Consider the following 56,585-nt stretch of genomic DNA (forward strand, 5'->3'; position numbering starts at 1 on the left):
TGATTTGATCAACAACGCCAAAGGGATAGTCATTTTCAGATTTTGTTAACACACTGATTAAAAGGTAACGGTTATGCTCTTAGAGGATTTTCAGGTCATTTTAAAAGTCGCAGAGTTTCGCAGCATCACTGCTGCTGCGACAAATCTGGATATGCGCACGGCAACGGCAAGTGCGGCGGTGAAACGTGTTGAGGCATCATTAGGGGCTGAATTATTTGTACGAACGACTCGTCATTTACGCTTATCTTCTGCCGGCGAGCGTTATTTGCCTCAGTGTGAAGAGGCGTTGCAGATGCTTGAAAAAGCCAAAATGAACATGCGTGAAGAGCTAGGGATTATTGATGGAGAGATCCGCATCGCCCTTTCGTCTGATTTGGGCCGAAATGTGGTCACACCTTGGCTTGATGAATTTTTGTTGGACTACCCAGACGTTTCACTTCGCTCCAGTATCAGTGACAGCAACATCGATTTTTATCGAGATTCTGTTGATATGGCGCTGCGCTATGGCTCACCAACCGATGCGAGTATGTACGGTTTTAAAATTTGTGATGTGCCAAGGCTGTTGTGCGCCAGCCCGGAGTATTTAGCAAAATACGGTACTCCATCCGAGCCAGATGATCTGCTTGAACATAATGCCCTGTTTTACCAGTTACATGATATTTTGCAAAATGAGTGGTTGTTTAATGATGGAAAAGAGGACATTAAGGTAAAACTGAAAGGTAACAGAGCATCTAATGATGGCGATCTTGTTCGGCGCTGGTGTGTGGCGGGGAAAGGGGTAGCAATCAAGTCTTGCCTCGATATGGCCGATGACTTGCTAACAGGGAAAGTGGTCAATGTAATGGCAGACTATAAACCGACTTCCACTGAGCTTTGGTTAATATGCCCAAGCCGACAATCTATTACCCCAACCGTCCGCCTAATAAGGGATATGCTTAGAGAAAAGACCGAACAGATTCTAATCCAAATGAAGGACAAAGGGATTCTATTGGGTTAACTGTTGAGGTTAGGGCGTGGAAATTGCCAGCCCTCAGTAAAGCGGTGATGGTCTTAACTACTGATGGTTGTCCAACCACTCACGAGTCACATCATCAACCGCTAATCCCGCACGGCAAACCTTGTAATCCAATTCTGCGATGATTTCATTTGAAAAGCGCAATTGATCTAGCTGTGCCAACTGTGCTGGGGTAAATACGATTGATCTTTCTTGTCGAAGTAATAATATGGCGCGATCAACGCTACCCAATAATCCTTTGGGCTCTTTTAATTCACGGATAGTAAATAGGTGGTGCAAGAACTGTGGTTTCCACAATGGCACAATAACCCACTCATTATTTTCAACCGCACGTTCGTAGGCACCAAAGCAATCCTCTTCTGAACCAGAGTGAAAATGATAACCCACATCGCTTAATCCATATTGGTCCATCATTTCAATAGAGAATCGGGTAATGCCAGCACCTGGGTTAATACCTTGAATGTGTTTGTTGGTGCGCTTAACGACTTCTGGTTTTAATAGGTCACTGATTTGTGAAACAACCTCCTCAGGTACATAATCGGGCACCCCCCATAGAGCGTACGGTTTATAGTGCAAACCTAACTCTAACAAAGGCTCTACCGTTTCAACATCGGATTTATAGATACCGTGGCTTGAAGGTAACCAGGCAGAAGAGAGCATGTCGATACGGCCCACTTTTAGATTTTGGAAATTTTCTTGATGTGGTGCGTAGACACGTTCCACCTGAAAACCCATATCAGTTAAGACATGGCTAACTATGGATGCAGTAACGCGATGAAAAGATAAATCGGTAACCCCGAGATTGATAATGTTAGACATAACGTGTCCTTATGATAAAAGAAAAAGAGGTTTTAAAATCGCATTTAAAGTGCCGTGAGGCCGGAATAGAGCATCTTGGTTCCCGTAAGAAACAGAACGCTATAACTTATCTTGTAAATCAACTCTTGAGAGATGATATTCACCATCCACACACCGGCTCTAACCCCTAAAAACGCAATCGGCACCAAAACTAACGAGGTCATCAAGTTTTGCATATCGAGCAGCCCCATATAGCTGTATGGGATCAACTTAATAAAGTTAAGCACCGTGAAAAATACTACGCTGGTGCCGATTAATTGTTCTTTCGGCAGATTTTTTGGCAGTAGATGCATGCTTGCAGGCGGACCACCGGCATGGGCAATTGTACTGGAAAACCCAGACAACATACTTAAGGCATAGCCCTTTATCGGGTGGCTAAATTGAACCTGCTTTAGCAGAAACTTTTGTGTTAAAAAGACCAAAGCCAGCCCCCCAATGATAAGTTCAACGACAGATGTTGACAGACTACCCATAAAATAAGCTGCACTCATCACCCCCATAATAGCGAAGGGCATCATACTTTTTAGCTCGACGTAATTGCAGTTCTTGTGGTGGTAAAACAGCGCCATTAAATCCATACCACACAATAATGGTAATAAAATCGCAGCGGCTTGAACTGGCGATACGCTCATCGCCATCAAAGGTACCGATAGCATCCCCAAAATACCGCCGACCCCTCCCTTGCCCATGCCATAGAAAAAAACGGCAGGCATCGCTGCAACATAAAACCAAAGGTCTGTGATCATGATATGTAAACCAAGAAAATACGTAGATGAAAACAAGTGTATTTGAGCAAAAAGCTTTTAAAGCCATTCACTCAAATAAGGGGGAATACAAAGTTGGCTTAAGCGATTTGGGTCATTTCGTTGACAGTGAAACTTGCGACAGAGCCTTCGGTTGCTGTCATGTAGTCAGCAAGGTGCTGGTTGCCCATATGAGCTTGCCAAAGTTCACGTGATACCCAGTTTTCATAAAAAGTAAAATGCGCTGGGTTGTCGTTGTCTTGGTGGAGGTCATAGTTGATGCAACCGTCTTCAGCGCGAGTGACGTCGATTAATTTCAACAGCTCTGCTTTTACCAGTTCGATTTTGTCTTCATTGGCCACGATGTTTGCAACGATAGTTAGCTTAGTCATAGTGTGTTCCTTTGTATGGAGTTGAAGCAGCTGATGGTGTGCTGCGTTGTTGGTTTGGGTGTATATTACGGTGATTATTGCAAAGTAAAAACAGTCTAGAAATTGATTTATTATCAAATTTAGTTTGAGAATTGATTTTTAAGTCTGACCATAAAGAGGGAATTAGATCGCGTTGTGTGGTGATGTGCACGGTGTTTATCTATTTGTTTTTGATAATAATTCAAATAATACCGCGTTTTTACCGTGTAAAATTTGCCGTAGGATGGCCAAATCAATTTCAATTCATTGGATAAATAGCCATGTCACAGATACATTTTCAACAGGGCCCAATACGCCCACCATCAGAAGCAGACAGTTTGCTTATCAGAACCACACAAGGGTGCCCGTGGAATAAATGTAAGTTCTGCACCCTTTTTGAAGGCATGGAGTTCTCTATTCGTCCGGTTGAAGATATTAAGCGTGATATCTGGGCGGCGAGGGCGTTTTATAAAAACAGAACCTTTGATAGCTGTTTTTTGCAAGATGGCGACTCATTCGCCATGGAAACCCAAGACTTACTTGACGTGCTCAATACACTGAAAGAGGCTTTTCCGGAGCTTAAACAGATCAGCTCTTATGGCCGGGCGCAGACCATGACTAAAAAATCGCCAGCGGAGATGAAAGCAATCTGCGATGCTGGGCTAAACATGCTTTACTGCGGTATGGAGTCGGGATCTATCGAGGTTCTAAAACTGATGAAAAAGGGGATCACCCCGAAATCAATCTTGAAGTCAGCCGAATATGCCAAGCAAGCGGGTATGAAAATGATGACCTTCATTATCCTTGGCTTAGGTGGAAAAGAACTGTCAGAGCAACATATCGCAGCAACGGCCGAGCTACTGAATCAAATCAACCCAGACGAAATTCGCATACTCTCGCTGGCGGTTAAATCGGGAACTGAATTGGATGAGTTAGTACAAAACGGCCAATTTACACCACTAACAGAGCGAGAGATGCTTGAAGAACAATATCAGCTTATCAGCAAGCTAGACGGCATAACGGGTAATTATGGCAACTTCCATGGCATCAATGTATTGACGGAACTTAATGGACAATTACCACAAGATAAAGAGACATTTTTGCGCACCATTGAGCACTTTATGATGATGAGTGAAAACGACCAGAATAACTTTGTTTTAGGTCGCCGCATGCACTATTACGCCACACTGAGTGATATGCGAAATCAGCTTATGTATGACAGCGTACAAAAAGAACTAGACCGAATTAAGCTGCAAAATCTTGGCAATCTTGACGATATTTTCTATCAACTCCGCCAACGTATGATCTAATAGTAAGGAACAGCGCAATGATAGACAATCTAGATAATTGGACGATTCAAAATGAAAACCCAGAGCACTGGTCGTTTAAAAATGAAGTGCTTACAATGCAAGTTCAAGAGGGCAATATCTTTGGTGCTGGCGCTAATGATGTAAAAAACATCTTTATTTATCCGGTAGACAAGCCAGAATACAGCGCGGAGGTGACGATTAATCTAGATCCGAACCTCAGTTTCGAGCAGGCTGGACTAGGGATTTACTGGGACAATGATAACTATATAAAAATCAGTAAAGAGATGTTTATGGGTGCGCGATCGCTGGTGTTTGTTGTAGAACAAAATGGTCAGCCTGATATTAAACATCGCTTATTATTCGGTGAGTCGACAGTATCGGTAAAGCTTGAAAGAAGCGACACTAAAGTTCGCGCTTATTATCGAACGCAAGATAACGACACATGGCAGTCAATTATAAGCACTGCCGCACTATCAGGGCACGAGCAAGGCGTTATGCTTTACACCTTTAGCGGCAGAATCACTGTGCCCAACTTTGCTGAATTTAGTGAGTTTGAGCTAACTGATTTGAACTAATGTGCATCCCGCATAAGATGAACTGGCCTGCTCCATTAATAAAGATTGAGTGGGTTAGTTAAGTGACGTTGCCATACTTTTAATGATCCATGTGTTGCTGAATTAGCAATTTCGCTAAAACGGAATTGTCCAGAACCTTGCTGGCGGGACGATGTAACTCAGAAATGCCCCATTGCTTGCCAGTAACGTTCAACTTCACAAATCACAGTGTGGTGGTTTGACCTACTTTTTCTTGTCTGTGTAATGTCTGTTAATCTGGGTGCCTTACCATTTAAGTACTAACGGTACAATAACTTAACCACGGTAGTTGGCGCTGCCCAGCACTTCACGCGCCGTTTGCTGGTAATAATAAGGATTTAAGAGGCTATATGAAAAGAAGCATTCCCGCACCAGTAATAGCGGTTTTATCAAACAATTTAGCTGCGCTTGAAACCCATGCAAGTCTAGATAATCTTTTTCTGTATGCTGATGCACCAGGAGAACCACCTGAAGGTTCAAAACCTGTCAAAGTGCAAGCGTGGCTAAGGCTCATTAATAAAGAGTCAGATGACCCGCTAAAGGTTCTTGGTAAGCTAATTGAGACGTTCATGGAGTTGCCAGAGCAAGAAGAGGAAGATGTTTTATTGTGGGGAACTAACGTTACCAATCACAAAAAGAATTCAAAGGAAAGCTCGAATCAATTCTTTCACAGTGCAATCTGACTTACATCGCTGGCGGTCTTGTATCTGATGGTAGTTCTGCTCCGAGTCGCTCGTTATCAGATTTAATTAAAGGTAGAGACATTCCCTCGATTGAAGCCGAATTTACAAGGGCACTAGCAAACGTAAACTCTGAACCTAGAGAATCAGTATCAGCAGCATGTAACATTTTGGAATCAATATTTAAGGTATACATTGCGGACGAACAATTAGACAAACCCCAGAAGCAAGACTTACAAAATGTTTGGAAGGTTGTGCGTGGCGACTTAGGTTTTGACCCTAAGTTAGTTCAGGACGACGATCTCAAAAAGGTACTATCGGGAATAGTATCGATTGTTGATGGTATTGGTGCTTTCCGTACACATGCTAGCTCCGCGCACGGTGAGGGACGTATTATGTATAAATTAAAGCCTCGTCATGCTCGATTAGCAGTTCATTCAGCCCATACAATAGCAATGTTCGTGCTTGAGACTTGGGACGAAAAACGTGAGTCAGCGAGACAACAAACGACTATGACAGATACTTGCTGGGAATGATCATGGCAAACACACTCTTGCCCCAATGTGTGTTTCGACCCCGCTAAGCGCTATCGGTTAACATGACTTTTTCAAGAATAAAACTATTACCAAAAGCCAATTGTTATACACCAGGTTGACTCAGCTCATTAGTTGAAATTCACTAAATTTAGCAAAATTCGGTGTGTTTGAACTTCCACTGAAGGTATAAAGCATCACTCCTTTTGCTAGTCCATTTAATGTCTTCGCAGATCCAATGACATGCCAAGACTGCTTTTGATTGCCTCCCAAGTAGGCTGTGATAGTACCCTCATTGTTTTCTAATCTAACTGAGGCTGTCGCGCCTTCAAATGAGCAGCGCTGTTTGATCTCAGGCCGACCATTTTGCTCTATAACAAACACAATCGAAAGCTCGCCCATGAACATTTCTTTGCTAATTTTGATGTAGTTGTTGTTGTCCCAGTAAATGCCTAAGCCAGCTTGTTCAAATGGCAAGGTTGGCTCTAAGGTGATGGTGACTTCTGCGCTATAATTGGGCTGAGATACGGGGTGGATGAATATGTTATCCACGTCACTTGAACCCGCGCCAAAAATATTGCCCTCTTGCACTTGCATCGACAACTGCCCATTTTCAAATGACCAATGGCTTGGGTTCTCATTTTGTATGTACCAGTCGTTTAAATTCTTCATCTCGGACTCCTTGGGTCTAAATCATGCGTTGGCGAAGGCTATAAAAAATATCTTCAAGGTCACCAAGTTTTTGCTGCTCTATGCGCTTTAGCTGTTGCTGCACCGTGTCATACATAAGCGTATTGTTCATGTCATTCAGTGTTGCATAGTGGTGGGTGCGACGGCCTAAAATAAAGTTATTTTGCTCGTTTTCTTTCATCATCATGAAATGATCAATGGTACGCAAAAATGTCTCTTTATCTTGTGGTAATTGTCCATTAAGTTCCGTCAATACATTGATGCCATGGAAGTTGCCATAATTACCCGTTATGCCGTCTAGCTGCGATACCTGCTGTGTTCTTTTATGGGATGGGAAAAGGCGGTGTTGGAGGAATTTTGGGTATGCTCTCGGTGCCACTAATGGCAATGAGTGTTTCGCCTGTCCAAGCTGCTGCTATTTTATTGCCACTTTTATGTGGAATGGATCTAATGGTGCTGTTTTATCATCGTAAAAATTGCAATTATGCCGAACTCAAAGTCATGATGCCTTTTGCGGTATTAGGGGTTATGGCCGCTTCTTACTTCATGGGCAGTCTTCCGACACACATTGTTGAACTAATGATTGGTGGATTGGCGCTGACTTTTCTGGGGCAAAAGTTATTGTTGAAGCAATCAGGTTCACCTAACCGAATCAAAGGCTATGCATTAAACCTATTATCAGGTTTTTCGAGTACGATAGCTCATGCTGGGGGGCCGCCAGCAAGCATGTATTTGCTACCCAAGAAACTGCCTAAAGAGCAACTTATCGGCACCAGCGTTGTGTTTTTCGCTGGGCTTAATTTTGTTAAGATAGTCCCATACAGTTATATGGGACAGCTTGATACACAAAACTTGATGACCTCACTCGTACTTGTACCTATTGCATTTCTGGGGGTGAGAACCGGTGTTTGGTTGGTTAACATCATCACTCAAGAGCTGATTTACAAAATCAGCTATAGCGTATTATTCATTACGGCTATAAAAATGTTGTACTCTGGAGTCACCACGCTATAAGTCATCGGCAGTATCTATAGCACTCCTTTTTCTGCTAATTGCTCAAGTATCACGTTAGTTTTCTCTCTAAAGAAATCTCTTAACAGCCGAACCGTTGGTGTGATGGACTGACGGCTCGGGCAAACCAACCAGAGTTCAGTCGGCGTTGGTTTGTACTCTTTCATAATACTCACCACTCGACCTGCTAAAAGGTCATCAGACATATCAAGGCACGATTTGATTGCCACCCCTTTACCAGCAACACACCAACGCCTCACCAGATCGCCATCATTCGAAGCTCTATTGCCTTTCAGTTTTACCTTATGAGTCGTATCCTCATGACTGAATAACCACTCATTTTGCAACACATCATGCAATTGATAAAACAACGCATTGTGCTCAAGTAGATCGTTCGGCTGAGTGGGTGCTTGATTTTCCGCTAAATAGCTAGGGCTTGCACACAGCACTCTCGGTACATCACAGATTTTAAAGCCATACATATTGGCATCGGTTGGTGAGCCATAGCGCAGAGCCATGTCGACAGAATCACGGTAGAAATCAATATTGCTATCGCTAATACTTGAACGCAGTGAAACATTCGGGTACTGCAATAAAAACTCATCTAACCAAGGAGTAATAAGGTTACGTCCCAAATCAGACGATAGCGCGATACGAATTTCACCATCAATAATGCCCAAGTCTTCATGCATATTCATTTTGGCCCGCTCAAGCATCTTTAGCGCTTCTTCACACTGAGGTAAATAACGCTCACCAGCAGAGGACAATCGCAAGTGACGGGTTGTACGGACAAAAAGCTCCGCGCCCAGTGATGCCTCAACGCGCTTTACCGCTGCACTGGCTGTGGCGGTACGCATATCTAAATTGGTTGCCGCTGCGGTGATGCTGCGAAACTCCGCAACTTTCAAAATAACCTGTAAATCTTCTAAGAGCATGATGAGACCTTCATTCGAAAAAGGGGCAGCAGTAAATGCTACGTTGCTGCTATTTATAAAGCAGTCTTAACAACAGAACAATACATATTCAATTTATTTTTGATAATAATTCAAATTAAAGCCTGTTTTTAATTTTTAATAACTCGCCTACCATAATCTCATTCGAACGACCCCGAATAAACACAAGACCAAGCGCATAACGTTTATGATTATCAAGTTATTTTAGATAATGTTTAAAAAATAATTAGATAATCAATGACAATTCTTTGTCTACACTGATTGGTATTGCCAGTGCTTACAGCAACCCACATCAATAAGGTATTGTTTTTTTAGGGTTATTATTGTTGTTAACAAGTAGAGAGATAAAGGAAATAAAGATGACTAAATTGACTATTGTTGCAAATATTGTTGCGAACGAAGATAAAGTTGAACTGGTTAAAGCAGAGCTATTAAAGTTGATTGATATCACGCGTGCTGAAGAAGGCTGCATTAACTACGACCTTCATCAAGATAACGAAAACCCAGCACATTTTATGTTCTACGAGAACTGGCAATCTCGCGAACTGTGGCAAGCACATATGGGTAATACACATTTAGCTGAATACATGGCTGCAACAGAAGAAGCGGTAGCAAGCTTTACCTTGAACGAAATGACACAGGTCGCATGATATGACGCACCAAATAATTAAAGATCTGGAGCAACGTTATACTGCTAAACGATACGATGCGACTAAGCGTATTCCACAAGAAGACTTAAGTGTGATTTATCAGGCTATTCGTCTATCAGCGTCTTCAATTAACTCTCAACCATGGAAGTTCATAATAATTGAAAGCAATGAAGCCAAAGAACGAATGAACAAAACTTTCAAGAACAAACACCAGTTTAATCAGCCACACATTAATGCAGCATCACATATTATTTTATTTGCTCACAATACTCGCTATACGCGTGCAGACTATGAAAAAGTTGTCGATAAAAGCATTAAAGACGGTAGATTAGATCCTGCAAATCGTGAACAAGCATTTGGTGGGTTTGCATTTGCCGAGTTAAACACGAGTGAATCAGGTGATACAACTGCATGGACAAAAGCCCAAACCTACCTTGCATTAGGTAATACTCTACATACTTTGGCACGATTAAATATCGATTCCACAACGATGGAAGGTGTTGATTCAGATCTAATTGGTGAAGAGTTTGAAGAGGAACTTGGTGGCTATCAATGCGACGTTGCTTTGGCGATGGGCTATCATCATAAAGATGAAGATTACAATGCAAATTTACCAAAGTCGCGCTTAGACCTTGATACTGTTTTGACGGTTTTGTGAACCTAATGACCTATCCTGAAATGGACTGACACTTGTCAATTTTAACGCTTGATGTCGTTTATCGAGCGTTATTTGAAGAAGTATGTGGTCTAAGTTTATTGTTGTGGGTAGGTGAATTGAGCCATTACATTAGCGACTTTGCAATACCCTAAATAATCCGTTAAACGCTAATTTACCAATCTATATAGCTCACTTATGTCCAATAGTTACTTAGGACAAACCAACATACTACAATAGGAAATTTTTCCGGCTTAGTTATTCGTTATCTTCACTCAATGCAAATTTGATCTCGTCAGAAGAGAACCCCTTTCGACTTAGCATCGCGTAAGCCTTAGAGCGTTCTTTATGATCGTTTAGGTCATAAGGCTTCTTCTGCAACTGTTCTATACACGAAGAATAGAAATCTAGCTGCTCTTCATTAATCAATCGGTCGATGAGCGATGACAGTTCACTTGTGTCAATTTGTCGTTGTCTAAGTTCTTGCTGAATGGCAGTTAGTCCCTTGCCTTTACGAGCGTACTTGAGCACCTCTTTTTCCAAGTCGGCTTTCTCGGCCTTAATTTGAATGTTACTTTTCAGTTGATGCGCTTGTGGGTGCTGGTCAATCGCTACCTTGACTTGTTGATAGCTAAAGCCACGCTTTTGCAGTGTCGCAACCAGCTTTTCACGGCTCATGGTAAAGCTTGAATAGTAGTGGTTGATTCGGTCTATCAAGATGGTTTGTTCATCAATAGACTTTTCGAACGACACTTTATGGATTGCATCAGAAATCACTGAATCGGTCAGCCCCTTCTTCTTCAGTTTTTCGACAATGTATCGAGAACCGAATTCACCAGAGAAAGCTTGTTCCACGAATTGTTCTGCAAACACTTGGTCAGACTTGAGATACCCGAAGCCTTTCAAAGTATTCAACGTTTCATCGATCCATTCTTGATTGTCGGTTTTCACTTTGAGCTTCGCCACTAACTCGCTTTCCGTCATGTCTCTCTGAGTTAAATGCCACATCGCAGAGTTCATAACACTTTCAATTCGCGTCGCTTTTCTTACCGTTGTATTTCTAGTATTCGTTTTTTGCTGTGAATCGTCCATTCGATTTCAACTTTCCAGATTAAGCCTACCCCATCATAACGTAATTCTAAGGTGGTTGAGTGACATAAAAGAATGAAGCTCAACATAAGCGGCAGCCAATAAAAATGGACGCTTGTTCAGCGTCCATTTGATATCACATTAAGAATGATGGCTCTAAGCCATGCTTAGCTTTTTCGTAATAGCTTTTCATACTAGATCTTTCGTTTAGTTCTCTTCGTGATTGTAAATATGTACATCTCGTTGAGGGAATGGAATCGTGATGCCTTCTTCATCGAAGCGTTTCTTCACGGTTTCCGTTACATCCCAGTACACATCCCAATAGTCATCAGTCTTAACCCAAGGTCGTACTACGAAATCAACAGAAGACGTATTCAAGGTATGAAGCTTGATCATATGCTCTGGTTTTTTCAACACTAGAGGGTGTGCAAGAATGATGTCGTTCAATACCGCTTTCGCTTTATCGATATCATCTGAATAACCAATACCGAAAACCATATCAACACGTCTTACACGTTCTGCCGTGATGTTGTTGATCACGTCACCCCAAATCTTGTTGTTTGGGATCACCAAGCGTTGGTTATCAATGGTTTGAACAGTCGTCGATACTAAGCTCATGTCTTTTACCGTGCCTTGCACGCCTGCCACTTTAACCATGTCACCGACGTCATAAGGACGGTAGATCAAGATCATCAAACCCGATGCAAAGTTAGATAGTGTGTCTTGCAATGCGAAACCAATGATGACACCGGCTACACCGAAACCAGTAAGAAGAGGTGCTAGCTCTATCCCTATTTGAGACAGTGCGATAAGCAAACCAATAAACACGACCGCTTTAGATGCGATGGATACAAAGAAGTCCTGCATCAATACACTGAAGTCCATTTTAGAGTGCGAAACACTCTTACGAACGGTTTTGCGAGCCACGTTAGCAATAAGGCGAGTTACATACAAAATACCGAGAAACAGAGCAAGTTTAACGATAAAAGAAGGGGTATTTTCAAAAGCCCATGAACTGAACGAACGAAGCCAACCATCCAACAGCTCCAGTGCAACATCAACATCCAACACATCGGCGTTAATGTCACCTGTCGTCGCTAGCAAAACACGTTTGTACGAAGTCACATCCACGCCAAACGGTTCCATTAGCGTGATGGTTTCTTCTAAGCTCGCGACCATAACGCTAGTACGCTCGCTGAAACGCTCAAGCTCCTTTTTAATCGTCGCTTTCTCTTCTTCATTCACAAAAGACAAACGCGCTTCTAGATCTTGTCGCTGTGTGTCTGTGTAAAGAATGGCATTTGTCAGGTATTTAGAACGAGCAATTAACGCCGTTTTAAGTTCACCTTTAGGAACATCAACATCAACACCACGCTCTTTCGACCAATTTAAGGTCTTAGCAAGCTGCTGATAATAGACATCCATCATTCCGATTCGTTTTTGAATACGCAATTCAAGGCGTTTTTTAGCGTCACCTTCAGCTGAACGGTTTTCTTTACTCATTGAAACGATTTTAGTTTCATTCAACGACAGCAATTTTTGTAGCAGTTCGACCTGCTGAGCAAGAGTGACATCCAGCCCCTCTTTTTTATCTGACGATAGCTGTGAAAAAATCTCTTCGCGTAGGCCCTGATTCTTACGCCTTAAGATATCTTCAAGAAAGGGCTTCTCAGCATCATGCGCCGTTTCTAATGTTGCTAGATCGAGCATTAACTGATCTTGTACTTCTCCGATTTTCTCAACGCTCTGCGCATAACTTCCAAATGCGACAAACGCCAACATTAACAATAGACAACGCCAAACCTTCATCATATTAATTCCTATTACTGTCTAAATTGACCCTATAAATAGTAGTAAAAAGAATATGGATAACAAGCATTTAAACGTATGTTATGCTAAAAATTCGCAAATTATCAGCCTTCTTCTAATATTTGAGAGTTCCAATCCCCTCTTATGACCTGTAGAGTACGCATCCAACAAAGAACAACGACCAATATCTTCATTCTGGCACATGCACTAAAGCGCCTTAAATAGGATGTTGGCTCACAGCAAGAGATCATAAAAATGAACAACGAACTTGATATTATTGAGTCTCTAGAAGAACTAGAGCAATTCCTAATTTCAGTGGAAGCTGGCGGTTTAGGCCTTGAAGGGGTTGAAGGTGTAGGCATGGCAACCAATAATTCAGATGGTCGTCACTTCGTTGCTGTATTCAATAGCAGCCATAAAGTTCTGCTTGCTCGCTGGATCACCAAAGAGGTGTTTGATAACGGTAAAGACTTGGTACGTAACGGCCCTCGCCGCACTCACTAAGCCTTTCCAATAGCACCAATGATTAAAGCCCAACACGTTCACTGACGATCTGTTGGGCTTTTTTGTATCGCCTGTCCCGTCCTGATAGTTAATAAACCACTCAATACAGAATAATTAGCGATAACTTTCAGTTGTTGTGAACTTTAGCTACAGCTCAATGTCGTATTCGCGTGAATTGGTGTTTATGCGTCTTTTATCGTGTATCTGCCGTTTCCCGCATTTATACATAGTTTCACTTTAACCATTTTATGACTTGTGGCACGAAGAGAACTTATCTAAGCTAACCACAATTCAATGAGCTTGCTTTAACGACTAACAGATTTGATTACTGACTAATTTGCTGAACACATCGCTACTTTTCTTATCCACACAGAACCGCCGACAAAAGCATTCGCTTTGGGCGCTCTTCCTTACCGGACTGGTTATCGTAACTTGTCTGGCGAGCGCTCTGGCCGTCAAGAAAGTATCGTTATCTGCATCCGCTAATGGCCAATCAGTCCTAGTTGGCACACAAACTCATACAGAAACCAGTAATCCCCAAACCAACATCGCTTCTTCAGAAAAAATGGCTGCTCTATACGCCAGCGTTTTCGGCTTAGAAGCCTCAAAAATGTTAACGTCCCCCAATTCAAATTCATGCAGCCTAAGTTCGAAAATGCTGACCTTTGCCGCCCCAAAAACCGGCTGGCTGATCCCATTCGTACTTATTATTGCTGTTGCGTTTAACTTACCTCCTCACATCTCGAGATTATCTAGAGACAATCATCGCTCTACTCGACCGACAAAACACCGATTGCATCTAAAGCACTGTATATTTAGAGAGTAAATAACCGGGCTACTACACCCTTTTATTTATTTTTTGGAGATACATTTGTGTACAACACACTACTAACTAAGTTTGTCGATTCATTGGCATTCTCTATGCGTACATGCGCGAAAACCTTAGTCACTGCCCTTTTGGTTATGACGTCATTTACCGCCTTGGCACAGACAACGGGCTGGCTTAGTGTGCCTGAGCATCCGCCTGTTAAAATGCGAATGATGTCGACGGGTGAACAGTCGGATGACGGCTCTAAGATCCAAACCGTGCTCGATGTCGTGCTCGACGGCGACTGGAAAACCTATTGGCGCAGCCCAGGCGAAGGTGGCATTCCGCCAAGCTGGGACTGGTCTGGTTCAACAAACATTGAGTCAGTAGAGTGGCACTGGCCGATACCTAAATACTACGAGCAGCTTGACGTCATGACGTTAGGCTACAAAAAACATGTCAGCTTTCCTGTCACTTTATCCCTGAAAGACAACACGAAGCCTGCGATATTCAGGGCATCGTTTACCTTTCCGTCGTGTACCAATATCTGTGTGTTAACCGATTACGATATCGAACTGCCGATTGACCCACAAACTTTAGCGCTCGATGAAGAAGCGATGTTCTTGTTCAACCAAGGCATGAGCCAATCTCCACGAGAAGCTAATCGCACTTCAGTCAATGGTCTATTTTGGGACAAGAGCAAGCAGCAACTGGTTACTCAGCTGACAAGTAAAAATGGCTGGGATAAGCCGATGGTGTTGATTGACGGGCAAGAAGTGATTGATGACTTCTTCTCTCAACCAAGCGTCCACATCACAGACAATACAATGACGGCCGTATTTGATGTGAGCAACTGGATAGGTGAAGTCGACTTAACGGACCGTAACGTGAGTGTCACCGTTTCAGACACTAATTTCGCCGAAGAGATGACGGCCAAAGTTGGCTCAGAACCGATCGCTTACCAAACAAGCAACAACGGCTTTTTGGCGATGATAGGCTTCGCTTTAATTGGTGGTTTGATCCTCAACATCATGCCATGTGTGTTGCCAGTCTTAGGAATGAAATTAAACAGCATCATTCAAAACCAAGGTGCATCTAATCGTCATATTCGACTCTCATTCTTAGCTTCTGCTTCAGGTGTCATTACATCATTTGCGCTGTTAGCCCTAGGTATGACCGCTCTAAAAATGGGTGGTAATGCAATTGGCTGGGGAATCCAGTTCCAAAATGTTTGGTTCATCGGGTTCATGCTGATCATCACTTTGCTGTTTTCGATTAACCTGCTTGGGTTATTCGAATTCAGACTACCATCAGGTTTAAACACCTGGATGGCAACCAAAGGCGATGACTCACATTCAGGCCACTTTGTTCAAGGCATGTTTGCAACGCTGTTAGCAACGCCGTGTAGCGCGCCATTCCTAGGAACCGCTGTCGCGTATGCACTTGGAGCAAGCTACCAAGAGTTATGGGCTATCTTCATCACGCTTGGTATCGGTATGAGTGCGCCTTGGTTGATCTTTGCGCTATTCCCAAGCCTAACCAAATTGCTTCCAAAGCCTGGGGCGTGGATGTTCAAAGTTAAGCTGGTATTTGGCTTAATGATGTTCATTACCAGCCTATGGCTAACAAGCCTCCTTAGCCCATTCATTGGTAAATTCCCAACTATCCTGCTGTCGCTATTTATCGTGATTTCAGTATTGATTTGGATTGGCCGTAAGTTGGGTCGCAAGGTGCTTATTCCTATCGTCGCAACCACAACCTTGGTGTTTGGTGCTGCATTGATCGTCGGTAGTGTCACCGCTGATAACTGGGCGACTCCGATTGTTGACGATCTCGCTTGGCAAAAGCTGGATGCGAAGCAAATCCCTCAGCTCGTTGATGAAGGCAAAACGGTGTTTGTTGATGTGACTGCTGATTGGTGTATCACTTGTAAAGCCAACAAGATCGGCGTCATCCTTCAAGACCCTGTCTACAGTCACCTACAGCAAGAAGACATTGTTTTGATGAAAGGTGATTGGACAACACCAAGTGAAAGTGTCACTCAATACTTACAAAGTAATGGGCGATTTGGTGTGCCATTTAATATCGTCTACGGCCCGAGCTATAAAAGCGGTATTCCACTGCCTGTCATTCTCAACAGTGACACTGTCGTTCAAGCCATCGACGCTGCGAGATAACTGATGAAGACTCCCAACAATGAAGATAAATCTAGCACGATTGAAGACGACGCTGTAAAGGGTGAGGCCAAAAAGCCAAGTCGTCTTAAGAAGTGGGGAAAGGAACTGGTTTCAATGATATTGATCGTTGGCGTGGTTTCATTTGCCATGGACTTTTATCACAGCAGAAGCATGCCTCAGGGCGATGCGATTCCAATTGTGGGTCAATCGCTCCAAGGCGAAGATATTGATGTTATCGAGCTAAGCAAAAATGGTAAGCCAGTCATTGTCTATTTTTGGGCGACTTGGTGTGGTGCCTGCAAATTTGTAAGCCCGACGGTTAATAGCTTCAGTGATTCCCATCAGGTGGTTTCGGTCGCTCTATCGTCTGGTCCAGACGAACGTGTCCAGCGCTACTTGGATGCAAAAGAGTATGACTTCCCTGTTATCAATGATCTTTCTGGGTCAATCAGCAGAAGTTGGGGCGTTAATGTCACGCCAAGTATTGTCATCATCAAAGATGGAAAGATTAGCAGTATCGCAACCGGCGTTACATCCCCTATCGGCCTGTGGTTAAGAACCTACTTTGCCTAAATCGCTCACAAAGAAAAACAGAGCAAAGCTAAGTAAATAAACCGACTCAGCCAGTTTAACAAACAATATTAATGTGAGCGCAACCTAATAAGCGCTCACGATTATCACGAATTAGAGAAAAGACAATATGAAAAAGCATCTGATAAGCGCACTGATTTTAGGCTCATTAATGAGTACTAATGCCTTCGCAGAATTAAACAAAGAACAAACTCAACAACTTGAAGAAATTAATCAATTCCTGAAGGAAAACCCATCGACGATCTCTGGATTGCATACCAGTTTAGAGCAGTACGTAGCAGGTCAAGAGCAAGCGAAGAAAGCCCAAGCGGAAAGCCATGATTGGTTATACAACAATGACGCTCACCCGATCCTTGGCAATCCAGATGGAAAATCGGTCATCATTAACTTTACCGACTATAACTGCCCTTACTGTAAGCGCTTGGAAAAAGGCTTGGTTCAATTAGCCTCTGAAAACAGCGACATTAAAGTGATCAACGTGTACTTATCGTTTAAGCAACAACAAGTTGCGGGGCTAGACACCAACGCGGCGCTATACGCGATGAAAGTATGGAAAGATAACCCAGAAGCATTCCCTGAAGTTGATAGATTGCTGATGGCGAAAAGCGGTATTCACTCGAAAAGCTCACTAGAAGCCGTTGCCAAGAAGACGGGAACAGAGGCGGAACTAAAAACAACTCAAGAACAAAACCAGGTTCTAACCACTAACCACCAAACGTTCAGTGCACTCGGCTTAACGGGCACTCCAACCATGATGATGAACGGAAATGTTTTACCAGGATATGTGCCTTATGACCGATTAAAAGAGATCGTGGACGACGCTTTTTAATCGACTGTAGATAGAGATAAAAATTCGAAAGAGAAGTGAATAAAAAGCCGACCTGCGTAACTCACAGTCGGCTTTTAATGAGCTTAAGGTAATGTTTTCAATATTATTTTTGAAACAGAAAAGCAGCCGAAGTGTCACTATCTTGCAATGGATTCTTAATCTAGCCTCGCTACTCTAAAAGCAGTTCTGTCGATGAGTCCAAGACGTGCTTACTCTAGACAACTGTCCTTTGACCGAGCCTAGCTCGGTCTTTTTTTACGTGTTTTAGATAACAACACAGTGCATTAACACGGAAACGTCAAACCGACTGAGCCTTAACTTAGCAAACGACAAACAAGCGCACCCGGCTCCCTTAACGCATCCACGTTATAGCTAAGGACACGTCCGGCAGACGGCGCGTGATAACGGCGACACTCATTACCAAAAGCGTCATATTGAATAGCCAACAGATCATCTTGTTCTACGCTCTGCAGAAGCTCAACCTGCGGCAATACGAAACCACCAATATCAGCGCGGATAGAAACCACATCATTACCCTCTATCCAATCCATACTCGGCAGCTGCATTTTCTCGGGATGATTTATTTCAACCTCGAACATTTCATAATAAGACAGCATGTTAAAAACACCGTCTACCGCTCGTTGAATCATGTCAGGCTGAGTAAATTTCCCCATCCCAACTTCCACCGTGATGCTCGGAATTCCACTTCGATTCCAAACCGTTTCCAAAATACCTGGGTCACCAGGGTCATTCAGAACACAATCGGGCTGCATCAGCCTCGCCATCTCCAAACATTGTTCTATGCGGTAATCAGCAAACACATAAAGTGGATAAACTGCGCCACGAGTTTGAGTGTGGAGGTCAACGGCGAAGGTGGCATTATGCTTAAGCAAACGCTCCCACAAAGACGCAACAAAGCGCTCCGCAGCCAAGCCATTCGCGTCACCCGGAAAGAGTCGATTAAGATTAGCAGGGCAAGAACCCGGATCCGAAGAGATGAAATCACGGCTATGGTTCAGCAAGCCAGACAAATTCACAGTAGGCACAATCGTTACCGTACCTTTGAGCGTTTTACCGACTAAGTCCCTGATAATTTGCTGTGCAGCCAACACTCCGTTTAGCTCATCACCGTGAATACCGGCGGTGATCATCAACTTAGGACCTTCTTGACTGCCTTTGAAAACAGAAACCGGCATGTTCTTAGGTTGCCCTAGCCCATCACTGGTGACTTGAAACCAAAACTGGTGCTCTCCAACGGGTAGGTCTTCAACATTCAAGGAGCCAATAACCTGCCTACCTTGTAAAACATCGCCTAAGTACTCTGTTTTCATCCAACGTCTCCATATTGTTGAGCAGAATCTATTCTCTTCTAAGTTTTTGCATCATAGAGGATATCCTTACCAGTACAAGCAGTTAATCAGATTAACAAGCTCTCAGCGCAGCCAAAATTCACCACCATCGACATACGTGATTCCAAGGTAAAACTTGCTAATGTGACCTTTGAAATACACGCAACTTGTATAACTATTCATAGAACACTCAGTCGCATGAAATAAAAGTGCAATAAAATCAACACTTAAAAAAGTTCCCCATTCACGAAAATGTAATTTTATGGAAATGAAAGCTTAATTTATCTGCTCTAAATTAGCTTCATATCGAAACGGAGAGCACATTGCTCACGGATTTTAAAATACAAGGTAAGTGATTATGAAAAAGGCAGTTCTAGCTTCTGCAGTGGTAGCAGCACTAGTTTCAGGTTCATCTCTAGCAGCAACAGTTTACAGCTCTGACGGTACTGAGCTTAAGATTGGCGGTCGTGCTGAATTCCGTGGTGACTTCATTGGTTCTGGTGGTGAAGAAATCGAAGGTACAATGGAAAACAAAAGCCGTTTTCGTTTGAATGTGGGTGGTACTACAGAAATCACTAGCGACCTATCTGGTTTTGGTTTCTACGAAGCAGAACAAAGCGTGAAATCTTCTGCTGATAACAGTAAGACTGAAAACTTTAAGCAACGTTACATGTATGCAGGTTTTGAAGGTAACTTCGGCGCAGTATCAGTAGGTCGTCAAGATACAGCTGCAGCTCAAATCTCAGAAATGTCGGATGTTACTATCTACTCTGGTGACCAAAAAGCATTCATCAATGCAGGTGACGAGCAAATCAATAACACGTTTGTATACGCTTACGACGCAGACGCACTTTCTCTTAAAGCAAGTTTGATTGCTGGTGAAGACAAAGATACTGACGGTTACGGTATCTCTGGCATTTACACACTACCGATGGGCTTAGGTTTCGGTCTTGGTTACTCAGGTAACGACAACGGTACTGGTAATGGTTCAGCTACAGCATTGATTGCTGGTATTAACTACAAAATGGATGCTTTATACCTAGGTGCAACCTACACAATGGGTGACCTAGACGACAAAGCAAAAACTGAGTTCTCTGGTGTGGAAGTTGCTGCTAAATACAAGCTAACAGACCAATTTGAACTGGCAGGTTTGTACCAAAAACAAGAAAAAGACGCGACACAGAACTTAACTGTAGACACAGCTGACTTCTTTGAGCTGACTGGTACTTACAAGTTCAACAAATCTATCCGTACATACGTTGCTTACCAATTAAACAATCTAGACGACGTAAAAGTTGCAGGTTTAGAAACACAAAGTGAAGACTCTCTTCGCCTAGGTGTACGTTACGACTTCTAATCTAAATCGACTTTAGATACAGACTAAAAAGGTTGGGCAATGGCTCAACCTTTTTTCATATTCAAATATTCTGACTGACTTCATCAATGCTTTTTCTGGTTAAGTGGTGCTAAATCCGTATCATAGGTGAACCACATCAAATAATTAGAAGCATCATGTCACAACACCATCCGATCCAAGGCGCTAGCTGGATGCTAACCGCAGGCCTAGCCTTTGCCGTTATTAACAGCCTAACTCAAATTGCTAGCATTCATTTCGGACTGACTTCTACCACCGTTGCCGTCATTCAATACGCCATCGCGTTATTCGCTATTCTTCCTTATCTGAAAACGCTGGGCATTCGTCGCGCGCTAAAAACCGACAACCTCAAATTGCACGTATTTCGTGTCTTTTTGTCTGTTATTGGTATTCAACTTTGGATATGGGCACTGGCTTACCCAGTACCAATTTGGCAAGGCATTGCCCTTCTCATGACGTCGCCACTGTTTGCAACCATAGGTTCAGGGCTTTTCCTCAAGGAGAAAGTTGGAGCTGCTCGCTGGAGCGCGACCTTAGCCGGTTTCGTAGGTGCGATGGTGATTCTAGAGCCATGGGCTGAAGACTTTAACTGGGCAACGCTATTACCAGTCGGTGCCGCATTCTTCTGGGCATGCTACTCACTGATGGTGAAAAAGCTCTCTTCGCAAGACAGCCCTTCAACCATGGTGGTGTACCTGCTGCTATTAATCACACCATTTAACATCCTGCTTGCCGCGCCAGATTGGCAGACGCCAAGCGGCGGTACAATTTGGGCTATCTTGATTGTTATCGGTGTTATGACGGCACTCGCTCAATGGGCGATAGTAAAAGCCTACTCGGTCGCTGATGCTTCGTTTGTGCAACCTTTTGACCACGCCAAATTACCGCTAAATGTTTTAGCAGGTTGGATTGTATTTAGTTGGGTTCCACCGGGTCGTTTATGGCTAGGGGCTGCTATTATTATTGCGTCAGTTGCATTTATAACGCACTGGGAAACTAAAAAACCTTCAAAAGTGAAGAAAGTTTAAGGTTGGTGAAATAAATAGTTCGACAGTCCGTTCTATATGGATAAGAGAATTCAAACGAGGCCGTAACCATGAAGAAACCAGTCAAGATTACACTATACCGTTGGGCAGGCAGCTGGGGTCCATTTAAAGTTAACATCCCATGTGGAGAATGTACCCTTACCAAAGACATTCTGAAGGATACTTTTGAGAATGAGTTGGCCGATGTCGATGTCGAACTGGAAGTGAAAGATTGGTTGTCTCACTGGTGGGAGCCGCTAAAACTAGGCTCTTGGCATGCTCCAATCCTTGTTGTTGAAGGCAAAGTGGTCAGCCAAGGTGAAGCGCTGAATCGCGGTGTGTTAATCCAATCGGTGATCAAAGAGTGGACCAAACGAGACAGCCTAAAAGGCAACATCGTTTATGGTAAGGCGACCTGCCCATTCTGTGTTAAAGCGAAGAAAATGCTGGATGAAGCGGGTGTTGAATACCAATACCACGATGTCGTAAAAGACAGCGCCGCTTTGTACCGTATGATTCCAGAGGTAAAAGCACACATTGGTGAGAAAACACCGGTCACCGTCCCGCAGATCTGGCTTGATGGTAAGTACATCGGTGGTGCCGATAACTTAGAAGCGTGGATGAAAGAGAATGGCTTAGATAGCATCCCTAATAATGTGGTCGACTTATCCAATCAATCTGCTGGCTGAGTTCATTAAAAGCCATTAGTCAGAAGCTTAATTGGTATTTTTTGTGTCCATCCACAACAAAACAAAGCGATAACTTTCACCAATCGCTAAAACGAAAAAGGCCTTAAACTTCATCGAGTTTAAGGCCTTTTAAAATTCCGTTTTTGAAAATGCTTATTTAGCCATTTTCTTCATCATTCGCTTAAAGAACGATGGTTTCTTTGGCTTTGAAGTGCCGTACAATACTTCGTGCATCATGTTTTTTGCTGCCATTTGACCAAGGTATGCGTGGCCTAGTTCGTAATTCATGCTTATCTCCGCACATAATCAACTTTCTTTAGCGCGGATTCTACACTTAAAACGCCCAAAAACAAGATCTAAATCACATTTTAATGCAATATTAAGCATTCATTTGCAATTAGCCTAATTTTGTCTCTGTGCTAATCAGCATTGTTTTTGTATATCAATGAGTTAACCTAAATTCTGGTTTGAGCTTAATGCTCCATTCCTAATAACAACCCAAGACATTGATTTAGACACTGATAAAAAAAGCAGCTCAATAGAGCTGCTTTCTAAAATGCTTTACTGAGAAACCTAGCTGCGCTTTGGCTGTCTGTAAGTTTTACCGGCAATTTGGTATGTGTCTTTTTGCTTCAATTCAAACATCGTTTCAAAGAACCAAGCTGCAAATTTGATTAAGTCATCGCCTTCATTCATGACATGTTCGATGTACTCTTGCTCTTCGCCTTGTTCATTTTCTTGAAGCGTCACGTGGTAAATACGCTTTTCGCCTTCCACTTCAGCAAGTGCAAATTGACCAGTCAGTGATGCAGCAGCCTCAGCGACTTCTGTATCCTCATTGGATTTCAATAGCTCAAGCGCTTGAGGCAGGCCATCTAGTGCGCAGATAGCTTTTACCAGTACTTCAAATTCATTGTGCTGCATTTTGTTTTTACCTATTCAATGGACCGAAGCATTGTAGAAAACCATCAGCACAAATACAACGTATTAACGATGGTGCGTTAAACGATAGTGAATTTGGCATTTAGCTATATTCCACTTCAACAGTATCGCCTTTGTTGTTCATTTTGGTTGAAGACCAAAGCACTCCGCCCATGGCTGCACCAATAATGAGGTAGAACACGCCTAACTGTAGATGAGTCGTGACCCAACTTTCTACCAGATACCCACCCAATAAACCCGCTAAACACATCTGAATAGAGCCCGACAATGCCGATACTGCGCCCGCTTGTTTCTTATGAGGTTCTAATAACATGCTGATTGATAATGGGAACGAGATGCCTTGTGCTATCGCCAACCAAGTAAACGCCCAAACTAAGTTAAAGATGGATAACTCATGAGTAAGAAGCCAAGTTCCCGATGCCAAGATAATCAAAATAGCTAGGCTCATCAGTTGGGGCGTACTAAACCTACGATTGAGTAAGTTTAAAGCGACGCTACCTATCAGTAAGCCTGCCGAAGGGACAATCATTAATGAACCATATTCAGCGGCGGTCAGCCCCAATTGCTCTTGCATTAAGAATGGAAACAACGATAGCGATACCAAACTCGCCATGTAGCTCATCCAGTTGTAACTGGCACTGGTCAACACTTGGCGATTGGTCAACAAGCGTCCGTAGTTCTTCACCACTTGGCACGCATCAAAGCGGCTCTTTCCGTATGGCAAAGTTTCATGCAGAACAAAGTAACCCAGTGTGAATATCGCTAGTAGATACAATAAAACGAACAGGAACACCGCCTGCCAACCGAGGTGAAATGAAATCCAGCCACCAAATACAGGCGCGATGATCGGCATAATCGACGCGGTGATCGAGATATAAGACAACGCTTTGGTAAGCTGTGAACCATCATAGCTGTCACGAAGCACACTTCGCCCAAGAACCGAGGCACTGCCCGCCCCTAAACCTTGCAGCAAGCGACCAACTTCTAGCGCCGTCATATTGTCAGAAAACACAACACAAACGACTGTACCAATCAAATAAACACCCTGACCTAACAAGAAGATAGGTCTTCTTCCCACCGCATCGGACATCGGTCCGTAAAATAGCTGAGACAAGCCAAAACCCACCAGAAACAGCGTGACGAGAAGCTGTACATCTACTTGAGTAGCACTTAAATCAGAAGCAATTAACGGTAATGCTGGCAAGTAGATGCTCACACCCACCTGCCCCGTAGCAATAATCATCATTGCTAAGAGTAACGGTGTTTTTTTAAAGGTCGATTGGCTCAAAAAATTCCCTATTCGTTTGATATTTGTTCATTAGACGAGTTTACATTCAAAACCAATAATTGATAATTAGCTAAATTGGAATTTTATTAAGTCCCAACAGGAAATAATATGGATTGGATTCTTAACGTAAAAAGCTACGTCAGAGTAGTCGAAGAAGGCAGCTTCAATGGTGCTGCTCGAAAGCTGAACACCACCAGCTCGGCGATCAGCAAAAGAGTGAACTGGCTAGAAGATCGCATCGGCACCCAACTGTTAAAGCGCACCACGCGATCAATTAGCCAAACCGAAGCAGGTGCGCTCTTTTACCTGCGAGCCAAGGATCAGCTCGACAATTGGCAGTCCATTATTGATGAGACTCGCTCGGTTAACCAAACCCCAGCTGGCCTATTAAAGATTGGCGCTACGATTGCGGTTGGCTCTAAGTTTCTGGTGCAATACATGGACGACTTCTTAGAAAAATACCCAGACATTAAGGTGCAGCTGATCACGACCACGCCAGGCCAATTACTTGAACTGGGCTTAGATCTGGTGATCAGTCGTGAACTGGAACAGCTCAACTCCTTAAGCTTCAAGAAAACACCGCTGTTTGAACACAAAGCCAGCTTCTATGCAGCGCCAAGCTATTTAGCTAAACATGGTTACCCCGCCAACGAGCAGGACTTAGAACAACACAACTCTTTGATTTGGGGAGAGCGCCCTACCCGAGAAGTCACACTCACCAAAGGGCAACGCATCACCCTCAATGGTAACTTTGCGACCACCAATCCAGAGGCTTTGTTTCATGCTGCGAAGCGAGGAATGGGCGTACTGTTAACCATCAAAGCGATGATCAAAGAGGATCTAAAGCAAGGGACATTAGTTCCAGTATTGCCAAATATTACCGCCGACGAAGTGATGGTTTACGCGTACTACCCTAAGCTTGATTACTCGCACACGCGAACCAAGCTCTTTTTGGACCATCTGAAAGACAGGCTAGACAAAGAGCGTAGCACGCAAGCTCTGTGAAATAAGTCACATTTTAATTTGAAAAGTTATACAACACGGTCAATAATAAACTTGACGCATATAGATTATACAAGTTCGCACATATACAAGATAATACGTATACCGCTTACACAGTGAATCTGGTTAACTAGGGGTGGTGGCTATGACTCAACATACGCACAATAGCATGATAGACACAGAGCGCATTGGCCGTTTGCTGAAATTGGAAGGTATCGACCTTTTAGAGTCAGCTGTGCTTACTTTACATCAGACCTTTGATACTCAATACACTAGCATCATTGAGAAGAAGTACTTCCCTGACCAAACCGTTCCTTTGGTGATCGCCCATTCTGATCATGTATTACATGACAAAATCAATGCGCGCCATGGTCACATCTACCAACAAGCCTTCAATCAAAGACACCCAGATTGCTCATTTTCTCAGTACATCGTCCAGTCATTGCCAACATCGGCATTTAGGCAGGAAATCACCTCACAAAACTCCATCGCGATCCCGACTCAAACTCAAAGTGGCGAAGTGATGGGCGTGCTGTTTTCAACGTTCACCTCGCCTCTTAGCCCTGATCAGCAACAAGACGTGGTAAAGCACCATCAATTGTTCGCCGACATCATCATCCACACCTTGCGTGAAATGTGGTTTAACGATCGTTCCGAACAACTTGTAAATCAGCTTAGTTATGAGGTGTCACACGACAGCCTAACCGGGTTACTCAACCGAAGCTGTTTATCAGATACCTTAGAGTCGATTACTCAACAGAGCGTCACTCCGTTTACACTGGCTTTACTCGATATCAATAGCTTCAAAGCCATTAATGATATGCACGGTAATTATATTGGCGACAAGGTGCTGCAGTTTGTCGCAGAAATATTGCGCCGAACTTTACCTGAAAGCAACCTGACTTTCCGGACTGCTGGCAACGAGTTCGCCTTCATCACCTACCATTCTGATCCGATAGCCGTGTGCGAACAAATACTGGCCAAAATTAAGCAGGGCTACAGTAGCGTTGATATCAAGATAGATTTCGACGTCAGCATCGGTATTGCCAGTTCGGATGGAGACAACAAAGACGTTGAGCAAATCATCTTCAATACCAGCTTGGCGCTTAAAGAGTGTAAACACAGCCAAGATACTCATATTCAATGTTATGACACTCACTTAAGAGTTCGTTACCAAAGAAAAACCGAGCTAGTCGCAGCGCTACGAAGTGAGCTGGAAAACCCAATTTCACAAAGCTATATCCCCGACAGCAATGGAATGTACGTAGTGGTACAGCCGATTGTGGGTCAAGGTGAAACGCAATGGGAATATTTCGAGGTACTGACTCGCTGGAAAACCGCCAGACATGGAGACATCTCACCCGTAGAGTTTATTCAAGTGGCAGAAGAGTCAGGGCTGATTGTCGAATTAGGTGAACGCATTATTGAATTGGTGTGCCGCGCTAAAACCACACTAGAGCAAGGCTTGGGCTACAAGGTTAAACTTGGAATCAACTGCTCTGCGCACGAGCTTACTGATTCGAAACGTTATATATCCTACCTGACTCGAACCATTGAACAGCACCATTTTAAGGCGAATGAGTTTGTTATCGAGTTAACCGAAACCGTTCTGTTATCGCCAACACAAGAGACAAAATCCGCGCTTAACTTTCTGAGAGGACAAGGCTTCACGATCGCACTCGACGACTTTGGTACAGGCTACTCCAGTTTGAACTACATCCACAGCTACCCTATCGATTGCATTAAAATTGATGCGACCTTTATTCGAGACTTGTTAACTAGTTCGACCTCAGAGAGCGTAGTATGGCTGATTGTTCAACTGGCCCATAGACTCGATGTATCTTTGGTTGCGGAAGGTGTTGAGAAGCGTGAGCAATTAGAAAAGCTGCACGCGATGGGATGTGACAAGATCCAAGGTTACCTCTACTCACCTCCAATGCGACCTGAAGCTATCGTTAGCTATGTCGCGCACTCAGAGCCTTTAGTTTAAACCCTTACCGAACCTTCTATTGAGAACTAAAAAGCCGCAAGAGCATCACTTAACACTGACTGTGCTTTGTGATGCTCTTGCGGCTTTAAAACAGTTTAATGGCTAGCTACTTACTAGCATTATTAACCATTGCTAGATTGCGCGTTTCTAACGCTGCCTTCAATAGCTTGTCGGCTTCATCTCTCGCGGCTGTGAATGTCGCTTTTTCCTTTTTAGGCACAGAATCGGCCATTGGGATATTCGCTTTCATCGCATCAACAGGGCGACCACGTTCGATCAGTTCATAGTGCAAGTGAGCACCTGTCACTCGACCCGTTTTACCCGATAGGCCAATACGTTGACCACGAGATACCGTTTGTCCTTTACGAACAAGGATCTTGCTTAAGTGCAAGTAGCGCGTTTTATAAGTGCTACCGTGTTGAATCACCACATAGTTACCCGCATAAGGGTGTTTACGCGTCATGATCACTTTGCCATCACCCGTTGCTTGAACAGGTGTGCCAATTGGTGTCGCGAAATCCGTACCGTTGTGCGGTGAGATTCGGCCAGTCACAGGGTGTAGACGTTTAGGGTTAAATTGAGAACTCTGACGCCAGCTACTGCTCACTGGGTAACGTTGGAAAGCACGTTGAAGGCTATCGCCATTAGCATCGTAATATTGTCCGTCGGTGTGTAAGTATGCTGACACAACGCGGTTACGATTCATGATCTTAATTGCTTCAATTTCACGTTTTCCGGTTGCAACACCATCAACATATTGCGCTTTTTGAAGCACTTCAAACTGATCGCCAGCACGTAGGTCGCGGCTGAAGTTCAGCTTGTCTTTAAGAAGAGTCACAATATGGTCAATCTCAAGGCTGTTCAGGCCAGCTTTATTCGCCGACATTGAGAAGCTGCCATGAATATCACCCACGAGAGGTTTTTGCTTCCATTCACCAGGAATAGAGATGTCTTCGAATTCGTAGCTGCCGTCATCAAGTAATCGGTAAACCACTTTGTCCGCGACGCTAAATTGAAGTTCCATTTTAGAAAGGTCGCCGGTCGCTTCATCACGCCAAAAGCGTAATGTATTACCCGGACGAAGCGTATCTAAAGCAAGGAAGTTCAAATCAGTTTCCATCACGCTCATCATCGATTTGTAAGAAAATCCAAGCTGAGTGAAGATGCTACTCAAGTTATCGCCAGATTGAATTTGGTACTCAAACGTTGGCGGTTCGATAACAGTAACAGAAGAAGGTGACAGAATTGACTCAATCACGGTTGAGTCGGGCAAATCAAGATCGATCGTTTTCGTCAGATCCGATTGTGACGATTGCAAAGCAACACCAATCGCAGCAATAAGTGGCAGTCCCAAAATAGCTACTTTTTTTACAGGTGAAAGCTCAGCAAACGGAGAGGGAAATATTTTTGAATACACGGTAAACAGGTCTTTCTACGATATAAAGGCATATGATATGCTTTTCAAACGCATAAATCATCAATGCATTGTCATAATATGATGTGAATCTTCCCAACTTAGCCTAAGTCATTGAGTTGCCGTAGATGAAGAGCCACTAGATAAGAAATAAAATTAACCGCTAAATTTAAAAATAAAAAAGCAGAAACGGCTAGTTTCTGCTTTCTATTGGTTGACGTTATTCCGTTTCGAATAATTAATAAACGAAGCGAATTAGTCGCTGGCTTTAAGAAAAGATTATGCGTTTACCGTCGACACTAGGCAGTTGTCTTCACCAAATTCATTTGGGATGTAACGATCGGCATTCGCATCGTTCACCCATTGTTGGTCATCAACTAGGTAGCGGAATTGAAACTCGCCATCTTTAGGTAGACGAGTTTTAAACTTGTAAACCTTCCCTTTGGCCAGTTTTTTCATTGGGGTGGCTTTCCAATCAAGAAAGTCAGCAACGATGGATACAGAGTTCGCTTCCTGAGCTTCTAGCTCGAAGGTCACTTCAACTTCATCTTTCGTCTTAAAAAAACGTTTATTAATCATTCGCAAGCTCCATTTGTAATAATAAGCGGACACAAAGCTAACTGTGTCTAAATTTCATTCATCTAACTAAGATAATATGTAATTTGGCTCACATAAACAACAGATCCTTACATTCACGAAAACGTTATTGCTTACCAATTGATTGCGTATCAAAAGAAAAACTCATTAACACCTTTTCAGAAGGGGGGTCTGCAAATGATTGTTCCGCAGAATGCTGAGTAAAGCCGATAAAACCTTCCCCAGTAAGTTTATTCTGTGATTGCGAACCTGGCTGCTGAGCTACCTCCAATGTCTGAATTTGTATACGATCACCCAGTAAAAGTTGGTCGACTAACACCACACGGCTTCGTTGCTGGTCATGCTTAAACAGGCCTAGATAATAGAAAACACCGCTGCCTTGGTTAGATATCCACATCGGCGCGACAAAGAAACTCGCCTTGCCCAACGTGGCGGCTGAAAGATTATTGGTGTCTACCGTTACCACACCGCGCTCAACACCTGAGTCATAGCGTCCAAACGCGATGGCTCTAGGCTCATCAACTTCATTGATAAAAGCGTAGGCGTTAGTCTCAGGAACTTTAATTGTCCATGGATTGGTCGTCTTCAAATCAAAAACGGTTTCTACGACTGGGTCATAACTCACTTGAGAAGAAGGAAACTTCGCCAAGATCTCTTCATCACTTAAGCTAAAGCGATAAATACCCGCTACTATCACCACAACCAGCATGACAATTGGAATCAGTAGAATCAGAGGGATAGGTAAGATTTTCTTTTTCATGGGCAATTATATTCTTTTGTTTTCATCCAGTTGTGCAGACCATAAAGGGCTTTAGTATAATTATCAATACAGGGTTAACCAGAAGTGGAGCATGGATGGATATCAATCATATTAAAGACAGAAATATCAGAAGTTGCGAATGCCGCTGTGGAGCAGTCAACCTAGTATGCCGAGGTGAACCTCAACGTACATCTGTCTGCCATTGCTATGAGTGTCAGAAACGCACCGGAAGTGTGTTCGGCGTTCAGGCTCGGTTCCCAATAGAACAAGTTACACTCAGCGGTGAAGTGACCTCTTTTTCACGCATCAGCGATACGGGTAATGAAGTCACCTATCAGTTTTGTCCCAAGTGTGGCACCACCATGCTTTTGCAGTCGGTTGCCGCCGCTGATTTTTATATCGTCCCGCTCGGATTATTTAAAGAGCAAGACTTCCCACTGCCGAGCTTTTCGGTTTATGAAGAACGCAAACACGGTTGGGTTAAGTTCGACCACCAAATGAGCCATTACAACTAGTTCGTCATTGAGCGTTATCTTTATCTCGTTATTGACCGTTATCTTTATATAGCAACAGTATTAAAACAAACTGCAATACTGTTGCCTAAGATCAAATATCACCGCTTCACAGCGCTAGCGTATCTTTTGTCTAGCGTTATAATCTTGCTCCTCTATTTAACCCAGGGTGAACCACATGATTTCTAAGTTACCTCGCTGGGTTGAATACGGCGCCCTTTTGTTAGCTGGTCTTGCTGGCAGTGTTAATGCTATCGGCTTACTTGGCTTCCAACATCAAGCTATCTCCCATATCTCCGGCACCATGTCTTTGCTAGGCAGTAGCCTGCTTACACCGACCTCGGCTTCTGTTCACCTCCTATTGGTGATCATGAGCTTCATGTTAGGTGCGGCGTTCAGCGGGTTCTTTATTGAAAACCAAGCATTGAAGTTAGGACGCCGTTACGGTGTTGCACTATGTATTGAGGGTGGATTGCTGTTTTTGGCGCTGTGGACACTGTTGCAAGGCTATACTTCAGGTCAGTATTTCGCTTCAGCCGCGTGTGGTTTGCAGAACGCGATGATCACCACTTACAGCGGGGCAATCATTCGAACAACACACATGAGCGGGATCATTACCGATCTTGGGATCATGATTGGCGCTCGCTTAAAGGGCATGCCTTTTGACCGCCGTAAAGCCAAACTCCTGATGTTCATTGTGGTTGGCTTCCTGTTTGGCGGCTTAATTGGCGCTTGTCTGTTCCAACGCTTCGAAATCTTGGCATTGGCTTTCCCTGCCTCTTTTGCTTTCATTATTGCGTTTAGCTACTGGTTATACTTGACCTATCGAACTGAAACCCCAGTCAATTTATAAATATCTGGCAATATAACCTCAAACTACGTAACATCCGCAACACTTTATTCTAAACTCTTAATACGTTGCAGAATAACCAGTATGAATATTTAGCGATATTTGATGAATAGTATTGCAAGCGATATTAATACTGGGTAATCTTGCACCCAATGAGAAAATACGGACGTTTAGTGAATAAAAATGCCAAGGATGTGGCTTTTTTACGTGTAGAAATTCGAGAACAATAACATGTCTAACAACAAGAATACTGCTCAAACAGAGAAATCTAAAGGCAGTTTCTGGGTTTTCTTAATCCCATCATTGATTGGTTTATTCCTTTTCATGGCGCCAATCAGCTATCAAGGTGATCTAACCATCCCTGTAGCTATCTTAGCCAAATCAATTCAAGCGGTTTTCGGTGAATATCTAGTCCCTATCATCACTGCGATCGTTGCTTTCATGTCTGTAGCTTCAGTTTTAAGCACCATTTTTAAGCCTACATTCATTACATCAAATTCATTTTTAAACGGCCTTTTCAACCCATCTCCACTGTGGTTGCTGGTTCGTTTAATTGGTGGTGCTGCAGCCGTTATGGCTTTCTTCCAAGTTGGCCCTGAGGTTATTTGGGAAGAAAATACTGGTGGTCTGGTTCTAGAAGGCCTGCTTCCGACACTGTTCTCAGTATTCATCTTTGCTGGTTTGCTACTTCCGCTTCTACTTAACTTTGGTCTACTAGAGCTGTTTGGCACGCTACTAAGTAAAATCATGCGTCCAATCTTCAACCTACCAGGCCGCAGTGCTATTGACTGTATGGCTTCTTGGTTGGGTGACGGCAGTGTTGGTATCCTGCTTACAAGCAAACAGTACGAGAAGAAATTCTACACTCAGCGTGAAGCTGCGGTTGTTGGTACGACTTTCTCAGCAGTATCTATCACATTCAGTCTTGTGGTTATTGCTCAGGTAGAACTAGAGCACCTGTTCCTACCTTTCTACGCAGCAATCTGTTTAGCGGGTATTGTGGCAGCGGTGATCATCCCTCGCCTTCCACCACTAAGCATGAAGAAAGATACTTTCATTGATGGCAGCAAGCCGCACAAAGACGCTGACGCGATCCCAGCAGGTCACTCAACGTTCTCTTGGGGTCTTGAGCTAGCGGTAAATAAAGCATCTCAAGTAAAGTCGGCTAAATCTGTATTTGGCGAAGGCGTTCGTAACGCCGTAGATATGGTATTTGGCGTACTGCCTGTTGTTATGGGTTTAGGTACAATGGCACTGGTTATTGCGGAATACACGTCTGTGTTCTCAATCCTAGGTCAGCCTTTCATTCCATTCCTAGAGCTACTTGGTGTTCCTGAAGCGGTTGCAGCATCTGAAACGATTGTTGTTGGTTTTGCGGACATGTTTATCCCAGCAATCCTTGCGGCTTCTATCGACAACGAGATGACTCGCTTTGTTATTGCAGCAATGTCGGTAACTCAGCTGATCTACATGTCTGAGGTGGGCGCTCTACTTCTAGGCAGTAAGATTCCAGTGAACATCTTAGAACTGTTTATTATCTTTATTCTACGTACGTTAATTACGCTTCCAGTTATCACTGGTGTAGCGCATCTAATATTCTAAATTAGATACTACTTATGTAACTCAATAAAGATTCAGTTTATAAAGCCTCACTTTTGTGGGGCTTTTTATTTGCGAAAATATATACACAGTATTATTTGGAGTTCAATTAATTTATAAGCTCTGCATGTCATTTGATTTCATATCGTTTGTTCACCCCGCCTCTTTTTAATAGAAAACTGAACGCATAACTATCAAATTAATACATTCTTAATTCCTCCTTAAACTCCGTCTAGCCCCATTCCCCAACTCATTGAACCAAATACTAAAAGCAACAAATATGCGCTTTAGTGAATTTTGCATTGTTTAGGTTGTTGTATTTTTGTAGTCTATTTTGTGAAATTACATTCAAGTAAAATCCAATCTAGTCGATATATATAATTACAAAAACACGATTAACTTTAGTCTTCGCAAAGCCTGTGAGAAGGGGAAAACTCAATGAAATTTAGCCATAAGGTGGTTGCTGCATCATCAGCCTTGCTGCTAGTGACAGTATCATTGCTTTCAATACAACAACTTTACACTGTAAGAAGTGCAGTAGAAAACCACGTCAATGCGAGCCTGAAAGAGATGGTCTCGGGCGTGAAAAATACCGTCGTATCGGAGATGAACGCCAAGAAAGCGTTGGCTCAATCGACGACTGAAGTCATCGAGATCAACCCTGAAGATCGCGCTTACGTTAAAGAAATCTTAGAAAAGCCAAAGCTTAAAAACAGCTTCCTAGCGGTTGGTTTTGGTTATGAAGCAAACGGTTTCGTTATTGAAAATGATGATGGTTGGGATGCCGGTCCAGACTACGACCCACGAATTCGTCCTTGGTACATTGATGCTAAATCCAAAAACAGTTTAGTTGTTACCGCTCCTTATGTGGATGCATCAAGTAAGAAAGTCATCATATCAGTAGGTACTCCAGTTAAAGACAACGGCCGCTTTACTGCGGGTATGTTCTACGACCTAGAATTGACGAACCTTGCTACCTTGGTCAACCAAGTGAACTTGTTTGATGCGGGTTACCTGTTCCTAGTAACAGCCGACGGCACCACGATTGCTCACCCAAATGCGAAAAACAACGGTGAAACGCTATCAAGCTACATGCCACAAGCGACTATTCGTGAAGGCTCTCAAGAAATTGAAGTCGACGGCAAAATGTTCCTAGTTAATTTCACCCACATCCCTAGTGAAGATTGGTATATAGGTGCAATCCTCGATGAAGAGATCGCGTTCCAAACCGTTGAAGAATTGAAGAACAGCTCAATGATCTACTCGTTGATTGCAGTTATTCTCAGCATCATTGCACTGACTGTTCTGATTCGTGTGTTAATGCGTCCACTGGATGCGCTTAACCAAGCCATTCAAGATGTGGCGAGCGGTCAAGGTGATTTAACTAAGCGCCTAGATACCAACACAGACCAAGAGTTCTCTGACCTAGCGAAAGGTTTCAACACCTTTACTGAAAACCTGCAAAATCAGATCATTCAATCGAAAGCGATTGGTGTTGAAATTAAGCGTGGTACTGAAATCACGGTTAAAGGTGCAGGCGAATCAGCGAAAGCGATGAATACCCAACTGGAAGAGCTTGAACAGTTAGCGACTGCAATGAACGAGATGGCGGTTACTGCAACTGAAGTTGCAAACAATGCTCAAGGCGCAGCAGCGGCAGCCCGTGAAGCAGACGAAGCAACGCTAGACGGCACATCTGTCGTAAGTGACACCACTCAAGCGATTGATAACCTTTCAGCACGTATCGACCAAGCGGTTGCCGAAGTACAAGTACTTGAATCAGCAACAGCCAACATCGAAACAATTCTAAAAGTAATCAACGATATTGCAGACCAAACCAACCTACTGGCATTGAATGCGGCTATTGAAGCGGCGCGTGCTGGTGAATCAGGCCGTGGTTTCGCAGTCGTTGCCGATGAAGTTCGTACTCTGGCACAACGTACTCAAGAATCAACTACGGAAATCCGCAACATGATCGAGCAGCTCCAAGCGGGTGCAAGCTCAGTATCGAACGCGATGAACCAAAGTAAAGACACAGCCACTGACGCCGTTGAACGCGCTCAGCAAGCGAACTCTTCACTTGACCGTATCCGTGACGCGATTCAACGCATCTCAGATATGAACATCCAGATTGCTTCAGCGGCAGAAGAGCAGAGCTTAGTAGCGGAAGAGATCAATAACAACACTGTTAAGATCAAAGACCTTTCAACACAAGTATCAACAGCGGCCCAAGAAGCGAATACCGCAATGCAGCAGCAAACTGACAATGTTCGCCAACAAGACGAGCTATTGAATAAGTTTACGGTTTAACCAAGGTTTGGCTCAGTTGCCGTTTGGCTGAGTCGCCATTTGGTTTAGTTACCGAGCAATAGCTTAAAATAAAAAGCCCCGATTACTGATTGCCAGTAAGCAGGGCTTCTCTTTCTAGTCTATCCAAGTTAACTCGTGACAGGCTTCAATTCATTCGTCGTTAACATCATGCATTGGTTCGATTCCACCTTGATGGTTAAATCCTTACCAACACATTCAAACACATCATCCGACAGTAAATCGGTTACCGCACCAGTCCAATTTAATGAGGCTGTTTTGCTTCGCTTCGACTTGTTGATCACCACAATGCCTTTATCGCCACGGACAAACACCAACAAATCATCATTCGCTTCAACCACACGCATCGCTTCGCCATGAACATGGTTATGGAATTGAATCATGCTTTTCATGTAAGGCGCTTGCCAGTCGTTAAGCCAACGAGGCTGACCGCTCTTGTCCAGAATACCGCTGGTGCTCAGTTCACTGTAAACAAGCGGCACACCGCCGTCTCGACCAAGAATGAAAGCATGAGCCAATCGCTCATCCACTTCATCCATCACATGCTCCAAAAACACCTCGTTATTGGGAATATCATGAGTGACCGCAAACGTGATCGCTCGCATATTCGACAGAGCCTGACCAAAACAGTATGGGTTAATCAAAGACTTAAAGCTGCCCTGCTCTTCAAATGCTTTGAAGATGGTGTTGAACAACGGGAAATCGTAAGCGCCTAAGCGAGTGTGTTTAAGATAAGGCTCAAGGAACAGCTCATACTCTTCTTCTGTTGCGCCGCCATCGGTAATGATCTCACCGAAGATGTGCATTTCTTCGCAGATGTCATCAGTCCACACCTTGCGTAGATGTGCCAGTGTCATGTGCTTTGCCGCGTCAATGCGAAACCCTTTCACACCAATCTCTTTCAGTGCTTTTAGGTAGGCTCTTTGCTGTGCCACCACATTATCGTTATCAAGCAGCGTTGGCAGGCCAGGGTCGCTCGCGCCACCGGTAATACGCCCGTTTTGCACTTCCCAAGTGTCTTTCCAGTTCTTGATGCCAAACGCCTCCACGAAGTCGTTCTCATCAAAAAGAGGCTCAGAAAGGTCACCAAACAAACGTATGGATTCATAATAGTCAGCATCTTTTTGATAAGACGCCATGTCTTGCTGATTGGGATACGTTAGATCACCGCGGATACCCGATTCGTTGGCCATGTGGTTGAACACCACATCCACATAAGTACGAAGCCCATGTCGCTTTAACGTGTCGACCATCGCTTTAAAATCTTGTGTGTCACCCAACTGATTATCGATCACACGATAGTCTTGGGGCTGATAGCGTTGCCACCATTGAGTACCAGAATTTCGATCGCAACCTTTAGGGCCGCGCAGCGATTTCATCGCCGGTGATACTAAAACAGATTTATAACCCAACTCTTGGATCAGTGGGGCGTTCTTCATTACGTCAGCGTAGCACCAGTCAAAGGCATGCAATATGACATCTGTCGCTGGTTTGCTTAACATAGCTGAACTCTCCATGTTGTTCTCCTACCAAACTCGTTTACAGCTTTTTAGAAAAGGCAAAGGCTAAAAGGCAAAGCTGCAATAAATTTCCTCAAGAATGGCATTTATTATATGAGTTACTCATTAAAAACCCTCCTCCTCCTACCAATTACTCACGGTGGATGGTTGAGGGCGTAGCACCAATTATCGCATAACGTCTGGGATGAACACTCAACCGTAGTGCTTTAAAACGCGCACAAAAGTCACAAAAAAGGAGCGTATATACGCTCCTTTTATTCAATCTAACACATATTTATAACTAAGTTCTGTAAAGAACCTTCACGACGTGCCAGCCAAATTTTGTTTTCACAAGGTGTGGTACAAGCGTCTCGCCAGAGAAACAAACCTTATCAAACTGAGGCACCATTTGACCTTTTTTGAACTCACCTAGGTCGCCGCCCTTTTTACCAGATGGACAGGTTGAATGTTTCTTCGCTAGCGTTTGAAATTTAGCGCCCTTTTTAAGCTGCGTCATGATGTCTTCTGCTAGTTCTTTATGCTTCACCAAAATATGAAGCGCTGCTGCTGTTCTTGCCATGATAATTCTCAGTTTGTTGCTGTCTGCTTGTCGACTAACCATCGACAGCGAGTATTTAGCGTGATTTTAACCCAAGAACCGCTATTCTTCACTCTATAACCGAAAACAACTGCCTTAAAGGCCATTAAAAACCGCATCGCGACTTGCTGCGGCTTCCATTTCCCTTTAAATTAATCCTTATAAATTAAGCGCGTATTAAGTAGGAGCCACTTATGGCCAAACCGATCAGTAAAGCGAGTCAGTCACAGGGAATGTTGATGTTCAAGTTGTCCCTCACTCAAAGTTTTGCGATTGGCACGCTTAAGGTCAGAGAAATCGTCCCTTTTCAGCCGATGACTCAGATCCCCTACTCCCATCATCACGTGATTGGTACAGTGACTATCCGCGACCTTACAGTTCCTGTGATTGATATGTCCGCTGCGATTGGCTTCCGTCCGATAACACCCGCTGAATACCAAGATTGTGTACTCATCGTTACTGACTGTTTGAGAACAGTTGTGGCGTTCTTGGTTCGTTCAATTGATAAAATCATTGAATGCGACTGGAAGAGCATTGAATCTCCACCCACCAGTGTGGGTCGCAATGTGTTTGTAACGGGTATTACACGTTTTGAAGACCGTATTGTGCAAATGCTCGATGTGGAACTGCTGCTTTCTAAGATCTACCCAGCTTATGAGAATGCTCATATCCCGATGCTGACCGATGTAGAAAGGGAACGCCTCAAAGCATTGAACATCTTATTAGTGGATGACTCTTTGATTGCACGTAAACAGTTATCTGATGCCTTAGACAGCATCAACATCCCTTACAGCATATGTAACAACGGCTTAGATGCCATCGACCTAATGCGACGCCAAGCCAGCGCTGGCAATGCCATTGATCTTCTGGTGAGTGATATCGAGATGCCGGGATTAGATGGTTATGAGCTTGCATTTGAAGTGCAAAACGACAGCGCTTTAAGTCACGCTTACTGTATTTTGCATACCTCACTGTCCAGTGAGATCTGTGTCGACCGTGCTAATCAGGTGGGGGCGCATGAAGCGCTTGAGAAGTTCAACGCGGGTGAATTAATCGAAGCTATGCTACGCGGCGCAAAAGTCTTAAACGGCGCCTCTACGGCTGCTTAGGCTCTGTTATAGAAGCTAAACCTGGCATAGTGCTCAATGGTTTAGCTTCTTAGTCTCTTCTTTCTTCAAATCTTAATAAGAATAGAGCTAACCGTTAGTCTTTGTTTTCTGGCATAGACTTTTTCGGCATAGAGTAGCTCTTACTCACAAATTCCACTTCCTCGACTTCATTCACATGATTGGTAAAAGAGGCCAATGCATAGAGAGTGTTCGCGACTAGGTTGGCGTATTTAAAAAGAATCGGGTCTGGCGACTTTTTGCTTTCATGATGTTCAATACTCACCAAAGCTCGCACAACTTTCTTAGCCTGACAACGACACAAGTGAAGTTCACTAGACACTCGGTGTCCACCGGGTAAGACAAAGCCTTTAAACCCCCCTTCTAACTGCTCACGGATACGATGATAATCTTGCTTGAGCTCGACCAATTCAGACTCGGTGATGGCAAGCTTACCGCGCACAGAGCCATTCAAATGGTAGATGTTTGGCTGCAAGCGTTGCAGGATCTCACGAACCTGAGGCTCTAGCTCTAAAGACAACACCAATCCAACTCGGCAACAAAGTTCATCCGACAAAATCTCAAAATCACAGATAGGACTGTCTTCATAAATAAACGGGTAACAGAACTCGTCCCAATCTCGACTTACTGGTTTCACGTACCGATCCTTACATATAAATAGTCATCAAACGCCAATATACCAAACTCTTTGATTTAGACATAAAAAAGCCCTCACATTGGAGGGCTCCTAAAGAAATCGATTAAACGAGATTACTCGTTAGATACTTTTTTGTGACCTTCTTGTAGGTGAACGAAATCCACCAGATCGTCGCCTGACACTTGGTATGCCTGACCAAAGCCTTTAACGAACAGGCCGTTCTCAGCTTTAAGGTTAAACAGAGAGAAGTCTTGAAGTTGGCTCAAACCATCAATGATTTCACCAAAACGCTCTTGCATCTGGCCAATCACTTGAGTCCAAAGTTCCGTTTCACGCTCCACAACACTTGCTTGAGCATCAAACGTTAAACGTTTACGTGCGTAAAGTTGCTTCGAGCTCTCTTCGTCTTCAATCATCATCAAAGAGACCTGAGGGTTCGCTTTCAAGTTGCGAGCATGACGAGCAATATCAGAAATTAGAACAAAGTAACCTTCTTGGTTCTGAACGAAAGGTGCGTAACTTACGTTCGGGCGACCTTCTTCATCAACCGTTGCAAGTTGAAGGGTACGGCGCTCTTGGCGAAACTCTTTAATTTCTGGACCTAGGCGACCTTGTAGACGTTCTTGTTTTACTTGCTGTTCCATGGGTAATTCCTTTCTTCACTTTCTCTGATTTATTATTTTTGCCCAAGGTTGAGCGATCATTAGCGAACTAAACGATCCTAGAGCATTGATGTCTTGTTTAAGCCAGTTGGCAACCCTATGTAAGATTGCTGCTGATTATTTACTGTAAATTGAACTTAAGCTTGTTCTTTTAGCGCTTTGAAGCGTTCTACTTGGTCGGCAATAAGCTCACGCTTTTCGTTGCGGCCTAGGTAAATCTTAAAAATGTTCTCACCGGTTTCACTGAAGAAGCCGAAGTAATGACTTTCACGACCCATGAACGCCTTGCTCACCAAACCGATATGTTTAACGTTATCCAGTTTTAGGTGGCCATGAAGCTCGCCCTCTTTGCCCATCAGGTTGTAGTAACCACGCGCTACTTTACCTTTCGGGAATGGCGCTTTTACTTCAAAGATAGAACCAAATGAATGCACGATAGTGGTCACAGGGCCCCAACCCACTAAACCTTCTAGAATCTCTTGAGCACGGCTGCCATCGAGCATTACCGCCATGTCGTTTGGAAAAGCAGCAACCACTTCAACTTCTGAAACACCTAGCTTCTCAGCAATTGCTGTTGGCAGTAGTTTTGGCTCTTCTTCTAAAATTAGAGCTACGCGTTGTTCTAGAGTTTCTGTCATTTCTAATGTTGTATCTGTCATTGAATATGTTTCCGTATAAACGAGTAATTTGCGTAAGTTATAAACTAAAAATTCGATATTAGGCGTGCTTTAAACTTGCATGCGGGTGTACGCCCGAACCTGACGTTTTAGGCGCTGGGTGCATAGCTTGGTATTCAGCGTTAAGCACTTGAATCACACTCTGCGCTAGGCTTACCGCCCAAAAACTGCCAGCAATAGTCAGGCTCAGATAATCTTCCGAAAGCTCAACCAAACCGTTCTTTTCCCAATGCGCGAACAAAGGCTTAAGGTAGTCGAACGTGTCTTGTCCCATAAAGCTCGGTAGCGTACTTCTTCTAACAACACCAGAATCGAAACCTGCCTTTAATGTTGAGAAGATAGGCTCTAATGAGCTTTGCTTAGTCATCATGGCGATAGGTAATTGACCTTGCTTTATAGACTCCATGTAGCTGTCTAAAGTTCGATGCTGCATCACACCATGGCCACCGATGTTGCCACCAGCGCCACAACCAATGGGTAGAACTTCGGCATAAGTCTTCGCTAAGCTGTTGTAAATGCTGCGTTCGCGGTTATCACGAGTCCAGTGGTTTACGCTGAGTTGCTTAACCTTATTTTTTGCCATGAACTCCACACCCGCCAAATACATGCTCGCCTTGTCTGGCGTATTCGCAGGCGGTGGGATTTTTCCTTTCTCAACAAGATTAAGCATAGGTGCATTGCCCGCAACAATCAGTTGGTAGAGGTCAATGCCGTGTGCACCAGTAGACATGTAGTCTTCTAAATCTTGTTGGAACACTTCCATAGATTGGTGTGGTAATCCGTATAACAGATCAAGAACGATTGGCGCTTGCTCGGTGCGGCTTAGTGAACTGATACGTTCTAGCACAACCTCTCGGTCATCTAGGCGCTTAGCACTGCGTCGAACTTGAGTATTGAAACTTTGAATACCGAATGAGAAACGATTGAAGCCACCTTCAAGCGCACGATCAAACATCTCGTCACCAAATCGATTGATGCGCCCTTCCAATGTCATCTCAACATCGTTTGCTAGTGGGAAATATTGACGAATCGCTTTACCCAGCTGCTCAACTTGTTGAGACGACAAATCGGTGGGAGTTCCGCCACCAATATAGACGGCGTGAAATAGTCCAGACTGAGCCCAAGGTGTTTTGGCTTTCTGCTTTAGCTCGACCATCAGTGCATCGAAATACTCATCCACTAATTTACGGCTTGCGGCATTTTGGAAGAAATTGCAGAACGTACAACGCACACGACAGAAAGGAATGTGGATATACAAGCAACGCGTATCCTGTTTTTTCCCTTCACTCAGCATCAGTTCGTCAAAGAGTTCTAACTTCTTACTGGGGTCGACCGGAATTGAACTTCCTCCGGCGTGTGCAGAATGCTTTTTCGCAAACGCAAAACGAAGCGGATCAGGGCTAGAAACGCCCAAGATTGATTCGTCAAATTTATAAATATTAAGACTCATATAATCTCTCTAAACACTTACATAGCAAAGTCTGGAAGACTATTCGCTAAAAACTGAGAGAATCATAAATACACGCAAATGATAATGCAATTGATAATTGATCTTATTTAGATTCTAAGCAATAATCCGATACAGAATTTTGATTTGGTAAAGGATTGATTGTGAACGTTCCTAGATATGTTATTGCAGGCGGTGCATCGTTAGTGATTCATGCCGCGTTGTTGTTTGTCGCTCAAGAATCCAAAGTATTTGCGATGCCTGCAGGTAGCCAATCGAACACGGTATCGATCAACTTCACTCCTAAGAGCGTTCCTTCACAAGCTCAGCAAAAAACAATCACAGAGCCAGTTAAACCTGAGCCAATAAAAGAAACCGTCTCACAAGCCGAACCAAAAACGGTTGAGCCAAAGCAAACTAAGCCAACCCCAAAGAAAAAAGCGATCACCAATAAACCTCAACCAAAGAAAGTTGAGAAAAAAGTGATTGAAAAGAAGGCTGTCGAGAAAAAGCCTGTTCAAAAGAAACCAGTGACTGAGAAAAAGGTGGTGAAGAAAGAACGCCCAGAGCCAGCCACTCAACCAGAGAAACTGGCCGACAAGAAAGTCGATAAGAATATGGACGAATCTGCCAACCAGTCTCAGGAAGTAAACCAAGGCGTATCAAACCAAGAGCCGGTTTTAGTCACTAAGCCTTCGTTCTCTGCGCGTCCTACCCCACCGAATTACCCTCGCCAAGCAAGACGTCGTGGCGTTGAAGGTGTCGCGACTTATGAGATCTGGCTAGACGCTGAAGGCAAACAAATTAAACAAGCATTAGTAAATTCATCAGGCGCGCTAATGCTCGATAACGCCGCATTAGATGCCATTAAACAATGGAAATTCTCACCTCACACTGTCAATGGTCGAGCGATTGCTCACCGAGTACAAATACCTGTTCGTTTTAGGTTGGATTAATCATGCAACAAATCAGTTACTTACAAGATCAACTTGGCTTAATGACTTGGCCTCTTCTTATCTGCTCAGCATTAACAGCAATGATCATCGCTGAACGTGTCTTCCAAGTCATGCTCAGCATTGGTGTGGGCAAACGTGCCATTCGTCGCGAGTTAAACCAAACCTCACCAACCAACAGCAAAGAGATTGAAGCGCTTGCTCAGTCGATTTCAGGTAAACGCCCGCTCTTGTACAAGGGCGTGTCAATGTTGCTTGCTCACCACTCTTTCTCAAAAGGGTTACGTGAAGATGCCGCTGGGATCTGGCTACAAGAAAAACGCCACCAGCTTCATGCAGGTTTAAGACTGCTTGGTTTGATCGGCGTGATCAGCCCACTCATCGGCTTGCTTGGTACGGTACTTGGTCTTATTGAGATGTTTAAAGGCGTTGCCGCGACAACAGGCAGCATCACGCCTAATGATTTGGCAGACGGTCTTGGATTAGCAATGCGAACCACAGCAGCAGGTTTGATGATTGCGCTTCCTGCTATTTCTGGTGCTCAGCTACTAGGGCTATGGGCCGATCGAGTGCTGGCTCAATTGGAGCATACATTGAACTATGTGAATGTGTGGCTAGAAGGCATGTCGATTCAAACCAATCAGTCTGATGATACTCAAGGTAAGCCTATCAACAAAACCTCTATCGGTGATGTGAGTCAAGCATGATTAAAACGCCCCACTCATCTCACACACAGAGCCTAGCGCCAGACTTAACACCGCTGCTCGACATCATTTTTATCGTGATGGTTTTTCTATTGCTTACGGCATCGGTAAAGCTGGAATCGCTAGAAGTTGAGCTGCCAAGCTCGGATGTTAAAAACGTTTCTGAAGTCCACAAGGATTCAATTAGCGTCAATATTTTAGACCGCGAACCCTACTGGGCAATTAACGGCCAAGAATACATCGACTGGGAAAACTTCAAGATTGCGCTGTTAGAAGAGACTGGTTCAACGGATAAAAAACCGATCATCATTGGCGCAGATAAAGCCGCTAACGTGGAGAACCTAGTGAAGTTGCTTTCATTCCTTCAAGAAAACGGAATACCAGCGACTCAATTGCTCACGGACGATGGATAGAGCGACACTCAATTTTCACGAGGTTTGGCTTCTGGTTGATAAAACTAAACAAGCAGACTAAGCCTCTCTATCGATTCGAACTCACAATGCGAACGGACTGCTCACTGAGTATCTTCGCGATACAAAAAGAAAATATAAAGAACTTATTATGAACAACTTAAACGTGCTCAATAAATTAAAGACCAAGACACCTCTTCTTTCATTAGCTGCAATCAGCCTGGCACTTAGCGCACCCGCAATGGCCAACGACGCTGAACAACCTCGAATCATCAGTGCTGGTAGTGCCGTTACTGAATTGGTTTTGGCATTAGGTGCCGAAGAGCAGTTAGTCGCGATTGATGTGACCAGCCACTTCCCTCAAGGAGAAAACCTGCCAAAGATTGGTTATCACCGAAACCTGTCTGCTGAAGGTCTACTCGCCCTAGAGCCAACCACATTGATTGGCTCGGATGAAATGGGACCAGACAACGCTATCTCTCAATTAAAATCGGCAGGCGTCGATGTAGAGATTGTTAACACTGAAGCAAACGTGGAAGGGCTATTAAAGCGTATCGACCAAATCGCAAAGATCACCCATACCGAAGACCACTCGCAGCAAGTGAAAACCGATGTGAATCAAAAGATCGCAGCACTGAAAGCGAACCAAGTACCAAGCAACGAAGCGAAGAAAGTTCTATTCCTGTTGCTGCATGAAGGTCGCCCTGCCAACGTTGCTGGCGGTGAAACATCACCAAACGCAATCATCGAGTTAGCTGGCGGTATCAACCCTGCCGCTCAGAGCTTAACGTCTTACAAGCCACTTTCAATGGAATCACTCGTTGAGATGCAACCTGATGTCATTTTAGTAAGCGGCCGTAGTTATCAAAAAATGGGCGGCGCAGATGCCATCCTGAAATCACTGCCTATGCTAGCGGCAACGCCTGCAGGTATGAACAAGCAAATCATTACCGTAAATGGCAGTGCTTTGGTTGGCGGGCTTGGCCTAGAAAGCCTCTCTGAAGCAAAGCGTCTAAACGCACTTATCTACCCGCTATAACTCAACCACCCTATTTCTGCTATCGCTAATTCGCTTCCCTCACCAACTGACTCACGCTGTTGTTGAAGGAGGTCGAAGTTAGCGATAGATATTGAGGCCCTTTATGTTGTTACGCTCCGTCCCACTGAAAACGTCGATGTTAGCTCTAGGTGCAACCCTAGCTTTTGTCGCGCTGTACTCGATCACTGTTGGGCCAATGAACATTAGCTTAGCGGACAGCGCCACAAGCTTAATTAAACCAAACAATGACTTAGCACCTCACATCAACTTAGTGATTCAAGAGATCCGCTTACCTAGAACCATCTTGTGCATGCTGATTGGTGCGATCCTCGCCTTGTGTGGTGCAGTGATGCAGGGTTTGTTTCGAAACCCACTTGCAGAACCTGGCATCATAGGTGTGTCTGCGGGCGCAGCATTAGGTGCTGCACTGGCTATCGTTTTGTTCTCTGAGCTATCGCTTCAATACCCTGCTTTCATGAACTTTGCTGCGGTTCCTGTGTTCGCTTTTCTTGGCGGCGCTTTAACCACGCTGCTGGTGTATAAGCTGGGTACAGGTAAATTCGGCACCTCTGTCACCATCATGTTGTTAGCGGGCGTGGCGATCAGTGCGCTCTCTGGCGCAGGTATTGGCTTCTTGAATTTCATTGCTGATGACCAAATGCTGCGTGATCTTTCGTTGTGGTCAATGGGTTCATTGGCGGGCGCTAAGTGGTCAGGAATTTTGCTGGCAGCTGTCACGCTCGTTGGCTTGTTTGTTGTTTTCTACCGCCAAGCGATGTCTCTAAATGCTCTATTACTGGGCGAGTCAGAAGCGCAACACCTTGGTATCCCAGTTCAAAAGCTGAAACGAAAGCTGATTCTACTGACGGCTGCGGGCGTTGGTATCACAGTTAGCCTGTCTGGCATGATTGGTTTTATTGGATTGGTTATCCCACATTTAGGTCGCATGTTGGCAGGCCCTGACCACCGAGTTCTGTTGCCACTATCAGCGGTACTAGGCGCACTGCTGCTAACCGCCGCAGACATGTTCTCACGTGTGGTACTTGCTCCGGCAGAGCTACCTGTAGGTATTGTCACTGCGATTATCGGTGCCCCATTCTTCTTATATCTACTATTTCAACAGAAAGGGAGAATCCTTTAATGTTTCCTTCAGCTTTAAAAGCGACCGATATCGAAGTGAAGTTCGGCAGTAAAGTGATATTAGATGGCGTTTCTATTGAGATTGAAGCGGGAAAGGTAACTACACTGCTTGGACCAAATGGCGCAGGTAAAAGCACGCTGCTTAAAGCTTTATGCCAAGAGATATCAAGCAACGGCGATATCCAGTATTTTGGACACAGCAAAGACAAGTGGCCTTCTCACAAGTTAGCTAAGCACCTTGCTATGCTTCCTCAACACAGCACCTTGACCTTCCCATTCTTGGCACATGAAGTTGTCGAGCTTGGTGGGATTCCTCTGCAAGAATCCAACAAAAAACTAACTAGCATTGCTAGCCAAAAAATGGATGTTGCTGATGTGACTCACCTGAGTGAAAGACTTTATCCTTCGCTATCAGGCGGTGAAAAGCAGCGAGTGCACTTGGCTCGAGTGTTAACTCAGCTTCACCACTCTGGTGACCAATGTATTTTGATGCTTGATGAACCAACCTCTGCACTGGATCTTGCCCACCAGCACAACACCTTAAAGATTGCGAGAGAATTAGCCGATAACCACAATGCCGCGGTTATCGTGGTTTTGCATGATCTCAACTTAGCCGCGCAGTATTCCGATCGATTGGTGGTATTGAAAGATGGCAATTTGGTGTGTGATGGCAAGCCTTGGGATGCACTGAAACCTTCGATGATAGAAGATGTGTATGGTTACAAAAGTATCGTAGAAAAACACCCAACTATGAGCTTCCCTCAGGTTCACCCCGCACAATAAGTCCGATTAAGGAGCGACTCGTTTTGAGTATTCGTTCTTGATAACAATGACGTAATCCTAAGCCTCGATTTGTTCGGGGCTTTTTATTGGCTCACAGCCACTCTCTCAGCTTAAACTCAATTTTATTAATAACCACAGCAGCAAGCACCAAAACGACTCACCTTGAGCATTTGAGGCTCTAGAAATGAACTCTACTTGTTAGGGTTACTTAGCTTTTAACACTGAAGAGAAAAACAAGCCGCGGGCGTAAGCATATAAAAAGAAAAGAAATAACATCATTCAGCAAACAGCAACATCGGTGTGGGATTGAGAGAAAAACGCACAAGAAGTGAAACGGCAGGCACAAAAAAAGCCCCCGCAGGAGCTTCTTTTATTGAGTGCTGATTATTGGCTCATACGAATCAATGATTTACCAATCAGCCACTCTAGTTCTTTACCGCTAGTATCGCCAAACTGAGTTTCAGTCAGCTTGTATAGACGATCAATACCGTTTGCAGCGAACTCATGCGCGCTCTCAGCAGTAACGATATGATGGAAAAGTAAACGTAAGATTGCTAGGAACTCAGCGTCTTCAAGTGCTGCAACCCAGCTAGCTGAAAATGCGTCAAGGCCATTTTCGAAGTCAATGTGTTCCACGAACATCTTGAAAATACGACCGTCTAGAGCAGCAGTAAAATCCGTTTTCTTTGGAAAGTGATGACTTATACCTGTACGAGAAACACCCGTTTGTTGACTCAACGTCGTGTATGACATCTTGTCGTAACCCAATCTTAGTAGCTGGTCTACAACGGCATCCATGATTTTCTGGATCGTGATTTCTGTATCTTCTTTACTACGCTTTGGCATATTCAGGCTCTTCTCTTTGTAAATCCATCTAACTCAATCAAATGAAGTCAGAATGAAAATCGTTATCAGCATTATGTGAGCAAGGTATTTTTTCGCAAGTATTTATAACTAAATTCACACAAATACTATGTACGAACAATTTTACAGTGATGCCTCTTTGGACACTTTGTCTAATTATTCTTCGAAAATCACCTTACAATCCTAAGTCGATAAGTTTAAATAACTACTTAGAATATGAAATACCCAACGAAAAATTCATTGTATAAATACTTATCAAGCGATAGATAGTCTTATAAAATCATTTCTGGCGCAACTAAGTGAATGATATTCTGACATATTAATAACATTCCTTTTCAACAAAACGTGAGGTAAATCACATACATATTTGGCGGCGCGAATATAGATATTCATCAAACACCTTAACAAACAACATAGCATACCAGTATAAATTAGTTCAAAGGTTTTAATTTTTGTAGATACAGTTCAAATTGCTCGTTAGAATAACCTCAGACTTTGTAAGAGGATTATTTATGAGCCAAGATATTGGTAACAACGATGTATGTGAGGCTTGCGGCTGTGCAGGCGAAATCGGGTTCATCATTAAAGAAGGCGACGATGTTGCTGAAGTAACGGTTTACGGAAACTCAAAAGCACTGATTGAAGCTGAGTTTGCTAAGTATGTTGAACTTGCTAAACAAGTGTCTAGCAACGTTGAGTTCGAAGCATCAGAGATGACTGAAGAAAGCACAGAGTTGCACGCTCGCTTTAAATTTGAAGTTAGCGCTGAGAAGATTATTTTTGAACTTAAGACTCGCTCTCTAGCGCGTTAACATAAGCATTTATATGCTTATTAAAAGACGAGTGAATTACTCGTCTTTTTTTAATTGAACCCAAGCCAGTGACCCATTTTGCTCAAAATCGTTTTCTGCAGCGCACTGAATCACTACGCCCCCCACCTCTAACACTGCCCCAATGCTATAAGCCTTGTCATCGTAATAACAAACTCGTTGCTGTTGACCGCCTTGTGTCACCACCACCGCAGCTTTACCGGGCGTTGAAATTACTTTGTTGGCACTCGCAGACATTGAGCCAAACACTGAAGCGGCTATCAGAAAGACCTTAATAATTCGTATATTTACTCTAATCATTAATTTACCTATCATCTTTGCTCCATTCCTCGTTAATCTACCGCCAAATGGGTAAAACACTATGCGAGATTAATTTTTCCATTATAGTGTAAGCGTCTATCGTAATAAGAAGCCTGTTATGCTCAGAATAATTGCACTTATTATTGGTTCCTTAACCATAACAAATGTCAGTGCTGAACCACTCGATCACTATCAAATATTGAACCATCTCGATAATTACGGAAACTTATATCTACGAAATAAGCCTTATACATCACTTCCAACTGGCTTGGTGGTAGATGGTAATCTCAATATAGAGAATACTGCGATCACACGCCTACCCAAAGGGTTAGAAGTGAACGGCAGCCTTAAAGGCTCTAACAGCCAACTCGCTCGAGTCCCGAGCGGGGTTAAGATAAAAGGTTACGTCGACTTGATTGGCAGCCAAATCACCAGCTGGCCAAGAGGTGTAAGAGTGGGCGGCTTTATCAACCTCACCGACACTCCACTGGAAAGGCTACCGAATGGCTTTAGAGTAAAAGGCGATCTGAGCGTGATCCGCACTCCTTTAACCGAGTTACCCAACGGGATCGTGATTGACGGCGACCTTTATATAGGCGGTTCTGGGATTACAACATTCCCCGAGACCATGACAGTCAAAGGCAACATCTATCTGGGCGGTAACACTGTAACCACATGGCCAACCAATCTAGAGCTCGGTGGCGCAGTCGCTCGCTAATTCAAGCTATTGCTCTAATGCTCTAATGCTCTAATACGTTAATGCTCGATCGCAGCAACAAATGGTGATTCAGAAACAAAAAAGGAGCCCAAGGCTCCTTTTTCAATTCAATCAAGTTGCTAATCAACTAGCAAGCTAACTAACGCTCGTTAACCAATGTTCTTCACTGGGTTGGCGTAGCTATCGATCAAGTACTGACGCGCACCTTGTGGCAGGCTCGACAGTTTAGCTTCAAACTCTTGTTTAACGGCCGCTGTAATCGACTCATCTTCTTTTTCTGCTGCCAGCAAGTTTACTGGGAACAGTTTGTAGTTATCGTGGATCTGACGATCGATCTCTTCAGCAAGCGCTTCAGGCGTATCAAAATCTTGGTCGATAACCTGACCGAAGCCAACGTGAACGCGTCCTTTATTACCGATGATGCCTTGAATGATACTTTCGATATCTTCAAACTCACCCTTTTCGTAACTGCCGTTTACGTCTTTTTCGAAAAGCTCTATCGCTTTAGCCGTGTCACATGGGTCGTTCTCGTAAGAAATAGCCACAGGAACAATCTTCAATGACTTCACGTATTCAGGGAAAGCAATTTTTTGCTTACGTCCTTCAACGTGGAACATTTTCAAAATTGCTGGCTCAGTAAAATCGTTACCGTCTTTCGCACGACCTTCCTTTTGAGCGATCCAGATTGAGTTGCCCGTTTCTAGAGAGTGCTTAATGTAAGAAGACAACTGCCCTAGCGCTTTCATCATCTCACGCGGTCCTTTCAAAGAACGCTTTACGATGAAGCTCTTATTTAAACGCATCAATTCAGTCGCACATGGCTTTTTCAACAGGTTGTCTCCGATAGCGATACGACAAGTCTGATGATTATTTTGATGCAGAGCGTAATTTACCAACGCAGGATCCATAGCAATGTCACGATGGTTTGATACAAACAGATAAGCTTGGTTCGCATCCAGTGACTCGATACCAGTGTACGTCACACCGCTAGTGGTTTTCGCTAACGTGTCGCGTAAGTACTTTTTCACTTCAATCTGAATGGATTCAACGCTAGTCAGCTTGCTCCATTTCATTTTTAAGTACACACGCAAAATCGGGCTCATTAATGCTTTGAACCAAGACGCATGGTTTGAAAAACGGTAGTGCAAGATTGCACTGATAAATTCTTCATCATTAATAAGACGGTTTAGTGCCGCTGGAATTTCATCATCGCCGTAAGGGCGAATATCAACATATGGATCGGTTGGAGAGGTCATTTTTTAATTCATATAATAAAAAGCTGGCTCATTCTACGCGTTGTTTTGACTTCTCGCAGCTACAGAGCCCATACTTTTGACAAGGTCAGACCAGAAACATTGAAAATCCCCTGTTATTGTTGGCATTCTTTAAGATTAACGGTAATCTTGACGCCCCAAAATTAAGGTACTATCTATGAACTTCGCTATTGAATATACATCGGCTTACTTTTCACACTTGGTGATCACACCACGCAAGAAAGTACTTAAACATAGCCTTGTATCGGTTCAAAGTGGCTTGGTTTTGATTAAGTTAGGCAAACAAGAGTATGCCGTTGAACCAGGACAAAGCGTCTGGATTCCATACGACTGCCTAACGTCACTGACCTACTTTCCAAACACTCAGGTTAACCGTGTCGATTTTTCTGTTCGTTTGACGGATTCATTCCCAAGACAAGCGGGTTACATCACGCAAACGAACCTCTCTTCGGCACTACTAGAAAAGCTAGAACAAACCAAAGCTCGCGCTTCCAATGCCAATAATACGGAACAAGCGTTTAAAGATATGCTTTCTGTATTGAAGCAAGAAGTGTTGTCGTTTAAACCACTGCTTTGTGAAAGTGCTCTTTCTCAGCGATTCAATCAATGGAACATTGATGATTCAAACCTGCCACAAGAGCACACTCTGGTGATGGTGATGCGAGAAGCGAAGAAGCGCATGCAGTCAGGTCAAAAACGTTCACTTGTGATTGATGATCTGTTCTCAGGTAAAGAAGAAGAGTTCGAGCAACTGTGTATGCTTGTTTTTGGTGAAGATTTATAGCTTGCCGGAAAGTGAGTGCTGGTATTAAAACTCGCAAGCCAGATACTAAAAAGCCGCAAAAACTGAGTTTTTGCGGCTTTTTTAATTCTTACTATTTAGACGTAGATAGCAATCTATCTGTGTATCTGCCTGTCTAAAATGGCAACTCAACCTGCATCATTAGGTCGGCGTCACGTGAGTCGTGCCAACGATAATCAAAGCGCATACGCGGCTGCCCTTCGACTTTCTCGCCAAAACCGATGCTGAGTTGAAGACCATGATTCATCAACCACTCTTCAGTCGACATATCATACTCCTCATCTTCAAGGTCTTCTGGAAACCACATACCCAAGCCAACATAGTTTGACTCAATGCTTTGTGTCAGCAATGGCGAGTCTTTGGTTTGAAGAACCCAGTCAGACCAATAGTCCGGTGTGCTTTCCGGTTCATCATCGCTCAGCCCACTGATTTCCATCATACGTTGGCCAAAAGACTCAATGCTGGTCGAGAAATCTAGACAATTGTCATCTTCATCAGAAGTCAGCATGATCGAATCTAAGCTAAAAAAATCACATTCAGCATAAGCAGGCATACTGCATGCTGCCATGATCAACGTCGCTGGTATCGCGCTCTTTAGCATAGTCCTCTGACCTCTTGATTAGTGAACTCACATTATCTGATACAGTCCACTATCTTGCAACATCTTTGTAACTGACTTAGTACTCAATTTTGCAACATCGCTTCCACTTATCAGTGCATTACGTATGTCTGTGCTGCGAATTTTCACTTTTTCAGGGCAAGCCATTACAGACCACTGCTCGGTAATCTCATCTGATTTATAGAAAGATGAGAACTTAAAGAAGTTATCTGGGCCAATAACAAACGTCAGTTCAGCGTCACGATGTAACTTTTGAAGTTCACTGAGCACTGCATAAGTCGTGACGCTTTCACCTGGGGTAAATAGGCTCTTTTCGATCAAAGAAAGCTCCACTTGATCCAGTGAAAGATCGCTAATAAATGCGTTAACTAACTGACATCTCATATCAAAGTCTAGCATCTCTTTTCCCCAAGCATGGGCAATACTTGGAACGAGTAGAATTTTGTCAAAGTGAGCCAACGAATCAATCACACTTTTGTGCCCTAAGCTCGGTGGATTAAACGCACTACCGAAAATGGCTATTTTTTCCATTGTTTATTACTGCCTTCTCTTTCTAAGCTTGTGCAAAGAGGTTTTTAAATCGGATGATTTAGGTATGATAACACTAGATTTTTAATTTGCTTGCAGGAAAGGAATACGAATGGAACAGTTAATTCGTGACGAAATGCGCGTACTACCTTCAATTGACCCTCACTTCGAAGTGACTCGTCGTGTGGACTTTATTAAAACGAAACTTCAGCAGTCAGGCTGCAAGTCTCTGATCCTTGGTATCAGTGGCGGTGTAGACTCAACGACCTGTGGCCGCTTGGCACAGATGGCCGTGGATAGCCTGAATGAAAACTCTGGCAGCAACGACTACCAATTCATTGCGGTTCGCCTACCTTACGGCGAACAAAAAGATGAAGATGAAGCACAACTTGCTCTCTCTTTCATCCAGCCTTCTCAATCTGTTTCTGTAAACATCAAAGCGGGTGTTGATGGGCTTCACGCAGCATCTCACGTTGCACTTGAAGGTACAGGTTTACTACCAACAGACTCAGCAAAAATCGACTTTGTTAAAGGTAATGTGAAAGCTCGCGCTCGCATGATCGCGCAATACGAAATTGCGGGTTACGTTGGTGGTCTTGTGATTGGTACTGACCACTCAGCAGAAAACATCACTGGCTTCTACACCAAACACGGTGACGGTGCATGTGATTTAGCGCCTTTGTTTGGCCTGAACAAGCGTCAAGTTCGTGAACTTGCAGCAACGCTAGGTGCGCCAGAGCTATTGGTTAAGAAAGTGCCTACTGCCGACCTAGAAGAGCTTGATCCACAGAAAGCCGACGAAGCAGCATTGAACCTTTCTTACGACCAAATCGATGATTTCCTTGAAGGTAAAGAAGTCCCTCAAGACGTGTCAGACCGCTTAGTAGGCATCTACAAAGCAACACAGCACAAGCGTCAACCGATCCCAACGATCTACGATTAATTGTTTGAATTAATCTTAGAATCAAAAAGGCCGGAAGTTCATTTCAGTGAACTTCCGGCCTTTTCTATTCAATGTGCTTTTCTTTCTGGCCTTCCGACCTACCGAGTTAGTCTACAACTTCGATATCAGTTTGAGGCACACTGCAACACGCCAGTATTTGCCCCATGTTGCGTTCATGCTCTTGCAACGCCGGTACATCAGGTTGATGAACTTGCCCAGACTCAAGGGTCACTTTACAAGCACCACAGAAACCCGCGCGACAGCTTGATGCGATAGACACACCTGCCGACTCAGCTTGCTCTAGTAGTGTTGATTGGTTGTTGCCTTCGAACAGGTAGCCGTTAACGCTCAACTGCAGTTGCTTCACCGCTTCTTCCGTTGATTGAGCAACACCAAACGCTTCTTGATGATAATGCTGAGGATTCAGCCCCATTTGAATCAGCAATTTCTTGGCATTATCCATAAAGCCGTCAGGGCCACACACGAACGCTTGACGCTTGTGTAGCTCTTCAATTTTAGCGACATGCGACACGCTTAGACGCCCAGACAAACCATCCCACTCTTTGGTTGGTTGGCTTAATGAATAGATCACACGAAGACCCGCGTGCTCACTGGCGATCTTATCAATCTCAGCTTGATAAGGGATATCTTCTTCGCTGCTGCATTGATGATAGAAAACCACATCATCAATTTGACCATGGTCTGCCAAGTAACGAAGCATCGACAACATAGGGGTAATGCCGCTGCCTGCAGACAACAGCAGTAATGGGTGAGTTGGATTCGCTTCTAAGTAGAACGCACCATCTGGGTTTTGAGCAACTAGCGTATCGCCCACTTGGAAATGATCATTCAACCAATTAGAGATCTGGCCATCGTCCACTCGCTTCACTGAAATCGCTAAACGACCCGCTCGTGAAGGGCTAGAAGATAACGTGTAACGACGAGAAAACTTCTCGCCATCAATCACCATCTCAATCGGTAAATGTTGCCCTGGCTGATAGCTTGGTAATGAATGGTTCTCTTTCGCTGGCTCTAGCCAAAAGGTTGTGAAGTCGCGAGCGATCTCTTCACGCTCGACGCAAGTTAAGTGCAGTGATTCTACCCAAGTGTCTTCGTAGTGCTCTTTCTCTTTGGTTTCAAGTACCTCAACCACATCACCCGCTTTCACCAGACCTTCATTTTTCGCCACTAGATTCTGGCCAAAGAAGACACCACCACGCTCGTTGGCTCTGAATGTAGAGAAGGTATTAAGCGGCTCTTTTGTTGATCTAAATTCGCCACTCTCAACATCGACTGTCGTCAGGATACAGCGCTCACAAGGCTTCACCGCTTCGAATTCAACCTCACCAATTCGGATACGCTTCCAGCCGTCTTCGGCAAAGGCTTCTGTATTTGAAACAACAAAGTTAGTGCGGAACTGATCCATTGAATGAACTTCAGGGCTGCGGCGATTGAGCTCATCTAGAGAGGCTTGGCTAATCACCAACATTGGATAGCCGTCAGCGAAACTGACATTCTGACCAAGCTTTTCTCGAACACGATTCGACTGCTCACCACAGAACAGCAGTTCTACGCGAACACCAAGCACATCGCTGAACCAATCATCCGCCTCGTCGTTGGTGGTATACGCAGTGAAGCTATCTTTCCACACCGTTGCAGGCGCTTCTTGCATCTTGAAGTTTGCATATTTCAGACGCAGCGGCTCTTTACCTTCATAAGTAAAAATCAAGCCGTCTGGCTGCAAGCTAGAAGAAACCTTGACCATTTTAGGGTACTTACGCGCCGTCACCATTGATCCGTCAGCCAACGCCAACATAAAACGTCTGTCGAAGGTAAGGCCCTGTTTTTCGACCCAAGCAGAAGAGAGTGCAATCCCACCTACTGATTTAACCGGAAACACGTTGATTTGAGATAAGGAAGGAGCTTGCTCTGAAGCCTTTCGATCTATAGGTGACTGCGACATAACGATTCCAATGTTTTGTTGTTTGTCCCAATGCTAACAAATGGTTATAAATAGATAAACTGGCAGGCATTAAACACTTGATACTAAGCTAGTATCTTGAGATGTTTAGCTTTCTATCTTGATACATTAAGGCAACAATGCAGTAACACTCTCCATACGTTCTATAATGTGAACACGGTTATCGCATTGAACTTTCATTGAATAAAAAGGATTTATCATGAACAAACTCGTCATTATCATCTTATGTGTACTACTTCCGCCTGTTGGCGTGTTCTTCGCTCGTGGCGCAGGTAAAGACCTATTGATTAACATCATCCTGACTTTCTTCTTCTGGGTGCCAGGGATGATCCATGGACTCTGGGTGGCGACTCGCTAACCCGTATCCAAAAATAAATACTGAATTAAAACGGCATAAAAACAAGCTCCTAGCCCTGAAGAGT

60 protein-coding genes are annotated in these 56,585 nt (G+C 43.8%); 33 read left to right on the forward strand and 27 right to left on the reverse strand.

Annotated features, from left to right (window positions below; all coding sequences use genetic code 11):
* The first annotated feature begins 73 nt into the window (after positions 1 to 73).
* Positions 74 to 997: a LysR family transcriptional regulator gene (locus AB4585_RS08320; RefSeq protein WP_102490406.1), complete on the forward strand. Its 924-nt coding sequence runs from the start codon at positions 74 to 76 to the stop codon at positions 995 to 997.
* Between the two features lie 57 nt (positions 998 to 1,054).
* On the opposite strand, the gene AB4585_RS08325 is transcribed toward AB4585_RS08320, so the two are convergent.
* The 3 genes from AB4585_RS08325 to AB4585_RS08335 form a co-directional block, all read right to left on the reverse strand.
* Positions 1,055 to 1,834: a glycine betaine ABC transporter substrate-binding protein gene (locus AB4585_RS08325; protein ID WP_102367602.1), complete on the reverse strand. Its 780-nt coding sequence runs from the start codon at positions 1,832 to 1,834 to the stop codon at positions 1,055 to 1,057.
* Positions 1,835 to 1,878: 44 nt separating this feature from the next.
* Positions 1,879 to 2,619, reverse strand: coding sequence for a sulfite exporter TauE/SafE family protein (locus tag AB4585_RS08330; protein WP_372124046.1), 741 nt, complete (start codon positions 2,617 to 2,619; stop codon positions 1,879 to 1,881).
* Between the two features lie 98 nt (positions 2,620 to 2,717).
* On the reverse strand, positions 2,718 to 3,008 hold the full coding sequence (locus AB4585_RS08335; RefSeq protein ID WP_136974663.1) for a putative quinol monooxygenase: 291 nt from the start codon (positions 3,006 to 3,008) through the stop codon (positions 2,718 to 2,720).
* A gap of 299 nt (positions 3,009 to 3,307) precedes the next feature.
* Between AB4585_RS08335 and AB4585_RS08340 the strand changes: the two genes are divergently transcribed.
* From AB4585_RS08340 to AB4585_RS08355, 4 genes are all read left to right on the forward strand, one after another.
* Positions 3,308 to 4,336 (forward strand): radical SAM protein, encoded by a 1,029-nt coding sequence (locus AB4585_RS08340; protein WP_055023927.1) that lies wholly within the window; start codon positions 3,308 to 3,310, stop codon positions 4,334 to 4,336.
* A 17-nt stretch (positions 4,337 to 4,353) separates the two neighbouring features.
* Positions 4,354 to 4,911 (forward strand): DUF1349 domain-containing protein, encoded by a 558-nt coding sequence (locus tag AB4585_RS08345; protein WP_372169542.1) that lies wholly within the window; start codon positions 4,354 to 4,356, stop codon positions 4,909 to 4,911.
* 368 nt (positions 4,912 to 5,279) lie between these two features.
* Positions 5,280 to 5,612, forward strand: a complete 333-nt coding sequence (locus AB4585_RS08350; RefSeq protein ID WP_372123966.1) for a hypothetical protein — start codon at positions 5,280 to 5,282, stop codon at positions 5,610 to 5,612.
* Positions 5,613 to 5,863: 251 nt separating this feature from the next.
* On the forward strand, positions 5,864 to 6,145 hold the full coding sequence (locus AB4585_RS08355) for an abortive infection family protein (protein ID WP_372154658.1): 282 nt from the start codon (positions 5,864 to 5,866) through the stop codon (positions 6,143 to 6,145).
* Positions 6,146 to 6,265: 120 nt separating this feature from the next.
* Here AB4585_RS08355 and AB4585_RS08360 read toward each other — a convergent pair whose 3' ends face one another.
* Both AB4585_RS08360 and AB4585_RS08365 read right to left on the reverse strand, forming a co-directional pair.
* Positions 6,266 to 6,814 (reverse strand): DUF1349 domain-containing protein, encoded by a 549-nt coding sequence (locus tag AB4585_RS08360; RefSeq protein WP_136974665.1) that lies wholly within the window; start codon positions 6,812 to 6,814, stop codon positions 6,266 to 6,268.
* A 16-nt stretch (positions 6,815 to 6,830) separates the two neighbouring features.
* On the reverse strand, positions 6,831 to 7,220 hold the full coding sequence (locus AB4585_RS08365) for a hypothetical protein (RefSeq protein ID WP_170962819.1): 390 nt from the start codon (positions 7,218 to 7,220) through the stop codon (positions 6,831 to 6,833).
* Here AB4585_RS08365 and AB4585_RS08370 point away from each other — a divergent pair.
* The gene (locus AB4585_RS08370; protein WP_372169612.1) at positions 7,196 to 7,846 is read left to right on the forward strand and encodes a sulfite exporter TauE/SafE family protein; all 651 of its coding nucleotides are present in this window, start codon (positions 7,196 to 7,198) and stop codon (positions 7,844 to 7,846) included. The genes AB4585_RS08365 and AB4585_RS08370 overlap by 25 nt on opposite strands.
* A 14-nt stretch (positions 7,847 to 7,860) precedes the next feature.
* Here AB4585_RS08370 and AB4585_RS08375 read toward each other — a convergent pair whose 3' ends face one another.
* Positions 7,861 to 8,778, reverse strand: a complete 918-nt coding sequence (locus tag AB4585_RS08375) for a LysR substrate-binding domain-containing protein (RefSeq protein WP_372123960.1) — start codon at positions 8,776 to 8,778, stop codon at positions 7,861 to 7,863.
* Between the two features lie 377 nt (positions 8,779 to 9,155).
* On the opposite strand from AB4585_RS08375, the gene AB4585_RS08380 reads away from it, so the two are divergent.
* The gene (locus AB4585_RS08380) at positions 9,156 to 9,446 is read left to right on the forward strand and encodes a putative quinol monooxygenase (protein ID WP_136974669.1); all 291 of its coding nucleotides are present in this window, start codon (positions 9,156 to 9,158) and stop codon (positions 9,444 to 9,446) included.
* A gap of 1 nt (position 9,447) precedes the next feature.
* Positions 9,448 to 10,104 (forward strand): nitroreductase family protein, encoded by a 657-nt coding sequence (locus tag AB4585_RS08385; RefSeq protein WP_136974670.1) that lies wholly within the window; start codon positions 9,448 to 9,450, stop codon positions 10,102 to 10,104.
* Between the two features lie 255 nt (positions 10,105 to 10,359).
* Here AB4585_RS08385 and AB4585_RS08390 read toward each other — a convergent pair whose 3' ends face one another.
* Both AB4585_RS08390 and AB4585_RS08395 read right to left on the reverse strand, forming a co-directional pair.
* Positions 10,360 to 11,193, reverse strand: coding sequence for a RecX family transcriptional regulator (locus AB4585_RS08390; protein WP_029236549.1), 834 nt, complete (start codon positions 11,191 to 11,193; stop codon positions 10,360 to 10,362).
* 204 nt (positions 11,194 to 11,397) lie between these two features.
* Entirely contained in the window at positions 11,398 to 13,002 is a 1,605-nt protein-coding gene (locus tag AB4585_RS08395) for a mechanosensitive ion channel family protein (protein WP_372154657.1), read from the reverse strand.
* 252 nt (positions 13,003 to 13,254) lie between these two features.
* Here AB4585_RS08395 and AB4585_RS08400 point away from each other — a divergent pair, with 252 nt between their 5' ends.
* The 4 genes from AB4585_RS08400 to AB4585_RS08415 all read left to right on the forward strand — a co-directional run bounded on the left by AB4585_RS08400 (position 13,255) and on the right by AB4585_RS08415 (position 17,908).
* Positions 13,255 to 13,503 (forward strand): hypothetical protein, encoded by a 249-nt coding sequence (locus AB4585_RS08400; RefSeq protein ID WP_017062732.1) that lies wholly within the window; start codon positions 13,255 to 13,257, stop codon positions 13,501 to 13,503.
* A gap of 921 nt (positions 13,504 to 14,424) precedes the next feature.
* Positions 14,425 to 16,488: a protein-disulfide reductase DsbD gene (locus AB4585_RS08405; RefSeq protein WP_136974700.1), complete on the forward strand. Its 2,064-nt coding sequence runs from the start codon at positions 14,425 to 14,427 to the stop codon at positions 16,486 to 16,488.
* 3 nt (positions 16,489 to 16,491) lie between these two features.
* The gene (locus tag AB4585_RS08410) at positions 16,492 to 17,061 is read left to right on the forward strand and encodes a protein disulfide oxidoreductase (RefSeq protein WP_017064333.1); all 570 of its coding nucleotides are present in this window, start codon (positions 16,492 to 16,494) and stop codon (positions 17,059 to 17,061) included.
* A gap of 127 nt (positions 17,062 to 17,188) precedes the next feature.
* Complete coding sequence (locus AB4585_RS08415) at positions 17,189 to 17,908, forward strand: DsbA family protein (protein ID WP_017071614.1); 720 nt, start codon at positions 17,189 to 17,191, stop codon at positions 17,906 to 17,908.
* Positions 17,909 to 18,222: 314 nt separating this feature from the next.
* Here the strand turns inward: AB4585_RS08415 and AB4585_RS08420 are convergent, their stop codons facing one another.
* Positions 18,223 to 19,239 carry a succinylglutamate desuccinylase/aspartoacylase family protein gene (locus tag AB4585_RS08420; RefSeq protein WP_050632901.1) on the reverse strand — a complete coding sequence of 339 codons (1,017 nt, stop codon included), beginning with the start codon at positions 19,237 to 19,239 and terminating at the stop codon, positions 18,223 to 18,225.
* A 376-nt stretch (positions 19,240 to 19,615) separates the two neighbouring features.
* On the opposite strand from AB4585_RS08420, the gene AB4585_RS08425 reads away from it, so the two are divergent.
* The 3 genes from AB4585_RS08425 (at position 19,616) to AB4585_RS08435 (ending at position 22,346) form a co-directional block, all read left to right on the forward strand.
* On the forward strand, positions 19,616 to 20,614 hold the full coding sequence (locus AB4585_RS08425; protein ID WP_372169546.1) for a porin: 999 nt from the start codon (positions 19,616 to 19,618) through the stop codon (positions 20,612 to 20,614).
* Positions 20,615 to 20,769: 155 nt separating this feature from the next.
* A complete protein-coding gene (locus AB4585_RS08430; protein ID WP_017068384.1) occupies positions 20,770 to 21,660 on the forward strand; it encodes a DMT family transporter in 891 nt (296 codons plus the stop codon).
* A 68-nt stretch (positions 21,661 to 21,728) separates the two neighbouring features.
* Positions 21,729 to 22,346 carry a glutaredoxin domain-containing protein gene (locus AB4585_RS08435; RefSeq protein ID WP_017062739.1) on the forward strand — a complete coding sequence of 206 codons (618 nt, stop codon included), beginning with the start codon at positions 21,729 to 21,731 and terminating at the stop codon, positions 22,344 to 22,346.
* Positions 22,347 to 22,499: 153 nt separating this feature from the next.
* Here the strand turns inward: AB4585_RS08435 and AB4585_RS08440 are convergent, their stop codons facing one another.
* From AB4585_RS08440 to AB4585_RS08450, 3 genes are all read right to left on the reverse strand, one after another.
* Entirely contained in the window at positions 22,500 to 22,634 is a 135-nt protein-coding gene (locus AB4585_RS08440; RefSeq protein WP_277869202.1) for a hypothetical protein, read from the reverse strand.
* A 285-nt stretch (positions 22,635 to 22,919) separates the two neighbouring features.
* On the reverse strand, positions 22,920 to 23,270 hold the full coding sequence (locus tag AB4585_RS08445; protein WP_372169548.1) for a hypothetical protein: 351 nt from the start codon (positions 23,268 to 23,270) through the stop codon (positions 22,920 to 22,922).
* 100 nt (positions 23,271 to 23,370) lie between these two features.
* Positions 23,371 to 24,576, reverse strand: coding sequence for a multidrug effflux MFS transporter (locus AB4585_RS08450; protein ID WP_048610725.1), 1,206 nt, complete (start codon positions 24,574 to 24,576; stop codon positions 23,371 to 23,373).
* Positions 24,577 to 24,684: 108 nt separating this feature from the next.
* Between AB4585_RS08450 and AB4585_RS08455 the strand changes: the two genes are divergently transcribed.
* Both AB4585_RS08455 and AB4585_RS08460 read left to right on the forward strand, forming a co-directional pair.
* Positions 24,685 to 25,581 carry a LysR family transcriptional regulator gene (locus tag AB4585_RS08455; RefSeq protein ID WP_372169551.1) on the forward strand — a complete coding sequence of 299 codons (897 nt, stop codon included), beginning with the start codon at positions 24,685 to 24,687 and terminating at the stop codon, positions 25,579 to 25,581.
* A 142-nt stretch (positions 25,582 to 25,723) separates the two neighbouring features.
* Positions 25,724 to 27,568, forward strand: coding sequence for a putative bifunctional diguanylate cyclase/phosphodiesterase (locus AB4585_RS08460; RefSeq protein WP_372123953.1), 1,845 nt, complete (start codon positions 25,724 to 25,726; stop codon positions 27,566 to 27,568).
* A gap of 106 nt (positions 27,569 to 27,674) precedes the next feature.
* On the opposite strand, the gene AB4585_RS08465 is transcribed toward AB4585_RS08460, so the two are convergent.
* The 3 genes from AB4585_RS08465 to AB4585_RS08475 form a co-directional block, all read right to left on the reverse strand.
* Positions 27,675 to 28,985, reverse strand: a complete 1,311-nt coding sequence (locus AB4585_RS08465; RefSeq protein WP_029235892.1) for a peptidoglycan DD-metalloendopeptidase family protein — start codon at positions 28,983 to 28,985, stop codon at positions 27,675 to 27,677.
* A 276-nt stretch (positions 28,986 to 29,261) separates the two neighbouring features.
* Complete coding sequence (locus AB4585_RS08470) at positions 29,262 to 29,561, reverse strand: isoamylase early set domain-containing protein (protein WP_009845720.1); 300 nt, start codon at positions 29,559 to 29,561, stop codon at positions 29,262 to 29,264.
* 124 nt (positions 29,562 to 29,685) lie between these two features.
* Positions 29,686 to 30,339: a hypothetical protein gene (locus AB4585_RS08475; RefSeq protein WP_372123951.1), complete on the reverse strand. Its 654-nt coding sequence runs from the start codon at positions 30,337 to 30,339 to the stop codon at positions 29,686 to 29,688.
* A gap of 32 nt (positions 30,340 to 30,371) precedes the next feature.
* Between AB4585_RS08475 and AB4585_RS08480 the strand changes: the two genes are divergently transcribed.
* The 4 genes from AB4585_RS08480 to AB4585_RS08495 all read left to right on the forward strand — a co-directional run bounded on the left by AB4585_RS08480 (position 30,372) and on the right by AB4585_RS08495 (position 35,610).
* Complete coding sequence (locus AB4585_RS08480; protein WP_170926836.1) at positions 30,372 to 30,854, forward strand: GFA family protein; 483 nt, start codon at positions 30,372 to 30,374, stop codon at positions 30,852 to 30,854.
* A 175-nt stretch (positions 30,855 to 31,029) separates the two neighbouring features.
* The gene (locus tag AB4585_RS08485) at positions 31,030 to 31,704 is read left to right on the forward strand and encodes a YoaK family protein (RefSeq protein WP_048609721.1); all 675 of its coding nucleotides are present in this window, start codon (positions 31,030 to 31,032) and stop codon (positions 31,702 to 31,704) included.
* A 228-nt stretch (positions 31,705 to 31,932) separates the two neighbouring features.
* The gene (locus AB4585_RS08490) at positions 31,933 to 33,303 is read left to right on the forward strand and encodes a YjiH family protein (protein ID WP_372154656.1); all 1,371 of its coding nucleotides are present in this window, start codon (positions 31,933 to 31,935) and stop codon (positions 33,301 to 33,303) included.
* Between the two features lie 435 nt (positions 33,304 to 33,738).
* A complete protein-coding gene (locus AB4585_RS08495) occupies positions 33,739 to 35,610 on the forward strand; it encodes a methyl-accepting chemotaxis protein (protein ID WP_017062748.1) in 1,872 nt (623 codons plus the stop codon).
* Positions 35,611 to 35,738: 128 nt separating this feature from the next.
* Here AB4585_RS08495 and AB4585_RS08500 read toward each other — a convergent pair whose 3' ends face one another.
* Positions 35,739 to 37,145: an alpha-amylase family glycosyl hydrolase gene (locus AB4585_RS08500; protein WP_017062749.1), complete on the reverse strand. Its 1,407-nt coding sequence runs from the start codon at positions 37,143 to 37,145 to the stop codon at positions 35,739 to 35,741.
* Between the two features lie 283 nt (positions 37,146 to 37,428).
* Entirely contained in the window at positions 37,429 to 37,749 is a 321-nt protein-coding gene (gene ppiC / locus AB4585_RS08505; protein ID WP_017630085.1) for a peptidylprolyl isomerase PpiC, read from the reverse strand.
* Between the two features lie 170 nt (positions 37,750 to 37,919).
* Here ppiC and AB4585_RS08510 point away from each other — a divergent pair, with 170 nt between their 5' ends.
* Entirely contained in the window at positions 37,920 to 38,834 is a 915-nt protein-coding gene (locus AB4585_RS08510; protein ID WP_017062751.1) for a chemotaxis protein, read from the forward strand.
* A gap of 94 nt (positions 38,835 to 38,928) precedes the next feature.
* On the opposite strand, the gene AB4585_RS08515 is transcribed toward AB4585_RS08510, so the two are convergent.
* From AB4585_RS08515 to hutW, 4 genes are all read right to left on the reverse strand, one after another.
* A complete protein-coding gene (locus tag AB4585_RS08515; RefSeq protein ID WP_048610703.1) occupies positions 38,929 to 39,489 on the reverse strand; it encodes an ATP--cob(I)alamin adenosyltransferase in 561 nt (186 codons plus the stop codon).
* Positions 39,490 to 39,602: 113 nt separating this feature from the next.
* The gene (gene hutZ, locus AB4585_RS08520; protein WP_004731858.1) at positions 39,603 to 40,133 is read right to left on the reverse strand and encodes a heme utilization protein HutZ; all 531 of its coding nucleotides are present in this window, start codon (positions 40,131 to 40,133) and stop codon (positions 39,603 to 39,605) included.
* Positions 40,134 to 40,288: 155 nt separating this feature from the next.
* Positions 40,289 to 40,810: a heme utilization cystosolic carrier protein HutX gene (hutX, locus tag AB4585_RS08525; protein WP_016784265.1), complete on the reverse strand. Its 522-nt coding sequence runs from the start codon at positions 40,808 to 40,810 to the stop codon at positions 40,289 to 40,291.
* A 58-nt stretch (positions 40,811 to 40,868) separates the two neighbouring features.
* On the reverse strand, positions 40,869 to 42,278 hold the full coding sequence (hutW, locus tag AB4585_RS08530; RefSeq protein WP_372154655.1) for a heme anaerobic degradation radical SAM methyltransferase ChuW/HutW: 1,410 nt from the start codon (positions 42,276 to 42,278) through the stop codon (positions 40,869 to 40,871).
* Between the two features lie 161 nt (positions 42,279 to 42,439).
* On the opposite strand from hutW, the gene AB4585_RS08535 reads away from it, so the two are divergent.
* The 6 genes from AB4585_RS08535 (at position 42,440) to AB4585_RS08560 (ending at position 47,304) form a co-directional block, all read left to right on the forward strand.
* Positions 42,440 to 43,231, forward strand: a complete 792-nt coding sequence (locus tag AB4585_RS08535; protein ID WP_372154654.1) for an energy transducer TonB — start codon at positions 42,440 to 42,442, stop codon at positions 43,229 to 43,231.
* A gap of 2 nt (positions 43,232 to 43,233) precedes the next feature.
* On the forward strand, positions 43,234 to 43,935 hold the full coding sequence (locus AB4585_RS08540; RefSeq protein ID WP_065583702.1) for a MotA/TolQ/ExbB proton channel family protein: 702 nt from the start codon (positions 43,234 to 43,236) through the stop codon (positions 43,933 to 43,935).
* Positions 43,932 to 44,345 (forward strand): biopolymer transporter ExbD, encoded by a 414-nt coding sequence (locus AB4585_RS08545; protein WP_017062756.1) that lies wholly within the window; start codon positions 43,932 to 43,934, stop codon positions 44,343 to 44,345. Before AB4585_RS08540 ends, AB4585_RS08545 begins: the two co-directional genes overlap by 4 nt.
* A gap of 148 nt (positions 44,346 to 44,493) precedes the next feature.
* Positions 44,494 to 45,381, forward strand: a complete 888-nt coding sequence (locus AB4585_RS08550) for a hemin ABC transporter substrate-binding protein (RefSeq protein WP_017062757.1) — start codon at positions 44,494 to 44,496, stop codon at positions 45,379 to 45,381.
* Between the two features lie 103 nt (positions 45,382 to 45,484).
* Entirely contained in the window at positions 45,485 to 46,522 is a 1,038-nt protein-coding gene (locus tag AB4585_RS08555) for an iron ABC transporter permease (protein ID WP_017064312.1), read from the forward strand.
* On the forward strand, positions 46,522 to 47,304 hold the full coding sequence (locus AB4585_RS08560) for a heme ABC transporter ATP-binding protein (RefSeq protein ID WP_050620596.1): 783 nt from the start codon (positions 46,522 to 46,524) through the stop codon (positions 47,302 to 47,304). Before AB4585_RS08555 ends, AB4585_RS08560 begins: the two co-directional genes overlap by 1 nt.
* Before the next feature lie 384 nt (positions 47,305 to 47,688).
* On the opposite strand, the gene AB4585_RS08565 is transcribed toward AB4585_RS08560, so the two are convergent.
* Entirely contained in the window at positions 47,689 to 48,150 is a 462-nt protein-coding gene (locus AB4585_RS08565) for a TetR/AcrR family transcriptional regulator (protein ID WP_017062760.1), read from the reverse strand.
* A 530-nt stretch (positions 48,151 to 48,680) separates the two neighbouring features.
* Between AB4585_RS08565 and AB4585_RS08570 the strand changes: the two genes are divergently transcribed.
* The gene (locus tag AB4585_RS08570) at positions 48,681 to 48,980 is read left to right on the forward strand and encodes a YfcZ/YiiS family protein (protein WP_017062761.1); all 300 of its coding nucleotides are present in this window, start codon (positions 48,681 to 48,683) and stop codon (positions 48,978 to 48,980) included.
* A 36-nt stretch (positions 48,981 to 49,016) separates the two neighbouring features.
* Here AB4585_RS08570 and AB4585_RS08575 read toward each other — a convergent pair whose 3' ends face one another.
* Positions 49,017 to 49,313: a YnjH family protein gene (locus tag AB4585_RS08575; protein WP_017067955.1), complete on the reverse strand. Its 297-nt coding sequence runs from the start codon at positions 49,311 to 49,313 to the stop codon at positions 49,017 to 49,019.
* Between the two features lie 103 nt (positions 49,314 to 49,416).
* On the opposite strand from AB4585_RS08575, the gene AB4585_RS08580 reads away from it, so the two are divergent.
* The gene (locus tag AB4585_RS08580) at positions 49,417 to 50,016 is read left to right on the forward strand and encodes a hypothetical protein (RefSeq protein WP_048614727.1); all 600 of its coding nucleotides are present in this window, start codon (positions 49,417 to 49,419) and stop codon (positions 50,014 to 50,016) included.
* A 149-nt stretch (positions 50,017 to 50,165) separates the two neighbouring features.
* Here the strand turns inward: AB4585_RS08580 and AB4585_RS08585 are convergent, their stop codons facing one another.
* On the reverse strand, positions 50,166 to 51,272 hold the full coding sequence (locus tag AB4585_RS08585) for a 1-acyl-sn-glycerol-3-phosphate acyltransferase (RefSeq protein ID WP_137001459.1): 1,107 nt from the start codon (positions 51,270 to 51,272) through the stop codon (positions 50,166 to 50,168).
* A 175-nt stretch (positions 51,273 to 51,447) separates the two neighbouring features.
* On the opposite strand from AB4585_RS08585, the gene AB4585_RS08590 reads away from it, so the two are divergent.
* Positions 51,448 to 52,074: a hypothetical protein gene (locus AB4585_RS08590; RefSeq protein WP_017064307.1), complete on the forward strand. Its 627-nt coding sequence runs from the start codon at positions 51,448 to 51,450 to the stop codon at positions 52,072 to 52,074.
* A gap of 133 nt (positions 52,075 to 52,207) precedes the next feature.
* Here AB4585_RS08590 and AB4585_RS08595 read toward each other — a convergent pair whose 3' ends face one another.
* Positions 52,208 to 52,693 (reverse strand): hypothetical protein, encoded by a 486-nt coding sequence (locus AB4585_RS08595; RefSeq protein ID WP_372154653.1) that lies wholly within the window; start codon positions 52,691 to 52,693, stop codon positions 52,208 to 52,210.
* 27 nt (positions 52,694 to 52,720) lie between these two features.
* Positions 52,721 to 53,242, reverse strand: coding sequence for a nicotinate-nicotinamide nucleotide adenylyltransferase (locus AB4585_RS08600; protein WP_017067959.1), 522 nt, complete (start codon positions 53,240 to 53,242; stop codon positions 52,721 to 52,723).
* 109 nt (positions 53,243 to 53,351) lie between these two features.
* Between AB4585_RS08600 and nadE the strand changes: the two genes are divergently transcribed.
* Complete coding sequence (gene nadE / locus AB4585_RS08605; RefSeq protein ID WP_017062768.1) at positions 53,352 to 54,182, forward strand: ammonia-dependent NAD(+) synthetase; 831 nt, start codon at positions 53,352 to 53,354, stop codon at positions 54,180 to 54,182.
* Positions 54,183 to 54,288: 106 nt separating this feature from the next.
* Here the strand turns inward: nadE and AB4585_RS08610 are convergent, their stop codons facing one another.
* Entirely contained in the window at positions 54,289 to 56,145 is a 1,857-nt protein-coding gene (locus AB4585_RS08610; RefSeq protein ID WP_372123937.1) for an MOSC N-terminal beta barrel domain-containing protein, read from the reverse strand.
* Positions 56,146 to 56,362: 217 nt separating this feature from the next.
* Between AB4585_RS08610 and AB4585_RS08615 the strand changes: the two genes are divergently transcribed.
* The gene (locus tag AB4585_RS08615) at positions 56,363 to 56,521 is read left to right on the forward strand and encodes a YqaE/Pmp3 family membrane protein (RefSeq protein WP_004731890.1); all 159 of its coding nucleotides are present in this window, start codon (positions 56,363 to 56,365) and stop codon (positions 56,519 to 56,521) included.
* Positions 56,522 to 56,585 lie beyond the last annotated feature (64 nt).

Source organism: Vibrio sp. 10N.222.49.C9, assembly GCF_041474985.1.
Classification (GTDB): domain Bacteria; phylum Pseudomonadota; class Gammaproteobacteria; order Enterobacterales; family Vibrionaceae; genus Vibrio; species Vibrio crassostreae_C.

Coding starts and splice junctions, on each gene's coding strand:
- AB4585_RS08455 (WP_372169551.1), top strand. CDS start 24,685: ATGGATTGGATTCTTAACGTAAAAAGCTACGTCAGAGTAGTCGAAGAA.
- AB4585_RS08390 (WP_029236549.1), bottom strand. CDS start 11,193: ATGGACGATTCACAGCAAAAAACGAATACTAGAAATACAACGGTAAGA.
- AB4585_RS08590 (WP_017064307.1), top strand. CDS start 51,448: ATGAACTTCGCTATTGAATATACATCGGCTTACTTTTCACACTTGGTG.
- AB4585_RS08500 (WP_017062749.1), bottom strand. CDS start 37,145: ATGGAGAGTTCAGCTATGTTAAGCAAACCAGCGACAGATGTCATATTG.
- AB4585_RS08560 (WP_050620596.1), top strand. CDS start 46,522: ATGTTTCCTTCAGCTTTAAAAGCGACCGATATCGAAGTGAAGTTCGGC.
- AB4585_RS08325 (WP_102367602.1), bottom strand. CDS start 1,834: ATGTCTAACATTATCAATCTCGGGGTTACCGATTTATCTTTTCATCGC.
- ppiC (WP_017630085.1), bottom strand. CDS start 37,749: ATGGTTAGTCGACAAGCAGACAGCAACAAACTGAGAATTATCATGGCA.
- AB4585_RS08570 (WP_017062761.1), top strand. CDS start 48,681: ATGAGCCAAGATATTGGTAACAACGATGTATGTGAGGCTTGCGGCTGT.
- AB4585_RS08545 (WP_017062756.1), top strand. CDS start 43,932: ATGATTAAAACGCCCCACTCATCTCACACACAGAGCCTAGCGCCAGAC.
- AB4585_RS08440 (WP_277869202.1), bottom strand. CDS start 22,634: ATGAATTACGAACTAGGCCACGCATACCTTGGTCAAATGGCAGCAAAA.
- hutX (WP_016784265.1), bottom strand. CDS start 40,810: ATGACAGATACAACATTAGAAATGACAGAAACTCTAGAACAACGCGTA.
- AB4585_RS08575 (WP_017067955.1), bottom strand. CDS start 49,313: ATGATAGGTAAATTAATGATTAGAGTAAATATACGAATTATTAAGGTC.
- AB4585_RS08485 (WP_048609721.1), top strand. CDS start 31,030: ATGATTTCTAAGTTACCTCGCTGGGTTGAATACGGCGCCCTTTTGTTA.
- hutW (WP_372154655.1), bottom strand. CDS start 42,278: ATGAGTCTTAATATTTATAAATTTGACGAATCAATCTTGGGCGTTTCT.
- AB4585_RS08540 (WP_065583702.1), top strand. CDS start 43,234: ATGCAACAAATCAGTTACTTACAAGATCAACTTGGCTTAATGACTTGG.
- AB4585_RS08320 (WP_102490406.1), top strand. CDS start 74: ATGCTCTTAGAGGATTTTCAGGTCATTTTAAAAGTCGCAGAGTTTCGC.
- AB4585_RS08345 (WP_372169542.1), top strand. CDS start 4,354: ATGATAGACAATCTAGATAATTGGACGATTCAAAATGAAAACCCAGAG.
- AB4585_RS08380 (WP_136974669.1), top strand. CDS start 9,156: ATGACTAAATTGACTATTGTTGCAAATATTGTTGCGAACGAAGATAAA.
- AB4585_RS08595 (WP_372154653.1), bottom strand. CDS start 52,693: ATGCTAAAGAGCGCGATACCAGCGACGTTGATCATGGCAGCATGCAGT.
- AB4585_RS08435 (WP_017062739.1), top strand. CDS start 21,729: ATGAAGAAACCAGTCAAGATTACACTATACCGTTGGGCAGGCAGCTGG.
- AB4585_RS08370 (WP_372169612.1), top strand. CDS start 7,196: ATGCTCTCGGTGCCACTAATGGCAATGAGTGTTTCGCCTGTCCAAGCT.
- AB4585_RS08470 (WP_009845720.1), bottom strand. CDS start 29,561: ATGATTAATAAACGTTTTTTTAAGACGAAAGATGAAGTTGAAGTGACC.
- AB4585_RS08415 (WP_017071614.1), top strand. CDS start 17,189: ATGAAAAAGCATCTGATAAGCGCACTGATTTTAGGCTCATTAATGAGT.
- AB4585_RS08350 (WP_372123966.1), top strand. CDS start 5,280: ATGAAAAGAAGCATTCCCGCACCAGTAATAGCGGTTTTATCAAACAAT.
- AB4585_RS08375 (WP_372123960.1), bottom strand. CDS start 8,778: ATGCTCTTAGAAGATTTACAGGTTATTTTGAAAGTTGCGGAGTTTCGC.
- AB4585_RS08555 (WP_017064312.1), top strand. CDS start 45,485: ATGTTGTTACGCTCCGTCCCACTGAAAACGTCGATGTTAGCTCTAGGT.
- AB4585_RS08550 (WP_017062757.1), top strand. CDS start 44,494: ATGAACAACTTAAACGTGCTCAATAAATTAAAGACCAAGACACCTCTT.
- AB4585_RS08615 (WP_004731890.1), top strand. CDS start 56,363: ATGAACAAACTCGTCATTATCATCTTATGTGTACTACTTCCGCCTGTT.
- AB4585_RS08610 (WP_372123937.1), bottom strand. CDS start 56,145: ATGTCGCAGTCACCTATAGATCGAAAGGCTTCAGAGCAAGCTCCTTCC.
- AB4585_RS08425 (WP_372169546.1), top strand. CDS start 19,616: ATGAAAAAGGCAGTTCTAGCTTCTGCAGTGGTAGCAGCACTAGTTTCA.
- AB4585_RS08585 (WP_137001459.1), bottom strand. CDS start 51,272: ATGACCTCTCCAACCGATCCATATGTTGATATTCGCCCTTACGGCGAT.
- AB4585_RS08420 (WP_050632901.1), bottom strand. CDS start 19,239: ATGAAAACAGAGTACTTAGGCGATGTTTTACAAGGTAGGCAGGTTATT.
- AB4585_RS08340 (WP_055023927.1), top strand. CDS start 3,308: ATGTCACAGATACATTTTCAACAGGGCCCAATACGCCCACCATCAGAA.
- AB4585_RS08405 (WP_136974700.1), top strand. CDS start 14,425: ATGCGTACATGCGCGAAAACCTTAGTCACTGCCCTTTTGGTTATGACG.
- AB4585_RS08510 (WP_017062751.1), top strand. CDS start 37,920: ATGGCCAAACCGATCAGTAAAGCGAGTCAGTCACAGGGAATGTTGATG.
- AB4585_RS08385 (WP_136974670.1), top strand. CDS start 9,448: ATGACGCACCAAATAATTAAAGATCTGGAGCAACGTTATACTGCTAAA.
- AB4585_RS08335 (WP_136974663.1), bottom strand. CDS start 3,008: ATGACTAAGCTAACTATCGTTGCAAACATCGTGGCCAATGAAGACAAA.
- AB4585_RS08360 (WP_136974665.1), bottom strand. CDS start 6,814: ATGAAGAATTTAAACGACTGGTACATACAAAATGAGAACCCAAGCCAT.
- AB4585_RS08565 (WP_017062760.1), bottom strand. CDS start 48,150: ATGCCAAAGCGTAGTAAAGAAGATACAGAAATCACGATCCAGAAAATC.
- AB4585_RS08495 (WP_017062748.1), top strand. CDS start 33,739: ATGAAATTTAGCCATAAGGTGGTTGCTGCATCATCAGCCTTGCTGCTA.
- AB4585_RS08490 (WP_372154656.1), top strand. CDS start 31,933: ATGTCTAACAACAAGAATACTGCTCAAACAGAGAAATCTAAAGGCAGT.
- nadE (WP_017062768.1), top strand. CDS start 53,352: ATGGAACAGTTAATTCGTGACGAAATGCGCGTACTACCTTCAATTGAC.
- AB4585_RS08475 (WP_372123951.1), bottom strand. CDS start 30,339: ATGAAAAAGAAAATCTTACCTATCCCTCTGATTCTACTGATTCCAATT.
- AB4585_RS08330 (WP_372124046.1), bottom strand. CDS start 2,619: ATGATCACAGACCTTTGGTTTTATGTTGCAGCGATGCCTGCCGTTTTT.
- AB4585_RS08400 (WP_017062732.1), top strand. CDS start 13,255: ATGAACAACGAACTTGATATTATTGAGTCTCTAGAAGAACTAGAGCAA.
- AB4585_RS08430 (WP_017068384.1), top strand. CDS start 20,770: ATGTCACAACACCATCCGATCCAAGGCGCTAGCTGGATGCTAACCGCA.
- hutZ (WP_004731858.1), bottom strand. CDS start 40,133: ATGGAACAGCAAGTAAAACAAGAACGTCTACAAGGTCGCCTAGGTCCA.
- AB4585_RS08460 (WP_372123953.1), top strand. CDS start 25,724: ATGACTCAACATACGCACAATAGCATGATAGACACAGAGCGCATTGGC.
- AB4585_RS08600 (WP_017067959.1), bottom strand. CDS start 53,242: ATGGAAAAAATAGCCATTTTCGGTAGTGCGTTTAATCCACCGAGCTTA.
- AB4585_RS08410 (WP_017064333.1), top strand. CDS start 16,492: ATGAAGACTCCCAACAATGAAGATAAATCTAGCACGATTGAAGACGAC.
- AB4585_RS08580 (WP_048614727.1), top strand. CDS start 49,417: ATGCTCAGAATAATTGCACTTATTATTGGTTCCTTAACCATAACAAAT.
- AB4585_RS08395 (WP_372154657.1), bottom strand. CDS start 13,002: ATGATGAAGGTTTGGCGTTGTCTATTGTTAATGTTGGCGTTTGTCGCA.
- AB4585_RS08445 (WP_372169548.1), bottom strand. CDS start 23,270: ATGCAGCACAATGAATTTGAAGTACTGGTAAAAGCTATCTGCGCACTA.